Origin of the sequence: Xaviernesmea oryzae, assembly GCF_900109605.1 — a bacterium.
GTDB lineage: Bacteria > Pseudomonadota > Alphaproteobacteria > Rhizobiales > Rhizobiaceae > Xaviernesmea > Xaviernesmea oryzae.
Window position 1 is genome coordinate 57,672 of sequence record NZ_FOAM01000018.1, and the last position, 57,572, is coordinate 115,243.

Annotated in this window: 48 protein-coding genes (1 of these 48 only partly in view); 30 read left to right on the forward strand and 18 right to left on the reverse strand. The window is 64.4% G+C overall.

The window, feature by feature from the left end:
* The 7 genes from BMX61_RS19645 to BMX61_RS19675 all read right to left on the reverse strand — a co-directional run.
* On the reverse strand, positions 1-8 hold the 5' end (the start) of the coding sequence (locus BMX61_RS19645) for a prepilin-type N-terminal cleavage/methylation domain-containing protein (protein ID WP_075629647.1). It extends 646 nt beyond the left edge of the window; the window shows 8 of its 654 coding nt (coding positions 1-8); it begins with the start codon at positions 6-8; its stop codon lies beyond the left edge, outside the window.
* 80 nt (positions 9-88) lie between these two features.
* Positions 89-430, reverse strand: a complete 342-nt coding sequence (locus BMX61_RS19650; protein ID WP_139198967.1) for a hypothetical protein — start codon at positions 428-430, stop codon at positions 89-91.
* Between the two features lie 259 nt (positions 431-689).
* Positions 690-1,109 carry a GspH/FimT family pseudopilin gene (locus BMX61_RS19655; RefSeq protein WP_075629649.1) on the reverse strand — a complete coding sequence of 140 codons (420 nt, stop codon included), beginning with the start codon at positions 1,107-1,109 and terminating at the stop codon, positions 690-692.
* Between the two features lie 7 nt (positions 1,110-1,116).
* Complete coding sequence (gene gspG, locus BMX61_RS19660) at positions 1,117-1,575, reverse strand: type II secretion system major pseudopilin GspG (protein WP_407703805.1); 459 nt, start codon at positions 1,573-1,575, stop codon at positions 1,117-1,119.
* Between the two features lie 190 nt (positions 1,576-1,765).
* The gene (locus BMX61_RS19665; protein ID WP_075629651.1) at positions 1,766-2,965 is read right to left on the reverse strand and encodes a type II secretion system F family protein; all 1,200 of its coding nucleotides are present in this window, start codon (positions 2,963-2,965) and stop codon (positions 1,766-1,768) included.
* A gap of 6 nt (positions 2,966-2,971) precedes the next feature.
* Positions 2,972-4,648, reverse strand: coding sequence for a GspE/PulE family protein (locus BMX61_RS19670; protein ID WP_234794752.1), 1,677 nt, complete (start codon positions 4,646-4,648; stop codon positions 2,972-2,974).
* 148 nt (positions 4,649-4,796) lie between these two features.
* Complete coding sequence (locus BMX61_RS19675; RefSeq protein ID WP_075629652.1) at positions 4,797-5,741, reverse strand: LysR family transcriptional regulator; 945 nt, start codon at positions 5,739-5,741, stop codon at positions 4,797-4,799.
* Between the two features lie 138 nt (positions 5,742-5,879).
* Here BMX61_RS19675 and BMX61_RS19680 point away from each other — a divergent pair, with 138 nt between their 5' ends.
* Positions 5,880-7,418 carry an MFS transporter gene (locus BMX61_RS19680; RefSeq protein WP_075629653.1) on the forward strand — a complete coding sequence of 513 codons (1,539 nt, stop codon included), beginning with the start codon at positions 5,880-5,882 and terminating at the stop codon, positions 7,416-7,418.
* Between the two features lie 127 nt (positions 7,419-7,545).
* Here the strand turns inward: BMX61_RS19680 and BMX61_RS19685 are convergent, their stop codons facing one another.
* Positions 7,546-8,544: an ABC transporter ATP-binding protein gene (locus BMX61_RS19685; protein WP_075629654.1), complete on the reverse strand. Its 999-nt coding sequence runs from the start codon at positions 8,542-8,544 to the stop codon at positions 7,546-7,548.
* 266 nt (positions 8,545-8,810) lie between these two features.
* Here BMX61_RS19685 and BMX61_RS19690 point away from each other — a divergent pair, with 266 nt between their 5' ends.
* The 5 genes from BMX61_RS19690 (at position 8,811) to BMX61_RS19710 (ending at position 16,938) form a co-directional block, all read left to right on the forward strand.
* Positions 8,811-10,112: an extracellular solute-binding protein gene (locus BMX61_RS19690; RefSeq protein ID WP_075629903.1), complete on the forward strand. Its 1,302-nt coding sequence runs from the start codon at positions 8,811-8,813 to the stop codon at positions 10,110-10,112.
* A gap of 227 nt (positions 10,113-10,339) precedes the next feature.
* Positions 10,340-11,281, forward strand: a complete 942-nt coding sequence (locus BMX61_RS19695; RefSeq protein WP_083639648.1) for a carbohydrate ABC transporter permease — start codon at positions 10,340-10,342, stop codon at positions 11,279-11,281.
* Positions 11,278-12,120, forward strand: coding sequence for a carbohydrate ABC transporter permease (locus tag BMX61_RS19700; RefSeq protein WP_075629655.1), 843 nt, complete (start codon positions 11,278-11,280; stop codon positions 12,118-12,120). The genes BMX61_RS19695 and BMX61_RS19700 overlap by 4 nt, the downstream gene beginning before the upstream one ends.
* Before the next feature lie 154 nt (positions 12,121-12,274).
* Entirely contained in the window at positions 12,275-15,295 is a 3,021-nt protein-coding gene (locus tag BMX61_RS19705; protein WP_075629656.1) for an alpha-mannosidase, read from the forward strand.
* Positions 15,296-15,696: 401 nt separating this feature from the next.
* A complete protein-coding gene (locus BMX61_RS19710; RefSeq protein WP_075629657.1) occupies positions 15,697-16,938 on the forward strand; it encodes an ROK family transcriptional regulator in 1,242 nt (413 codons plus the stop codon).
* A 74-nt stretch (positions 16,939-17,012) separates the two neighbouring features.
* Here the strand turns inward: BMX61_RS19710 and BMX61_RS19715 are convergent, their stop codons facing one another.
* Complete coding sequence (locus BMX61_RS19715) at positions 17,013-18,095, reverse strand: ROK family transcriptional regulator (RefSeq protein WP_075629658.1); 1,083 nt, start codon at positions 18,093-18,095, stop codon at positions 17,013-17,015.
* Positions 18,096-18,540: 445 nt separating this feature from the next.
* Between BMX61_RS19715 and BMX61_RS19720 the strand changes: the two genes are divergently transcribed.
* Positions 18,541-19,962 (forward strand): ethanolamine ammonia-lyase subunit EutB, encoded by a 1,422-nt coding sequence (locus BMX61_RS19720; RefSeq protein WP_075629659.1) that lies wholly within the window; start codon positions 18,541-18,543, stop codon positions 19,960-19,962.
* Positions 19,962-20,720 (forward strand): ethanolamine ammonia-lyase subunit EutC, encoded by a 759-nt coding sequence (gene eutC, locus BMX61_RS19725; protein WP_075629660.1) that lies wholly within the window; start codon positions 19,962-19,964, stop codon positions 20,718-20,720. Before BMX61_RS19720 ends, eutC begins: the two co-directional genes overlap by 1 nt.
* 24 nt (positions 20,721-20,744) lie before the next feature.
* Here the strand turns inward: eutC and BMX61_RS19730 are convergent, their stop codons facing one another.
* The 6 genes from BMX61_RS19730 to BMX61_RS19755 all read right to left on the reverse strand — a co-directional run bounded on the left by BMX61_RS19730 (position 20,745) and on the right by BMX61_RS19755 (position 25,699).
* Entirely contained in the window at positions 20,745-21,422 is a 678-nt protein-coding gene (locus BMX61_RS19730; RefSeq protein ID WP_075629661.1) for an amino acid ABC transporter permease, read from the reverse strand.
* Between the two features lie 143 nt (positions 21,423-21,565).
* A complete protein-coding gene (locus BMX61_RS19735; protein WP_075629662.1) occupies positions 21,566-22,354 on the reverse strand; it encodes an ABC transporter substrate-binding protein in 789 nt (262 codons plus the stop codon).
* Positions 22,355-22,442: 88 nt separating this feature from the next.
* The gene (locus BMX61_RS19740; protein ID WP_075629663.1) at positions 22,443-23,558 is read right to left on the reverse strand and encodes an aminotransferase class V-fold PLP-dependent enzyme; all 1,116 of its coding nucleotides are present in this window, start codon (positions 23,556-23,558) and stop codon (positions 22,443-22,445) included.
* Positions 23,559-23,874: 316 nt separating this feature from the next.
* Positions 23,875-24,570 (reverse strand): GntR family transcriptional regulator, encoded by a 696-nt coding sequence (locus tag BMX61_RS19745; protein ID WP_075629664.1) that lies wholly within the window; start codon positions 24,568-24,570, stop codon positions 23,875-23,877.
* Positions 24,571-24,671: 101 nt separating this feature from the next.
* Positions 24,672-25,262, reverse strand: coding sequence for a DUF4166 domain-containing protein (locus BMX61_RS19750; protein WP_075629665.1), 591 nt, complete (start codon positions 25,260-25,262; stop codon positions 24,672-24,674).
* Positions 25,259-25,699, reverse strand: coding sequence for a thiol-disulfide oxidoreductase DCC family protein (locus BMX61_RS19755; protein ID WP_075629905.1), 441 nt, complete (start codon positions 25,697-25,699; stop codon positions 25,259-25,261). Before BMX61_RS19755 ends, BMX61_RS19750 begins: the two co-directional genes overlap by 4 nt.
* Positions 25,700-25,966: 267 nt before the next feature.
* Here BMX61_RS19755 and BMX61_RS19760 point away from each other — a divergent pair, with 267 nt between their 5' ends.
* Both BMX61_RS19760 and BMX61_RS19765 read left to right on the forward strand, forming a co-directional pair.
* Complete coding sequence (locus tag BMX61_RS19760; protein ID WP_083639630.1) at positions 25,967-27,130, forward strand: efflux RND transporter periplasmic adaptor subunit; 1,164 nt, start codon at positions 25,967-25,969, stop codon at positions 27,128-27,130.
* A complete protein-coding gene (locus BMX61_RS19765) occupies positions 27,127-30,267 on the forward strand; it encodes an efflux RND transporter permease subunit (RefSeq protein ID WP_075629666.1) in 3,141 nt (1,046 codons plus the stop codon). Before BMX61_RS19760 ends, BMX61_RS19765 begins: the two co-directional genes overlap by 4 nt.
* A gap of 373 nt (positions 30,268-30,640) precedes the next feature.
* Here BMX61_RS19765 and BMX61_RS19770 read toward each other — a convergent pair whose 3' ends face one another.
* Together BMX61_RS19770 and BMX61_RS19775 are read right to left on the reverse strand one after the other, a co-directional pair.
* On the reverse strand, positions 30,641-31,753 hold the full coding sequence (locus BMX61_RS19770; RefSeq protein WP_407703802.1) for an ABC transporter substrate-binding protein: 1,113 nt from the start codon (positions 31,751-31,753) through the stop codon (positions 30,641-30,643).
* 371 nt (positions 31,754-32,124) lie between these two features.
* A complete protein-coding gene (locus tag BMX61_RS19775; RefSeq protein ID WP_075629668.1) occupies positions 32,125-32,973 on the reverse strand; it encodes a MurR/RpiR family transcriptional regulator in 849 nt (282 codons plus the stop codon).
* 462 nt (positions 32,974-33,435) lie between these two features.
* Between BMX61_RS19775 and BMX61_RS19780 the strand changes: the two genes are divergently transcribed.
* The 6 genes from BMX61_RS19780 to BMX61_RS19805 all read left to right on the forward strand — a co-directional run bounded on the left by BMX61_RS19780 (position 33,436) and on the right by BMX61_RS19805 (position 39,127).
* A complete protein-coding gene (locus BMX61_RS19780; RefSeq protein ID WP_407703803.1) occupies positions 33,436-35,079 on the forward strand; it encodes an ABC transporter substrate-binding protein in 1,644 nt (547 codons plus the stop codon).
* A 24-nt stretch (positions 35,080-35,103) separates the two neighbouring features.
* Entirely contained in the window at positions 35,104-36,165 is a 1,062-nt protein-coding gene (locus tag BMX61_RS19785; protein WP_075629908.1) for an ABC transporter permease, read from the forward strand.
* The gene (locus BMX61_RS19790; RefSeq protein WP_075629669.1) at positions 36,162-37,094 is read left to right on the forward strand and encodes an ABC transporter permease; all 933 of its coding nucleotides are present in this window, start codon (positions 36,162-36,164) and stop codon (positions 37,092-37,094) included. Before BMX61_RS19785 ends, BMX61_RS19790 begins: the two co-directional genes overlap by 4 nt.
* Entirely contained in the window at positions 37,091-37,924 is an 834-nt protein-coding gene (locus tag BMX61_RS19795; protein WP_075629670.1) for an ABC transporter ATP-binding protein, read from the forward strand. The genes BMX61_RS19790 and BMX61_RS19795 overlap by 4 nt, the downstream gene beginning before the upstream one ends.
* Positions 37,921-38,667, forward strand: a complete 747-nt coding sequence (locus tag BMX61_RS19800; RefSeq protein WP_075629671.1) for an ABC transporter ATP-binding protein — start codon at positions 37,921-37,923, stop codon at positions 38,665-38,667. Before BMX61_RS19795 ends, BMX61_RS19800 begins: the two co-directional genes overlap by 4 nt.
* A gap of 109 nt (positions 38,668-38,776) precedes the next feature.
* The gene (locus BMX61_RS19805) at positions 38,777-39,127 is read left to right on the forward strand and encodes a hypothetical protein (protein WP_324610617.1); all 351 of its coding nucleotides are present in this window, start codon (positions 38,777-38,779) and stop codon (positions 39,125-39,127) included.
* Between the two features lie 124 nt (positions 39,128-39,251).
* Here the strand turns inward: BMX61_RS19805 and BMX61_RS19810 are convergent, their stop codons facing one another.
* Positions 39,252-39,431, reverse strand: coding sequence for a DUF3606 domain-containing protein (locus BMX61_RS19810; RefSeq protein WP_075629910.1), 180 nt, complete (start codon positions 39,429-39,431; stop codon positions 39,252-39,254).
* A 472-nt stretch (positions 39,432-39,903) separates the two neighbouring features.
* On the opposite strand from BMX61_RS19810, the gene BMX61_RS19815 reads away from it, so the two are divergent.
* From BMX61_RS19815 to BMX61_RS19880, 14 genes are all read left to right on the forward strand, one after another.
* Positions 39,904-41,550, forward strand: coding sequence for an ABC transporter substrate-binding protein (locus BMX61_RS19815; RefSeq protein ID WP_075629911.1), 1,647 nt, complete (start codon positions 39,904-39,906; stop codon positions 41,548-41,550).
* 77 nt (positions 41,551-41,627) lie between these two features.
* Positions 41,628-42,629, forward strand: a complete 1,002-nt coding sequence (locus BMX61_RS19820; protein ID WP_075629672.1) for an ABC transporter permease — start codon at positions 41,628-41,630, stop codon at positions 42,627-42,629.
* On the forward strand, positions 42,626-43,465 hold the full coding sequence (locus tag BMX61_RS19825; protein ID WP_075629673.1) for an ABC transporter permease: 840 nt from the start codon (positions 42,626-42,628) through the stop codon (positions 43,463-43,465). The genes BMX61_RS19820 and BMX61_RS19825 overlap by 4 nt, the downstream gene beginning before the upstream one ends.
* Complete coding sequence (locus BMX61_RS19830; protein ID WP_075629674.1) at positions 43,444-45,195, forward strand: ABC transporter ATP-binding protein; 1,752 nt, start codon at positions 43,444-43,446, stop codon at positions 45,193-45,195. Before BMX61_RS19825 ends, BMX61_RS19830 begins: the two co-directional genes overlap by 22 nt.
* Positions 45,192-46,280, forward strand: a complete 1,089-nt coding sequence (locus BMX61_RS19835; protein ID WP_075629675.1) for an LLM class flavin-dependent oxidoreductase — start codon at positions 45,192-45,194, stop codon at positions 46,278-46,280. Before BMX61_RS19830 ends, BMX61_RS19835 begins: the two co-directional genes overlap by 4 nt.
* Positions 46,281-46,449: 169 nt before the next feature.
* Positions 46,450-47,550 carry an LLM class flavin-dependent oxidoreductase gene (locus BMX61_RS19840; RefSeq protein ID WP_075629676.1) on the forward strand — a complete coding sequence of 367 codons (1,101 nt, stop codon included), beginning with the start codon at positions 46,450-46,452 and terminating at the stop codon, positions 47,548-47,550.
* A 127-nt stretch (positions 47,551-47,677) separates the two neighbouring features.
* On the forward strand, positions 47,678-48,940 hold the full coding sequence (locus BMX61_RS19845) for an acyl-CoA dehydrogenase family protein (protein WP_075629677.1): 1,263 nt from the start codon (positions 47,678-47,680) through the stop codon (positions 48,938-48,940).
* A gap of 92 nt (positions 48,941-49,032) precedes the next feature.
* Positions 49,033-50,007, forward strand: coding sequence for a ketopantoate reductase family protein (locus tag BMX61_RS19850; protein WP_075629678.1), 975 nt, complete (start codon positions 49,033-49,035; stop codon positions 50,005-50,007).
* 75 nt (positions 50,008-50,082) lie between these two features.
* Positions 50,083-50,649 carry a TetR/AcrR family transcriptional regulator gene (locus tag BMX61_RS19855; protein ID WP_075629679.1) on the forward strand — a complete coding sequence of 189 codons (567 nt, stop codon included), beginning with the start codon at positions 50,083-50,085 and terminating at the stop codon, positions 50,647-50,649.
* A complete protein-coding gene (locus BMX61_RS19860; RefSeq protein ID WP_075629680.1) occupies positions 50,646-51,248 on the forward strand; it encodes a 2-hydroxychromene-2-carboxylate isomerase in 603 nt (200 codons plus the stop codon). Before BMX61_RS19855 ends, BMX61_RS19860 begins: the two co-directional genes overlap by 4 nt.
* A 108-nt stretch (positions 51,249-51,356) precedes the next feature.
* Positions 51,357-52,736 (forward strand): FAD-binding oxidoreductase, encoded by a 1,380-nt coding sequence (locus tag BMX61_RS19865; protein ID WP_075629681.1) that lies wholly within the window; start codon positions 51,357-51,359, stop codon positions 52,734-52,736.
* Between the two features lie 855 nt (positions 52,737-53,591).
* The gene (locus tag BMX61_RS19870; RefSeq protein WP_075629682.1) at positions 53,592-55,295 is read left to right on the forward strand and encodes a methyl-accepting chemotaxis protein; all 1,704 of its coding nucleotides are present in this window, start codon (positions 53,592-53,594) and stop codon (positions 55,293-55,295) included.
* A 56-nt stretch (positions 55,296-55,351) separates the two neighbouring features.
* Positions 55,352-57,286: a methyl-accepting chemotaxis protein gene (locus BMX61_RS19875; RefSeq protein WP_234794754.1), complete on the forward strand. Its 1,935-nt coding sequence runs from the start codon at positions 55,352-55,354 to the stop codon at positions 57,284-57,286.
* 2 nt (positions 57,287-57,288) lie between these two features.
* Positions 57,289-57,572, forward strand: a 284-nt coding sequence (locus BMX61_RS19880) for a chemotaxis protein CheW (protein WP_170854985.1), incomplete at its 3' end; no start/stop codon positions are given.

Below are 57,572 nucleotides of genomic sequence, written 5' to 3' on the forward strand. Positions count from 1 at the left end.
CGCGCCAAAACCCGGCCAGAACCGTGGCCGCGCCTTCCCACACCAAGCCTATAGCGCGCGCGCGCTCGCTCGGCCGCAGGCGCCACTCCTATTCCGCCTTTGCCAAAAGGCTCGCCAATTGCAGATGGCGACCGGAGGGAGACTGCACGTCGAGATCGATCTTGTAGAGCGTGATCGGGTTCATGGCTTGCGCCGGCGTGCCGCTTGGCGCACGGCCAAGACGATCGCCGCCCGAGCCCGCCTCATCTGCTCCTGCCTCACCGATCGGCAGGGCGCGAACCGACGCCGTCCAGCGATAGGCGCCGTCGATGCCATCGAAATCAGGTGTCTGGCCGATGGTCGGCTGCAGCCGCAGCCGATCCATGATCGAGCCGGCAGCGAGCGTGATCGTGACGCTGTCCTCGGCCTGGGCCGCGCTGCGCGCTGTCAACGAAAAGGCCTGGATCAACACGGCACCTGCCACCGCCGCGACCCCAAGGGCGGCAAGACATTCGAACAGCGCGAAGCCCGCCTCATCGCCACGCCTGAACCGGCGAGATGGGGCCTGGAGGGGAGCGCGACGTGACGTGATGGCTAGATGAACAGATGGGCGAAAGCGGCGAACAAGCAAGAGCGCATCCGTTGCCGGCAGAACACGGGATGTGCGCTTGAAAGCCCACAGACGTCCGGCGGGCGGCGGCTCGGGACCGTCAGGATTTCTGAATCGAGACATGGCCGCTATACCAATCGACGCGGATCTTCAGGCGCCGCTCGCCCTGCGCCAGTTGCATCACAGCACCGCAGCTGCTGCCAGACGGCGAAAAGGTGATCGCCACACCGGATCCGGCCGCGCGGCAGCTCTCGGCCGCGATGAGATCGAGCGCCACGCCGGGCGGCATGGAAATCCGTCTTGCGCCGGCGCTGACGATCCCGCCGACGGGATCGACGATGGCTGCCGCTTCGCCATTGGTGGCAATGGCTACGCTGCGGGCCTGGACCAGAAGCGCGGCGATGTCGGCGGCCAGCGGCCCCAGCCGCATCGGCGAGGTCACGATGGTGAGCGCCGGCGTGACGATCATGGTGCCGAGCGCGACCACCGCGAGCGCGGCAAGCGTCTCCACCAGCGTCATCCCTGCCTCAGTTCTCCCAGCTCTTGATGTCAGCCGCATCGCCCGTGCCTCCCTCGGCGCCATCGGCCCCAAGCGACAAGATCTCATAAGGTCGGCCCTGTCCCGGTGAGCGATAGATGTAATCGTGGTTCCAGGGATCCTTGGGCACATCATTGCCACGCAGATAGGGTCCGTTCCAGCCCTTGGCATTGGCCGGCCTGACATAGACCGCCGCGAGCCCTTCGGCCGTGGTCGGATAGCGGCTCATATCGAGATAGAACATGTCGAGCCCGCTGGCGAAATTCTGCAGCTGGATGCGCGCCGTCTTCACCCGGGCATCGGAGAGCTGATTGAACACCTTCGGTGCCACCAGGCTTACAAGCAGGCCGATGATGACGAGTACGACCAGCATCTCGATCAGCGTGAAGCCGGCTTCTCTGCTACGACCCAGGCGCGCTGTGCGGCGCACCCTTTTCTCCTGCCTCATCATCCGCCTGTCCACCCATGCGATATTCTGTCTCGGCGTGCCCAGGCTACGCAAGGTCGCAACGCCGTGTCCGCCTGCTCGTGTCCGCAGGACAGAGCAAGATCATCCTAATATTGTCAAGTTAAATGCCGGTCATACTGGCTCTTGCGGCCGTCGATCCCGAGCTTTCAGGCGGGTGTTCGACCTGCCATCAGGCAACCATCTGGTTGACGTTGATCAGCGCCGTCATGATCGTTACCATCAGTCCGCCGATCAGCCCGGCAATCGTCAGGATGGCCACGGGGCCGATGATGGCGGTGACGCGATCGAGCCTCTGTTCGAGCTTTCGTTCATAAAGCTGACCGGCCTGAGCGGCAATCGGCTCCAGCTCACCCGATTCCTCGCCGATGCGCAGCATACGCCGGGCAATGGCGGGCAGGAAATTTTCCTGCTCCAGCGCATCGGCAAGGCTGGTGCCGCGACGAACGGCATCGCCGATGCGCTCCAGCCGAGGCCGGGCCCGTTCGCCCGCCACCTCGCCCAGCACCTTGAGCGCGCGCGGAACGGTCACGCCCTGGCCGATCAGCGTCGCAAGCGTCAGGCAGAAGAGCGCCGTCAGCCGCAGCTCCAGAATTCCCGCGACAACGGGCAAGCGCGCGAACAGCCCGAGGAGCGGGCGCTTCAAGGCATCCACACGCATCACCGCGAAAATCGCAAGAGCAAGGGCGACCGCGCCGATCTTCAAGGCGTCGATATGCGCGTTCAGCGCGTCCGACAGGGTAATGGCTGTGGAAATCGCCCAATCCGGTTTGCTGCCGGAATCGCGGATGATGCCGGTGAATTGCGGGATGACGAACGTGAGGAAAAAGATCAGCACGCCGATGGCAGTGACGAAGAGAAACGCCGGATAGCGCAGGGCCGCGCCGAGCTTTTCGGCCAGCGCCTGACCGCGCAGCCGCTGCGTGGCCGCCGCGTCGACCGCGCGGTCCAGCCGGCCGGTGGAATCCGCCACGCGCAGAAGCGCTACGACATCCGGCGGAAAGGCGGCGGGATGGGCGGCAAAGGCATCGGCCAGGGCCAGACCGGAGAGAATGTCGGATCGCACGGCGCGGATAATCCCTGCAAGCCCACCCTTGCGCCCTTCTCCCAGCAGCGCCAGTGCCTCGTCGATCCTTTGCCCGCCGCGCAGCAGCATGGCCAGCTCGGTCAGAAACGTGGTGACCTGCGCAGCATCGATCGTCAGGGTGAACAGCGCGCGCCAGGAGCCCGCCGTCTTCTGCTCACGCGCTTCGGTGAGGATGCCGCCGGCGCCCGCCAGCGCATCCGCAAGTGCTGCCTCGTCGGCGGCCTCGGCCTCTCCGGCGATCTCGCGCCCATCGAGCGTCAGCGCTTTGTAATGAAACCGCGCCATGTCGGCCTAACGCAGGGTTGCCACGCGGAAGACCTCATCCACCGAGGTCATGCCGCCGAGCGCCTTGGCGATGCCGTCCGCCATCATCGTATCCATGCCCGCACGCCGGGCCTCGGCCTCCAGCTCGCTGTCCGATTGCCCCTTGATGATCATCCGCCGCAGCGTTTCGCCGACCTCGATTACCTCGAAGATCGCCTGGCGCCCGCGATAGCCGATGCCGCCGCAGCGCTCGCAGCCGGCAGGCTCGTAAAGCTGCATGCCCGGCGCAAGGCCGACCGCGGCCAGGCGCTGGTCTTTCTCGATGGCTTCGGCCGTTAGCAGGCGCGGCCGCCGGCAATCCGGGCAGAGCACGCGCACCAGCCGCTGGGCGACGATGGCGCCGAGCGAGGTGGCGACGAGATAGGGCTCGATGCCCATGTCCGACAAGCGGGTGATGGCGGAGGCGGCCGAATTGGTGTGCAGCGTCGACAGCACGAGATGGCCGGTGAGCGAAGCCTGGATGCAGATCCGCGCGGTTTCCTGATCGCGCATTTCGCCGACCATGATGACGTCAGGATCCTGGCGCAGGAAGGCGCGCAGCGCGCTGGCGAATGTCAGGCCGACGGCCGGGCGCACCTGGCTCTGGCTGATGCCGGCGATCTCATATTCCACCGGATCCTCGATCGTCAGGATCTTGCGGCTGGAATCATTCAGCACCGACAGCGCGGAGGCGAGCGTCGTGGTCTTGCCGCTGCCGGTCGGTCCGGTGACGACGATCAGACCATAGGGCGCGGCCAGCTGGCGGCGCATCACGCCCTCGTCGCGCGGCGAAAAGCCGAGATCGGAAAATTCGGTGAATTTGCCGCCGCGTTCCAGCAAACGCAGGATCGCCGCCTCGCCCTGGGTGGTCGGCATGGTGGCGACGCGCACGTCGAGCTCGCGACCGCCACGCAGCTTCACCTGGGCGCGCCCATCCTGCGGCACGCGCCGCTCGGCAATGTTCAGGCCCGACATGATCTTGATGCGCGAGGTCAGCGCCCGCAGCGAAATGCCCGGCGGAGCGGCCATGGCCCGCAACACGCCGTCGATGCGCAGCCGCAGCTGAAAGCCGCTGCGTGTCGGCTCAACGTGGATATCGGTCGCCCGCAGGGAAGCGGCGCGCTCGAACAGCTCGTCCAGCGCCTGGATCACGGGCGCGCCGCTGGCAAGATCGCGCAGCTGGTCGACATCGTCGCCATCGGCCATCGCGTCGGCTGGCGCGGCGCCCTCCTGTTCGCCCGCGCCCTCGCCCAGCGCACGGCGCATGGCAATATCGATATCCTCATAGGAGGCGACTTCATGCAGCGCGGGCTGCCCCAGCGTCAGCGCCACCGCCTCCAACCCATCGGTGTCGAAGGGGTCGGCAAGGGCGAGGACGAGCGCGCCATCGGCGCGGCGATAGGGAAAGATCGCCGCCTCGCTGAGAAAAATCTGGGAAAAGGGCGCGACCAGGGGCTCGCCGGCCAGGAGATCGCCAAGGCCTGCGCGTTTCAGCCCGGCGGTCTCGGCTACCAGATCGGCAAAGGCGGCCGGCTCCATCTGCGCGCGCGCCATCAGCTGGCGCAGCGCATCAGGCGCAGCGTCTGCCCCTGCCTCACGGATACGGCCCGCGGCGCGCAAACGCCGCAGGAGCTCCGTCCGTCCCGCCTCCCTCGGATCCTGCACCCCGGCTCCGCCTTTCCGCTTTTGCCATCGAACCTTCGCCCGCCGTTTGTGACGAGCCGGAAACCCTGCGTCAACGGAATTTAGCGACCGGGCATATGGCCGTTGCTTCCTGCGCCTTCCTCCCTGCCCCGCGAGAAGGGCAGTAACGTCATCGCGCGCGGCGATCCGTGGCGGGCTGCGAGGCAAGGCCAAGGGCGCAGGCCTTCGAGGCGAACAGGTGCTCGGCCAGGAAGTCCACGAGCACGCGCACCTTCGGCGACAGGTGCCGGCTTGACGGCCAGATCAGATTGAACTGGCCCGGCGCATCGAGATGGTCAAGCAACAGGGGCACCAGCTCGCCGCGGGCAATCGCGTCTTGCGCGAGAAAATCTGGCATACAGCCGATGCCGAGATCGCGCAGGACGGCGCCACGCAGCGCTTCCATATTGTTGCAGGTCAGAACATAGCGCAGCCTCGGCTCCGGCTCGCCCTCCGGCCTGCGCAGCGGCCAGATCTGCAGTTTGCCGCTGTTCGGATAACGAAAGCCGATGGCGCAGTGGCGCGCCAGATCGCGCGGGCAATCCGGCCGGCCGTGGCGGGCGAGATAGGTCGGCGAGGCGCAGAGCAACAGGCGGAAAGGCCGAAGCGCGCGCACCATCAGCCGGCTGTCGGGCAGCTCGCCGCTGCGGATGGCGACATCGACCCCCTCCTCGATCAGGTCGACGATGCGGTCGTTGAAGTCGAGATCGAGATCGATCTCGGGATAGCGCGCCATGAACGCCGGCAGTACCGGCAGCATCAGGTGATAGGACACGACGGGGCAGGACATGCGCACGGCGCCGCGCGGCGTCTCGCGCGTGCGCAGAAGGCTTTCATGGGCATCCTCGAGATCGTCGAGGATCCGGCGGCAGCGCTCGTGGAAGGCGCGTCCCTCCTCCGTCAGCCGCAGGCTGCGCGTCGAGCGCTGGAGAAGCCGGATCTCGAGCTGGCTTTCCAGCTTGCTAACCGCCTTGCCCACAGCCGAGGGCGACAGGCCGAGCACCCGGCCGGCAGCGGCGAAGCTGCCGAGATCGGCGGTACGGACGAAGGCCGTGAGGCCAGCAAGACGATCCATGAAGGCACTCCATTCGAGCGTTTTGTTCCGGATTGTCCGGCTTGCCGGCAATCTTATCGCTTATTCAAGCGTCAGTACATTAGCGCGCTGACGGAGGGCTGCTCCGTCCCCGAACCTCACAGTCAGGAGGAATCGATCATGCGATCGTCTCCCATCACCCGCGCCCATCAAGCGCATCCCCCTCTCGCTCTTCTTTCGGTCTGCCTGGCCGCCGCGGCCATGCCGCTGACCTTCACCGGCACGGCGGTGGCCCTGCCCTCGATCGGCCAGGCGCTTTCAGCCGGCCCGGTGGCCATGGCCTGGGTCACCAATGCCTTCATGCTGACCTTCGGTTCGGCCCTGATGGCATCTGGGGCGCTGGCCGATAGCCTGGGCCGCCGGCGGGTCTTCCTCTTCGGCGCCGGCAGCTTCGCGCTGGTTTCACTTGCCCTGACGGCCGCCCCCAATATCGTCCTGTTCGACCTGCTGCGCGGCTGCCAGGGCCTTGCGGCAGCCGCCGCCTATGCCGGGGGCGCGGCCGCGCTGGCACAGGAATTCGACGGTGCCGCGCGCATGAGGGCTTTCAGCGTGCTCGGCACAAGCTTCGGCGTCGGCCTCTCGCTCGGCCCGGTCGCCTCGGGCCTGATGATCGAGCATCTTGGCTGGCGCAGCATCTTTCTCGCTGTCGTCGCCTTCACCACGCTCGCCTTTCTGATCGGCCTGGTGGCGTTGAAGGAAAGCCGCGATCCGGCCGCGCGCGGCCTCGACTGGGCCGGTGCGCTTGGTTTCACGACGACACTGGGGCTCTTCACCTACGGCATGCTCCTCGTGCCCGCACGTGGCTGGAGTGACGGGCTGGTGCTCGGCCTGCTGGCCGCAGCCGCCTTGTGCCTCATTCTCTTCATCCGCATCGAACAGACGGTGGCGCGGCCGATGCTCGATCTGTCGCTGTTCCGCTACAGGCGCTTTGTCGGCGTACAATTGCTTGCGGCCGCGCCTGCCTATGGCTTCGTCGTGCTGCTCATCCTGCTGCCCCTGCGCTTCCTCGGCATTGAAGGCATGAGCGCAACGGCCGGCGGCGGCCTGATGATCGCGCTGTCGGCGCCGCTTCTGGTGCTGCCGATGGTCGCAGGCTGGCTGACGCGCTGGCTGCGCCCGGCCGCGCTATGCGGTACCGGCTTACTGATGACGGCTGGCGGCTTGGTCTGGCTTTCCGCTGTGCCGGTGGGCGCGCCTGCGCTGGCGCTCGCTCTGCCCATGCTGTTGATCGGGACAGGCATGAGCATGCCTTGGGGACTGATGGATGGACTTGCGGTCAGCGTCGTGCCCAGAGAGCGGGCAGGCATGGCCACGGGCATCTTTTCCACGGTGCGCGTGGCAGGCGAAGGCGTGGCACTGGCGATCGTCGGCGCCATCCTCTCGCTTCTGATTGCTGGGCGAATCGAGGCCTCCGGGCTTGCCGGCGAGGCCCAACTGGCCGGGCAGAGTCTCGCAATCGGCGATCTTAGCAGCGCCCTTGCCGCCATGCCTGGGATCGACAGCGCGCAGCTCCAGCTGCTTTACGGACAAGCCTTCTCCTGGCTGTTGCTGCTCCTGTCTGGTATCACCGCCCTCATCGCACTGGTTGTCTTCGTTTCGCTGGGGCGGGAAGAGACCACTCTTCAGCGCAAGACGTGCGAGGCCGGGTCGACCTCGTAGGCCGCGCTCAAACCTCTGAAAACGTAGAGCAGGAGACCCAACATTTCAGAGCGAGAAAAACCAGGGCGGCCCGCACCCGCGATGGCAGCGGGCCGCCCTGGCCTATATGCATAGCATGAAAGTCCGCTTAGAGCGCACGGCCTTGGGCGTCGAAGCGATGCACATGCTCCTCGACCGGCACCAGGATGGTGCGATCTCCCGGGCGCAGCAACACGCCACCCTCCGTGCGCACCTGCAAGCGGCCAGCCTTCGGAACGTCGACGGTCAGGTAGGTGTCGCTGCCGAGATATTCGGCCGCCGTCACCGTCGCCTCCCAGCCTTCGCCCTCGCCGGTCACCCGCAGATGTTCAGGCCGCACGCCGATGGCGGTCGCCGCACGGGCCTCGGCCAGCGGACCGGTGATCAGGTTCATCTGCGGCGAGCCGATGAAAGTGGCAACGAAGAGATTGGCGGGCTTGCGGTACAGGTCTAGCGGATGGCCGATCTGCTCCACCTTGCCGCCGTTCAGCACCACGATCTTGTCGGCCATGGTCATGGCCTCCACCTGATCATGCGTCACGTAGACGGTTGTGGTGTTCAGGCGCTTCTGCAGGTCGCGGATTTCGGCGCGCATGGACACGCGCAGCTTGGCGTCGAGGTTGGAGAGCGGCTCGTCGAACAGGAAGACCTTGGGCGCCCGCACGATCGCCCGGCCCATGGCCACGCGCTGGCGTTGCCCGCCGGACAGCGCCACCGGTTTGCGCGCCAGATAGCGTTCGAGATCGAGAATGCTTGCGGCGGAGTTGACCCGCTTGTCGATTTCCGGCGCCGGCATGCCAGCCAGCTTCAGCGCGAAGCCCATATTGGCCGCCACGCTCATATGCGGATAGAGCGCATAGTTCTGGAACACCATGGCGATGTCGCGGTCACGCGGGGCAAGTCCGTTGATCGCCTTGCCGTCGACGCGAATCTCACCCGAAGAGATGCTCTCCAGCCCGGCAATGGTGCGCAAAAGCGTGGATTTTCCACAGCCCGACGGCCCGACCAGCGCCAGAAACTCCCCGTCCTCGATCGTCACGCTGATGCCGTGCAGCACTTCGAGCGCGGCATAAGACTTGCGCAAATCCTGCAATTCGACACGCGCCATCTCTTCCTCCCACCATGTGGCTTGACACAAAACAAAAGTGATTTAATCTATTTTTCGCGGCCTGGGAAGCGGGTTGTTGGGAGGCATGGGGCAGTGGGAGTTGTGCGGGAGCGGCGGCTTGGGGGCTGCCTTTTCGTATGCCATCGTCATCGTCGCCCGCACCGGCGGAGCTGTCGTCGCGTTATGCTGGAGAGGCATGACGGCGCGCTTTCCGTGGCTTGAGAGACTGCTGAAGACAATTCCAAGGGAGGACCCAGTCCATGACGTTGAAGGCTCGCCTTCTCACGCTTCTTTCCGCCGCAGCCATTCTTGCGCCGCTGTCCGCGGCCTCGGCTGACGACATCATCACCGGCGATACGGTGGGCCCGGCCGATGCGCCGAACAAGATGACCTTCCGCATGACGACGGATGGCCCGCGCAACAACGATCCGGCGCTCGCCGCCAAATACAGCAAGCTCTTCAACGACTTCATCGCCAACCACAAAGGCTGGCAGATCGAACTGCAGATGATGTCGGGCGATATCGGCCAGGAACAGGCCCGCATGCTCGAACAGGCGAAATCCGGCAACGCGCCAGATTGCGCCGCCGTCGACAGCTTCGTCCTGCCCTTGTTCAAGAAGGCCGGCGTGCTCAAGTCCTTCTCACCGTACTTCAAGAAAGACGACATCGACCAGCTCTTCCCCTTCATCCGCGACGGCATCACCGGCACGGACGGCCAGATCTATGCCTGGTGGTGGTCGACGGACCTGCGCGTTCTCTACCGCAACAAGGAGATCATCAAGGACGCGCCGCAGACCTGGGACGAGACCAAGAAGGCCGCGCTCGCCTCCGTCGAGCAGGGCATGGAAGGCATTCTCTTCAACGGCAGCCGCTATGAGGGCACGACCTTCGACTGGCTCGCCAATTTCTGGGGCCAGGGCGGCAAGCTCGTCGACGAGGCCGGCAAGCCGATCTTCGGCGAAGGCGACAATCGCGCCAAGTTCGTCAAGGCGGTCAACTATTACCGCGATCTGGTCGAATCCGGTGCGGCCCCCAAGCGCGTCGCCACCATCGGCAATTACGACGATTTCAACGCCGCCGCCGCTGCCGGCACGAGCGCCCTGTTCGTCGGTGGCAACTGGCAGCTCTCGCAGCTGAAGGGCGCGCTGGAGCCGGAAGAGTTCGCCAAGTGGACCTACTCGCCCCTGCCCGGCCCGACGGCCGGCGAACGCTCCACCGGCACCGGCGGTTGGACCGTCGCCTCCTTCGCCAAGAGCGAGGACAAGGTCGGCATGTGCGCCGCTCTGGCCCGCGAGGTCTATATGGGCCCGGCCAACGAGATCCAGGAACAGCTGCCGACGCGCGCGGACTTCTATACGAAGTACGCGATCTTCTCGAGCGACGCCAACAAGGGCTTCGGCGAGGCGCTCAAGGTCGGCCAGGCGCGTCCCGGCGCGCTGGTCTATCCCGAGATCTCCAACCAGATCCAGATCATGATGGGCAAGGTGCTGACCGGCACCGAGGCGACCGAGGCTGCTGTCGATGACGCCTTCAAGGCGTCCATGGAAGCCTTCAAGCGTCTGCAGTAAAACCGGCGACGGCGCGCAAGACACTGCGCGACTTTACACACGCGCGTTCAAGGTTAGCGCCGGCGCGTCACGCCGGCTGGACGGCGGGCTCCTCCCGCCTGCCGTCCTCCCATTCCCGGTCCGGCCGCCTGATGCGGCCGGGCGCATGCTGTTGTTATCAAACGCAATGCCGGCTAGGCGGCCCGCCGCTCTCTCGACATTGCCTCAAGGCTTGAACGATCATGTCGATGCTCAATCCCAGTGCCGGGTCCGGCGCCGCAGGCGCGGTGACAGCGCTTGGCGGCCGCAGCGCCGTCAACGAGACGCCGCGCGTCGCGCCCTGGCTCCTGCCGTTGATCCTGGTCCTCGGGATCTTCTATCTTTATCCCGTCTTCGACGTGTTCCGTCTTGCCTTCATGCGCGCCACGCTGCTGGACAATGACGGCAGCTATACGCTCTCGACCCTGATCAACACCCTGTCGCGCCCTGAGCTCGGCCAGATCCTCTGGGTCACCGTTGTCTTTACGGGCGCGAGCGTCATTGCGCAGCAGGCGCTCGGCCTTGTCATCGCGCTGGTCGTGGTGCGCGGGGAAGACCGCAAGCTCTTCGGCACGACGATCGTGCGCACCACGGCGCTGATCGCCTGGGTGGTGCCGGGCATCGCCGGCGGCATCATCTGGAAGATGCTGTTCAACGAGGCGCCATTTGGCGGTCTCAACAGCATCTTGCGAATGCTCGGCGGCTCGCCGGTGCAATGGCTGTCCGATCCGCATATCGTCATGTGGTCGGTGGTGCTGTCCAATGTCTGGCGCGGCACGGCCTTCTCGATGGTCGTCATGTATGCAGCGCTGAAGGCGATCGATCCCGTGCTCTACGAGGCCGCCGCCGTTGACGGTGCAACGGCGCGCCAGCGGCTGTTCTACGTCACCCTGCCGCAACTGCGCTCGGCGATCCTGGTCAATATGATCCTGATCACCATCCAGACGCTCAACACCTTCGACGCGATCATCTCGCTGACGGGCGGCGGCCCAGGCCGCTCCACCGAAGTTCTGTCGCTCTACACCTTCAACGCCGTGTTCCGGAACTACGACCTCTCGGTCGGCGCCGTCCTGTCGATCCTGATGCTGGTCATCAGTCTCGGGCTCGCCATCGTTTATGCCCTGTTCCTGCCGAAGGAAGCGAAATCATGAATGCCGCCCACCGCGACCGCATCGGCGACGCGCTGACCTATCTGGCCATGCTGGTGATCTTTACCTTCTTCGCCTGGCCGCTGCTCTGGCTCCTGTCGCTGGCGCTACGCACACGACGCGAGGTCTTCCTCGGCGTCAGCCGCTTCATTCCGAAGAACCCGACGCTCGAAAACTTCGCGCAGATCCTGCAGTCGGACAAGTTCCTCGGCTATCTCGTCAATGCGCTGAAGCTCTCCTGCCTCTCGGCGATTGGATGCCTGATCGTGGCGCTGCCCGCGGCCTACGCCTTCTCCCGCTTCGAGTTCAAGGGCAAGGGCGCCTGGATGATGGCGCTCCTGTCGGTGCAGATGATCTCGCCGCTCGTCATCATGGTGCCACTCTATCGCTACATGGCGGCGATCGGGCTGACCGACACGCATTTCGGCGCGACCATGGTCTATATCGCGCTGGCCGTGCCGATGGTCACCTGGATCCTCAAGGGCTCGATGGACGGCATTCCCAAGACGCTCGATGAAGCGGCGATGATCGATGGCTGCAACCGGTTCACCGCCTTCTTTCGGGTGATCCTGCCGCTGTCGATGCCGGGTATCGCCTCGGCCTTCATCATTGCCGTCATCACCGGCTGGTCGCAGTTTCTCGTGCCCTTCCTTCTGATCCAGAAGGAGGCGCTGACTCCGATCGCCGTCGGCATCTTCCAATATGCCGGCACGCAGAACGACACGTCGATCCAGCTTCTGGCGGCCGCCTGCCTCGTGTCCGTCGTTCCCGCCATCATCGCCTTCCTCTCGCTGCAGCGCCTGATCCTTGGCGCGATGACGGCAGGCGCGGTGAAGGGCTGATCCGGCACACATCGTTGAATCCGAGCGGCGCCTGAGGATCGGGCGCCGCACCTCCGGCGCCCCGACGTGCCGGGCTGACCTTCAGGCTCTCGCGGCAGGCATCGGCCTGCCCGCGCGGGCCTTCCCAAACACGATCAAGACCAGGAATTTTCTCATGACACTCACCAACGCCCAACGCCTCGAGCGCCTTCAGGTGCGCATGGCCGAACTGGAATTCTGGCGGGCGCGCAAGACGGCGGTCGTCGATGGATGGACGTTCAACGGCGCGCCGCTGGCAATCGGCGCCGACTGGCCGCAGAAGGACGGCGTGCAGCACTTTTCCGGCGAGGTCACCGTGCCCGAGGGCTGGCCGCTAGACGAGGTCCGCCTGTTCCTGCATCTGGGCGGCGAAAGCCTGATCACCATCACTGCAGAAGACGGCGCGGCGAAAAGCTACGGCCTCGACCCCTATCACCGCGAATTCACCCCGCCCTCGCGCCGCTTCAAGGTGACCTCCGACACGGTCGCCCGCCTGCCCTTCGGCGAGCCGGTGCGCAAGCCCTTCCTGGAGCGCGCCGAGCTGCTCTGGATCGACGGGCCGGTCGAAAAGCTCTGGATCCTGCTCCGCCAGATCTCGGAAGCCGTCAGCGTGCTCGCCGGCCATGAAGCCGTTCCCTATATGCTCGAAGCCGCCGAGATCGCGCTGCGCTCGCTCGACTGGCCGTCGACCACCGCTGACTATATCGCCCGCACCGCGCCCGCTGTCATGCAGCAGAAGATCTGGCGCCTGCCCGAGCTGAAGACCGCGCCCGAAGGTCTCGACGACGCCCAGCGCGCAAGCGTGGTTGCCGCTTACGACGCGCTGATGGCGCGGCTCGAAACCTTGCAGAAGCGCTTCCCCCCGCAGGGCAAGGTGGCGCTGACCGGCCATGCGCATATCGACCTGTGCTGGCTGTGGCCTTACGACGAGACGCGCCGCAAGATGCGCCGCACCTTCCACACCGCTTTGTCGCTGATGGAAACCTCGACCGATTTCCGCTTCAACCAGTCGACCGCGCATTATTACGCCCAGATCGCCGAGGACGACCCGGCGCTTCTGGAGCGCATCCGCGAGCGCGCCGCGTCCGGCCAGTGGGAAACTGTCGGCGGTCTCTGGATCGAGCCCGACACCAATATGCCAACGGGCGAAAGCCTGGCGCGCCAGGTGCTCTATGGCCAGCGCTTCTTCGAAAAGACCTTCGGCCATCGCCACACGGTCTGCTGGCTGCCGGATTGCTTCGGCTTCTCCGGCGCGCTGCCGCAGCTGCTCGTCCAGGGCGGCATGAAGAGCTTCTTCACGATCAAGGTCAACTGGTCTGAAACCAACCGCGTGCCCTCCGACCTGTTCTGGTGGGAAGGCCTCGACGGCAGCCGCGTGCTGGCGCACAGCTTCGACAATCCGATGGAAGGCTATAACGGTTTCGTCCGCCCGGATTGCATCGTGCCGACCTGGAAGAACTTCCGCCAGAAGGACCGCCACGACACGACACTGCTGTGCGTCGGCTATGGCGATGGCGGCGGCGGCCCCTCGCCCGAAATGATCGTGCGCGAAGAGCAGCTGCGCGTCTTCCCGGCGATCCCCGAGGCCCGCTGGACCCGCGTTCACGACTTCTTCGAGCATGCGCATGAAACGGCCAGCGCGACCGCCATGCATGTCTGGCAGGGCGAGATCTATCTCGAACTGCACCGCGCGACGCTGACGAGCCAGAGCGCCGTCAAGCGCCTGCATCGCCAGGCCGAGCGCGGGCTGATCGTCGCCGAGACGCTGTCCGGTCTCGCCCATTTCATGGGTGCGGAGCGTCCGCGCTCGATGGAAGCCGAATGGCGCGTGGTGCTGAAGAACGAGTTCCACGACATCCTGCCGGGCTCCTCGATCGCCGAGGTCTATGTCGACGCCGCCAACGAGCTGAACCAGTCGATCGCAGACGCCAAGGCCGCCCAGAACGCAGCACTCGATGCGCTGGCTCCGCTTCTGCCGAAGGGCGAAGAAGGTGCGGTTCTCGTCGTCAACCCGACGCTGTCGGAACGCCCGATCCGCCTGCATCTGGAAGAGGGCGTCGTCGCCGCCGAAGGCAGGATTGCGCCGCTCGGCATCGCCGTTCTGCCGAAGTCGGCGCTGGCGCCGAAATCGGGCCTCTCCGCCACCGCCCGCAGCCTGGAAAACGACACCATCAAGGTGACACTGGCCGAGGACGGCACGATCGCGAGCCTGATCCACAAGCCGACCGGCCGCGAGGCCATCGAAGGCCGTGGCAACCGGCTGATGGCCTATACCGCCGACAAGCCGCGCAACTGGGACGCCTGGGACGTCGAGGACGACTATGTGGCCCGCGGCGAGGAGATCACCGCCATCGAGTCGATCGAGCTGGTGGAAAATGGCCCGCACCGCGCCGCCATCCGCATCGCCCGCGTCTGGCGTCACTCACGCATCGTCCAGACCTTGAGCCTGACGGCCAATGCCAAGCGTGTGGATATCCACACGGAGATCGACTGGCACGAGCGCCGCGTGCTCCTGCGTTCGATCAGCGAACTCGCGGTCAAGAGCAAGCATGCGACCTGCGAATGCGCCTATGGCGTCGTCCAGCGTCCGACCGGCTCTTCCAATTCCTGGGAAGAGGCCATGTTCGAGGCGCCGGCGCACCGTTTCGTCGATCTGTCGGAGCCCGGCTTCGGCGTCGCTCTGCTCAACGATGCCAAATACGGCCACAGCATGCGCGGCAATGTGCTCGGCCTTTCGCTGGTGCGCGGTCCCGTCTATCCCGATCCGCTCTGCGACGAAGGCTATCAGGCCTTCACCTATGCGCTGATGCCCCATGCCGGCACCTGGTATGAGGGTGGCGTGCGCGAGGAAGCCGAAGAGCTGAACCAGCCGCTGATCGCCCGTCCCGTCTCGGGCGTTGCGACCGGCGCCTGGCAGCCGCTCAAGGCCGAAGGCGTGGTAGTCGGCTTCTCTGGCCTGAAGCCGAGCGAAGATGGCGAGGACATGATCCTGCGCGTTTACGAGCCGGCTGGCGCGCGCGGCGATCTATCCCTGTCGCTCCCCGAGGGTTGGGCAAACAACGGCGTCGTCAGCATTCTTGAAGAGCCCATGGACGACACATCTGCGACGGGGCTCATGCCATTCGAGGTCAAAAGCTGGCGCTTCTCGAAGGCATGAAGTCGCAGGGGGTGCTCCGGCTGGCTTGCCGGCCGGAGCATTTCATGGGCAGGCGCGACAGCCGCGCCCGTAAATATCCCCTGACAAAGCCGGGGATCTCCTGCTGACGCTAGGCGGGAGGCGGTTTTGATTGCTTTCCGCGCCGATCTGTTGTTTTGGAAGATTGTTCGCGCATCCGTGCAGCTCTTGCGCGCTGCACGGACCTGTAGAGGGATGGCGAAAAGCGTTTTCGGTTTTTCGCCAACCCGCTCTGACTGTTTGATATGGACCATGATTCAGATTTAAGCTGGAACGGGTCGTCTATCATCATGATCTAGCCCCCGCGCCTCCCGCGACATGCGCAAATTTGAGGACACGTCGCGCGTGCGGCCCTCACTACAAGCGAGGCTGACTGTCGCAACATGGAAATCTCTGTCGCGACCCTGGCGGGTTCGAATGGCGAGCAGGCAGCGGCACAGAACCGCTCCACCATCCTTGCCGCCATCCATCGAGGCGCACCGATCTCGCGCACCGAGCTTGCCCGCCAGTCGCGCCTGACGAAGCAGGCGGTCGCCCGCATCGTCGACCGGCTGCTGGATGAGGGTCTGGTGATGGAGGCGCGGCGGCGCCGGGGGCTTCGCGGCCAGCCGGCCATCGAGCTGGAGATCGATCCGGACGGCCTTTATGCGATCGGCGCCAATATCGACCGAGACCATCTCACCATCATTGCCGTGGATGCCACCGGCACGGTGCGTGGACGCCTGCATCACGAGGCGCGCTTCCTCATGCCGGAAAAATTCGCGGTGCTGATGGAAGATGCGCTGTCAGGCTTTCTGCGGCGCGGGGTGATCCGCGAGTCGCGGCTCGCCGGCATCGGACTTGCCATTCCCGACTGGCTGGGCGAGGTGCCGGTCATCGGCCGCCCGGCCGCCTATGGCCGCTGGAGCGGCTTCGACGTGCGCGCCGCGCTGGAAAAGATCACCCCGCATCCTGTTTTCATCGACAATGATGCCAATGCGGCCGCGCTCGGCGAAATCGAATATGGCGTAGGCACGCAGATCCGCAGCTTTTTCTACATCCTCGTCAATGCCTGCCTTGGCGGAAGCCTTGTGATCGACGGGATGCGCCATAAGGGCGCCAGCGGTCTTGGCGGCGAAATCGGCTGGCTGCCCGTGGTGCTGGACGAGGGTCCGCTTGCCGGCGAGAGCCGGCCGCTGGGCGATATGGTCTCGCTCTTCATCCTCTACGATCACCTGAAGCAGCATGGCGTGGAGGTTTCCACCCCGGCCGAGCTCATGGCGCTGAGCGGCGCGCCGCGCACACTGGTCAGCGCCTGGCTGCGACGCGTCAGCCTGCAGCTCGCGGAAGCCATCTTGAATATTGGCATGATCGTCGATCCCGATGGCGTGGTAATCGGCGGTCGCCTGCCGGTACTTCTGATCGACGAGCTGCTGTTCTACGTCAATGAGGAGATGGCCCGCCAGGGGCGCCCGAGCCTGACGCTGCATCGCGCCGCAAGCTCCGAAGACGCTGCCGCCCTTGGCGCAGCCGCCATGCCGCTGGCCCACCGGCTTGGCCTGCCATCGGCCGAAGCGGCGCAGCAGGTGCGCGTGCCGCTGGCAAGAACGGGCCACAATCCCTCCGCTACATCGCATCCCCAGTAGATCGCGGCCTTTCGCGCCGTTCTCCCGCAGTCAGAGAACAGGCCCCGCTGTTGCCAAGGCACCGCCTGCGCCGCCTATGTGGTCTTTGGCAGAAGCCGCTCCATGAAGGGTGCGCAGGCCGCGCCCAGCGCCGGGCCGCCCGACGGCAGCGTCGTTCGCCGGATCGGCGGTATCCAGGAGGCGGGGACGAAATAGGCTTCCTGGCGTTCGCGATCATGGCCCATATGCGCAATGAGCCTGTCGAGCACGGCATCGGGCAGCGCCCCTCCCACCAGCACCGCCCCGGGCGAGACGAAACCCGAGATCGCGACGATGGCATCGAGCAGCCTCATGGCCGCGAGCTCGATCCAGGCCGATACGGCCTCTTCGCCCTTGGCGGCAGCTGCCTGATAGGCCGCAAGTCCTGCCACTTCGTCCAGGCTCGGATGGTCGCGCCCCGGCCGCATGGCGCCGATCTGGCCGGCGCGCCCGTGCATGCCACGAAAGACCTTGCCGCCAATGAACAGGCCGGCGCGCACATTGCGGTCGATCAGCACCACGACCAAGCCGCCCTCCGGCTCGCCAAGGCCGAACAGACGCTCGGAATTCACGGCAGCCTCGGTATCAGGCATGGAAAAAATCGGCAGATCCGGCACCATGGTCGCAACGACGGGCAGGTCCACGCCGCAATCGGGTGCCAGCGCAATGCCCAAGCCGAGCGGCAGGGTGGCGCTTTCGGCCATCAGAGTCTCCAACGCCTCGGCGAGCGCGTCCTCCCCGTCACCTGTGCGCCAACACTGGCGCGCCGTTACCGCGCCGCCGAGATCGAGCAGCAGCAGGTCGGCCCCGTCGGGCTGCAGGCTGACCCCGAGCGCATGGGCGCCATCCGGCTTCAGCGCGAATTCCGCCGGCGTATAGCGACCCGCATCCAGGCGCTTGCGTTCGAAAACCAAGCCTTGGCCGACAAGGCGCTTCATGATGCCGGTGACGGCGGGTTCGGTGAGGCCGAGATGGGCGGACAGTTCCTGGCGCGTCATGGCGCCATTGGCCCGGATCAGCGCCAAGGCCGCACGCGAATTATGGTCGGCAATATCGCCGGGACTGATGCCGGTCCCGTCCTTTTCCGCCGCCGCGCGCTCGCGCGGTTCCGCGCGCGATAGCCTCCGTCCCGCTCTCATCCGTTCCTGCCCTGCCACCATCCCTCCGGTTCGGCAATCGTGCCGCGCGCCACGCTCTCGTGGCCTGTTCTCGATGTACAACTCGTGGAGATCGCCGATCCGCCAGCCTGCTGCCCTGTGCCGGGCTGCGACAGCATGGATCGGGCCTTGAAGCGTATCGGTTGCGAAGACGGGCGATCGTGACGCAGCGAATGCCGGCACTAGAAATGATAGCCCGAACAGGCGGCTTTGAAAACGCTGGCATGTCATCTGCGCGCAACTTTGTGGCGTTACGAGCCAACAAAGCGCCGCCCGCGCGAGACAGCCCGAGGATCGCGCGCTGCCGTCACTTCCCATGGTAAGAAAGCGCGCATTTTGCTTTCGCGGCACGCCGAACCACGCTACAGCCTTAATATAAGGCAGTCGTCAATCTGGATCAAAATTTGGGCGAAGGGATCGTGCGGTGATGAACAAGGCACAGGCCTCTGAAAGTGCGGCGGGCTTTCACGCGCGCGTGGGCGATGAGACGCATCGGTTCGATGACCTGAAGACGCTGATGGCCTGCGCTTCGCCGCGCCGCTCCGGCGACGAGCTGGCCGGCCTCGCCGCCTCCAGCGAGGCCCGGCGGGTAGCCGCGCGTTACGCGCTGGCCGATCTGCCGCTGAAGCGCTTTCTCGAAGAGCCGCTGGTGCCCTATGAGACCGATGAGGTGACCCGCCTGATCCAGGACAGCCACGATGCCACGGCCTTCGCGCCTGTCGCCTCGATGACGGTGGGCGAATTTCGCGAATGGCTGCTCTCTTGGGAAGCCGACACGACGACGCTTGCCCGTCTTGCCCCCGGCCTGACGCCGGAGATGGTCGCCGCCGTCTCCAAGCTCTGCCGCAATGGCGACCTGATCCAGATCGCCGCCAAGACCCGTGTGGTTACCGGCTTCCGCTCGACCATCGGCCTTGAAGGCCGGCTCTCGGCCCGGCTGCAGCCGAACCATCCGACCGACGATCCGCTGGCGATCGCCGCCGCCACGCTCGACGGGCTGCTCTTCGGCATGGGCGATGCGGTGATTGGCATCAACCCGGCCACCGACAATGTCGAGGCCTGCATCCGGCTTTTCGTGATGCTGGACGATCTGCGCCAGCGCTTCGACATTCCCACCCAGTCCTGCGTGCTCTCGCATGTCACGACGTCGATCGAGGCGATCGAGCGTGGCGCGCCGCTCGATCTGGTGTTCCAGTCGATTGCCGGCACCGAGGCCGCGAACCAGGGCTTCGGCGTGACGCTGGCGCTGCTGAAGGAGGCGCAGGAGGCGGCCTTGTCGTTAAAGCGCGGCACCGTCGGGCAAAATGTCATGTATTTCGAGACCGGACAGGGCGCGGCTCTCTCCGCGGACGCCCATCACGGCGTCGACCAGCAGACGGTGGAGGCACGCGCCTATGCGGTCGCCCGCGCCTTCGATCCGCTGCTCGTCAACACCGTCGTCGGCTTCATCGGGCCGGAATATCTCTATGACGCCAAGGAAATCACCCGCGCCGGGCTCGAAGACCATTTCTGCGCCAAGCTGCTCGGCGTGCCCATGGGATGCGACGTCTGCTACACCAATCATGCCGAAGCCGATCAGGACGACATGGACAATCTGGCGCTGCTGCTCGGCGCGGCCGGCGTCACCTTCATGATCGGCGTGCCCGGCGCTGACGACATCATGCTCAACTATCAGAGCCTGTCGCATCATGACATCGTGCGCGTGCGCCATCTGCTCGGCCGGCGGCCGGCGCCGGAGTTCGAGGACTGGCTGGTGAAGATGAGCCTGATGGATGCAGCTGGCAGGCTGCCGCCGCTGGCGCCGGAGGCCGCACCCGTCGCGCGGCTGCTGCAGGGAGGAACGCTGTGATGAGCACACCCACCGATCCCTTCGAGCGGCTACGCCGCCTCACACGCGCCCGCGTGGCGCTGGGCCGCGCCGGCGACGGACTGCCGACCGAAGCGCTGCTGGCCTTTCAGATGGCCCATGCAAAGGCGCGCGATGCCGTGCATGGACGGGTGAATTTCGATGCTGTGGCCTCCGCGCTGGCGCCCCTGGAGAGCCTGGGCGTCAAAAGCGGCGCCGTCGACCGCGCCACCTATCTGCGCCGCCCGGACCTTGGTCGAAGCCTGAGCCCGGCGACCGAAACGCTGCCGGAAGGGCCCTTCGATCTGGTGATCGTGGTGGCCGACGGGCTCTCTTCCGTTGCGGTCGAACATTTTGCGGCGGAGGTGGTCACGAGACTGAAGAGCCTGCTGCCGGATCTCGCGCTCGGACCGATCGTGCTGGCCGAACAGGGCCGCGTGGCGATTGGCGACGAGATTGGCGCGCGGATGGGCGCCGGTCTCGTTCTGGTGCTGATCGGCGAGCGGCCGGGGCTCTCCTCGGCCGATTCGCTCGGCGCCTATCTGACCTTCGCTCCGAAGCCCGGCACGCGCGATAGTGCGCGCAACTGCGTCTCCAACATCCATGCCCATGGCCTGTCGCCAGCCGCGGCGGCCGACAAGCTCACCTGGCTGATCCGCGAGGCGCTGCGGCTGAAACTCACCGGGGTGGGCCTGAAAGAGGCGGCGCCCGGCGAGATGCTGGCGGCCGAGCAGGGAAGGCCGATGCTCGACCACGGTTGACCACACGGCGGCGCGACAGGGCTGTCAGTGGCCGAGGCGGGCCTGGGCGCTGCGCTTTTCCAGGTAGCCAACCAATCGCACCAGCGGCCAGAGCAGCAGAAAATAGAGAATGGCGGCGCCGATCAGCGGCGTCGGATTGGCCATCAGTGCCTGCGTATCGTTTGCCTGCTTCAAGAGGTCGGGCATGGCGACGACCGAGGCCAGCGCCGTATCCTTGAAGGTGGAAATGCAGTTGGAGGTCAGCGGCGGGATCATCACCCGGACCGCCTGCGGCAGCACGACCATGCGCATGGTCTGCCAGAAAGAGAGGCCGAGACTGGCCGCCGCCTCGAACTGGCCCTTGGCCACGGTCTCGATCCCGGCGCGGCAGACTTCGGCCGTGAAGGCGGCCAGCACCATGGAAAGCGCGAGCGTTGCCGAGGTGAAGGAGGAGAAGGACAGGCCGACAAAGGGCAGCGCGTAATAGATCAGGATCAGCACCACCAGGATCGGCAGGGCGCGGAACACGTCGATATAGGCGATGGCCAGATATTGGATCGGCTTGGGGCCATAAAGCCGGGCAAAACAGAGCAGAAGGCCGAAGACGCTGCCGAAGACGATCGAGGCCACGCCGAGCAGCAGCGTGTTTCCCAACCCGCGCAGAAGGATGGGAAAGGACCGCACGAGCACGTCCCAATTGAAGAAGATGTCGATCACGTCCATGGCCATTCCTGAAGTGACGGGCTTGCCAGCAGCCTGACAAGGTCTGAGGGCCGCAAGCGGCCCGCAGAAAAGACTGCTGTCTCGATCCGCGCGGCTCAAGCGTCATAACGGACGCGGTATCGCTGCGCCGATAAACCCGCGTCTTACTTGGCCGCGGGCAGCGGCATGGACACCACAGTGCTGGTGCCTGCATCCGGCTCCACGCCGAACCACTTCTTGTGGATCGCCGCCAGCGTGCCGTCCGCCTTCATCTTGGAGATCGCATCGTTGATCTCGGGCAGCAGCGGATGGTTCTTCTTGGCCATCATCGCGAAACGTTCGCCGGTAGGAATGCGCACGAGGATCTTCAGCGCCGGAATTTTCTGAATGGCGTATTGGAAGCCGGCCAGCTCGCCGGCTCCGCCTTCGATGCGGCCGTTCTGCACGTCGAGCAGCAATTCCTGCTGCTGCGAATAGCTCTTGACGTCGCTGAGGCCCAGCTTCTCGGCATTTTCCTTGGCCCAGGCTTCGCCGGTGGTGGCGGCGATGACGCCGATCACCTTGCCCTTGAGATCATCGAGCGATTTCACGCTCGAATTGGCCTTGCCGACAATGGTGCCGTCGCTGTCGTAATAGGGCTGCGTGAAGGACTGGGTCTTCAGGCGCTCGTCGGTCACCGAGATCGACGAGACGGCGAAATCGATACGGCCCGAGGATGTCGCGGCGAAGAGCGCCTGGAAGCCAAGCGGCTGGAACGTCACGCTCTTGCCGGCGCGCTTGGCGGCCTCGGTGGCAACGTCGATCTCATAGCCTTCGAACGTGCCCTGCTCGTTCTGGAACTCCCAAGGCGGATTGGCGGCATAGGCACCAACGGTGATGCTGTCCTGCGAAAATGCGGCCGGTGCCGAGAGCGTCAGGGCCAGCAGCGCGAAAAGTGTGCGTTTGGTGATCATGGTTTCCCTCTTTCTTTTCGTTGGTCGTTTGTCAGGTTCGCGCCGCCGCTCTGCCGAAACAGGCTCTGGAGAACGTGGCACGGATAAGTCATTGAAGGCCGCGCAAGGCGGCAAACAGCCTGTCGATAGCCTCCGGCGCCGTGACCGCGCCCGGGGAAAGCCGAAGCGTGCTGCCGCGCGCATCGCAGAAGAGTCCTTGCTGGCGCAGGTTGGCGATGGCGGCGGCCGGCTGAAGCTGCTCGGGCAGCCGGAGCATGACGCTGCCACCGCGCTCGCCATCCGCACGCGGCGACAGGATCGTCCAGCCGAGCGCATCCGCGCCTGCCAGAATGGCGTGGGCAAGCGCCCGGTTTTCTGCCGAAATCGTCTCGACACCCCGTTCGATGGCCCATTCAAGCCCGGGGATGGAGGCGATAGCGGCGAGCACCGACGGCGTTCCATGGTCAAAGCGCCTGGCGTCGCCGGCATAAGCAAAGCGGTCGAGATCCCATGAGAAGGGATTGTCCTGGCTGAACCAACCGCGCAGCTCCGGCTGGCACTGGCCGATCAGATCGGGACGGACCTGGAGGATACCGGCGCCCGACGCACCGCACAGCCATTTCAGCGAGGTCGAGATCACCACATCGGCGTCCACGTCCTTCAGCGAAAAGGGCGCAACACCGACCGCCTGCGTGATATCGACCACGACGAGCGAACCGACGGCCCTGCCATGCGCGGCCAGCCGTGCTGCATCGATCCTGTGCGAGGTGGTGGACGACACGAGCGTTAGCAGTGCCAGACCGACATCCGAGCCCCAGCGCTCCAGCATATCCTCGTCGCGCACCCACATCTCGCCGGGACGCAGGGGAACGGTATCCAGTGTGAAGCCGAAGCGGCTCTGCAGCCCGGCCAGCAGGAAATGCAGGCTTGGAAAGCAGTCGGCGGCGACGAGAAGGCGCTTGCCACGCAGCATGCCATCCGGAAGCCCGCCAATCAGGCTATAAAGTGCGGTCGTGACGTTTTCGGCCGTGGTCAGCGTGCCTTCCGGCGCGTCGATCAAGCCGCGCCAAAGATCGATGAAGCGCTGCCGCAGCCCAAGCGCTGCTGGCCATTGTCCATCATCCTCGGCCGACCAGAGGGCGGAAAAGCTGGCAAGCGCTTCCGACATGCGTGCCGCCTTGCCGGGAAAGGTGCCGATGGAGTGATAGAGAAAATAACCGGACATTTCAGGCCTCAAATATTTTGATCAAAAGATCATAACTTGGAGGCGTCGTCAATTGTCGCAGTCTTTGTCCAGATGAAAACCCGAAGGGGGCATATGAAGGAACGGGTGTGGAACAAATGACGGCGCGTTGAGGCGATCATGAAGCCGCAGATGCGATGAGGAAGGGATTTCACGCGACGTTGGGCATAACGCCGGCGCGTTGACGATGCCACCGGTCTGCAACGCGCATATCTGGACGAACGGCAGCGCCGCCATAGCGCTCAAGAGCGATTTCAAAACAATAACTTAGAGGCGCAGCGACAACCAGCCGATCGCGTCAGGTCGAGGTGGCGATGATCTTCCGCAGAATGTCCTCGGTGCCCCTGATGTCAGCCACCAGCGCCTCGCGCGCACGGCCAGCGTCCCGCTCAGTCAGTGCGGCCAGGATTCGATGATGATGGCGGGTATAGGCCTGTGGCTCAGCCTCGCGCATCAGCGGCTCGACATGCACGGAGAGCAGCCGCATGTAGGGGCCAAGCCGCAGCCAGAGCGTGTCGATCAGTTGAAACAACACGTCCGAACCGGCCGCGCGGTAAAGAAGGAAGTGGAAGGCACGGTTGGCATCCAGCATATCGCCAACAGACCCGCCAGCCGCTGCGGCCTCATGCACGGCGATGTTGGCCTTGAGCGCGGCCAGATTGTCCGCGCTGGCCTGCTGCGCTGCAAGCTCGGCCGCGAGGCCCTCCACCGCGACGCGGGCGCGCATGAGATCGGAGAGGCGGGCGAGATTGACCGGCGGCACTCTGGCCGAGCCGTTGCGCGCAATTTCCAGCGCATTTTCGGCCGCCAGCCGGCGCAAAGCCTCGCGCACCGGCATCAAACTCGTTTCGAACCCTTGGGCAAGCGAGGCCATGGTCAGCACCTGGCCGGGATCGAACCGGCCGATCAGCAGGGCATCGCGCAATTTGAGATAGATGGCATCCTGAACCGTTACGCGGCCCGATACCGGACCAAGGCCATCATCGCGCGTCACGTCGAACTCCCAGGTTGCAGACTGCTCACGTCTCCTCGTCCTACAATGTGATGGCAGAAAGAACAAGCATGGATCATTTGATCAAACTGCTTTTAAACGGATCACATGCAATTTTCGCGTGAGGCCTGCACCGCTTCGAGTATGCCGCGATAGGCGACCACGAGACCGATGACCGGCAGGCCAATGGTGATGTCGAAGGAGAAGCGGCCGCCGACATCCCGCTCGACGCCTTCACCCGAGGGCAGCAAGGCGCATGGCATGGGGCAGCCAAACAGAAACCAGCGGCGCGGGATCACCCGCAGCCTGTCATTCTCGGGTATGAGCGCCGTGGCGAAGCAGGCGGGGCCGAATCGTTCGAGCAGCAGGCCCTGCTCCAGTCCCTGCCCGGCCCACTGCCGAGAGGCCAGGATCGCGCCGCCGAAATCGCGCACCCATCGCTCTCCCCGATCTTCAGACGAGAGCGTCAGCCGTGTCGGCACGGTAGAACCCGTGGCCGGAAAGCCGAAAATCGTGCAAACAAACCGCGCTAGCGGCCCGCTCCCGCGACGGACTTCGGCATGCCCCGTCCATCGGCGCACGCCATCGCCTGTATGAAAGGCCCTGACTGCGGGCGGCAGGACATCGAAAGCGGCAGAACCCATGACCTGCCGATAGAGTGAGGCACGCGAGACGGCGACGGGCGGCGCTGTCACAGAATGCGGTCCCGATAGATGGCCGGTGCCACCCAGCAGCTGTCCCGCTTGCCGAACAGGCGATACCGATTCCGGGCAATCAGGCGATAGCCGGCATCGCGCACTGGTCGGGGCACCAGCCTGAAAAGGCCCATCAGCCGCCAGGGATAGCCGAGGCCTTCGTAGATACTTAACGCAGCATCGCTGTCACGGCGGAGCTTGGCGCCATCGACGACGATCATGCTGGTCGGGTCCGCAGGGTCCATGTCATTCGCGCGATAGAGCCTCTGCCCGGCCGCGCTCTGCATGGATGCCAGCCGAAAATGGCCGCGCCGGTCATGCTCCAGAATGAAGCGGGCATTGGCGGAGCACAGTACGCACTCCGCATCGAAAAGAACGATCGGTCCCGCCGTCTCGGGGCGCTGCTCCGATTGAAGATCCTGGCGCTCTGGTGCCATGATGGACATGCCTTAAGAGATCGTGCGGGCGAAGCGCTGAAAGATGACGGAGATCGTCTTCTTATAGAAGAATTCGCTGATAGGCGAGCCCGTGGAGCGCTGCTGCGTCAGCACACCGCAGCGGGCGCCATCGGTGGGCGGTGGGAGCTTCGGCGCATCGTTGCCGACCTTTTTGCTCCATGAAAAATCCAGACATAAGTTTTTTAGATTTCAGGAACAAATCTTTCGGCTGCGCATTTCATCGCCGCTCAAGAGGGGGCCGACTGGATGGGCATTCGATCCACATATCCGCTTTCCGTGCTCGTGGTTCTGGCCATCTGGCCGGCCGCGCAAGCCAAAGCCGCCGAGGACAAGGCACAGGCCGAACCGGCGCCAATTCCGGTAACCGCGATTACCGCCACCCATGAGCGGCTTGACCGGGTGATCTATGGCATCGGCACGGTGGCGCCGCTGCAATCGGTTACGGTCCGTCCGCGCATCGACGGTCAGGTGCTGGAAGCGCCCTTCAGCGAGGGGCAGATCGTTCAGAAGGGCGATATCCTTTTGAAGCTCGACGACAGCCAGTTGCGCTCCGACCTCAACTCCGCCCGCGCCAAGCGCGCGCAGGACGAGGCGCAGTTGAAGAACGCACAAGCGGATGCCGAGCGCTACGAGACATTGGCGCAAAAGGGCGTGGCCGCGACCTCGACGCTGGAACAGAAGCGCGCCACCAGCCAGCAATATTCTGCCGCCGTCGATTATGACGATGCCATCATCAAGAATGCCGAAACACAGCTGAGCTTCGCCACGGTCACCGCCCCGTTCACCGGCCGCGCCGGCTTTCGCCAGGTCGATCCCGGCAGCGTCATCAGCGCCTCTTCCACCACCGGCATCGTCACCATCACCCAGATGGACCCGATCGGTGTCTCCTTCGTTGCGCCCGGCGACCGGTTTGGCGAGATCCGCGAGGCCATGCGCGAGGGCATCGCCACGGTGGAAGTTTCCACCACCGACGCCAGCCGAACACTGGCCAAGGGCAGCTTGAAGATCATGGACAATGCCGTGGATGCCGACAATGGCTCCATTCATCTGCGAGCCGTCTTCGATAATGGCGCGCAGACCCTCTGGCCGGGCCTGCCGGTGGCGACACGGCTGACGGTCGAGACGCGCGAGGGTGTGGTCGTGCCGGACAAGGCGCTCGCCCGCAGCCCCGCCGGGCTCTATGCCTATGTCGTCGGCAAGGACGGCAAGGTGGAAAAGCGCATGGTCACTACGGCCTTCGTTACCGATGCGCGCGCACTGGTGACAAAGGGCATCGCAGAAGGCGATCAGGTGGTGATGGATGGCCAGTCGCGCATTGGCGACGGCGTCAAGGTCGCCGTCACCCCCTGGACCGGCACGCCCGAGGGCGCGCTGCCAGAGGGCACCGCGCAAGCCGGAGCCTCCCAATGAGCTCGGCGGCGCAAGAGCGCCTGTCCGGGACACGCACCTCCGGCTTCTTCGCCTTCTTCATCGATCACCCTGTCGCCACCTTCCTGATCATGCTCGGCATTTTCGTGATCGGGGCCATCGCCTATCCCTTGCTGCCGGTTTCGGCCCTGCCGCAGATCGACTTTCCGACCATTCAGATCGAAGCAAGCCTGCCCGGTGCCGCGCCGGAGACCATGGCATCGAGCGTCGCCCAGCCCATCGAGCAGGCACTGTCGCGCGTCAGCGGCATCACCGAGATGACCTCGAACAGCTCGCTCGGCACCAGCTCGATCACCGTGCAGTTCGCGCTGGATCAGGACATTCAGGCGGCGGCGAGCGATGTGCAGACGGCGATCAGCGAAGCTTCGGGCTCGCTGCCGAAGGACATGCCGTCCGCGCCGCGGGTGCGTAAGGTCAATCCGGCGGATGCGCCGGTCATGCAGCTCTCGGCCACCTCGGAGCTGCTCACCCTGCCGGAGCTGGACGAATATATCGAGCGCAACGTCGCCACCAAGATCGGCCAGGTTTCGGGTGTCGCCTATGTCAATATTGGCGGCAAGCAGAAGCCGGCGATCCGCATCGCCGTGGATCCCGGCCGCCTGGCGCAGGCCGATGTAACGCTGGAGGATGTGCGCACGGCCATCGGTTATCTTAGCCTCAGCGCGCCCAAGGGCAATATTGACGACCCCACCCGCACCTTTCCCATCACCACCAACGACCAGATCACCTCCTCGGCCGAATGGAACGATGCGGTGATCGCCTATCGCAATGGCGGGCCCGTGCGCATCCGCGATATCGGCCGCGCGGTCGATGGCGCCGAAGACGCCAAGATGGCGCATTGGACCAATGGCCAGCGCGGCATCGCGCTCGACGTCTTCCGCCAGCCGGGGGCCAATGTCATCCAGGTCGTCAACGCCATCAAGAGCCAGCTGCCGGCCTTGCAAGCCTCGCTGCCGCCATCGATCAAGCTGGAGCTGGTGACCGACCGCACCACGACGATCCGCGCGTCGGTGGAGGATGTGCAGTTCACGCTCGTGCTGACCATCGGCTTGGTCGTGCTGGTGATCTTCCTGTTCCTGCGCAATGTCAGGGCAACACTGATCCCCGCGCTCACCCTGCCGATCGCGCTGGTCGGCGCGCTGGCGCCCATGTGGCTGCTCGGCTTCAGCCTCGACAATCTCTCGCTGATGGCGCTGGTGGTGGCGGTCGGCTTCGTCGTCGACGACGCCATCGTCATGCTGGAAAACATCACCCGCCATATCGAGGAGGGGCTTTCGCCGCTCGAAGCCGCGCGCAAGGGTGCAAGCGAGATCGGCTTCACCATCGTCTCGATCAGCCTGTCGCTGATTGCCGTGCTCATTCCCATTCTGATGATGGGCGGCATTGTCGGCCGGCTGTTCCGCGAATTCGCGCTGACGCTGACGCTGACGATCGTCATCTCCGCCTTCGTCTCGCTGACGCTGACGCCGATGCTCGCCGCGCGATTCATCCGCCCGATCCCAAAAGAGGCGCATGGCCGGCTCTATCGCGCCGGGGAAGCCTTCTTCGACGGGCTCTTGAACCTCTATGCCCGAACGCTGACGCCGGCCATCCGCCACCGCTATGTGACGCTCGCGATCTTCCTCGCCACCGTCGGGCTGACGGCCTATCTCTTCGTGACGATCCCCAAAGGCTTCTTTCCCGAGCAGGATACCGGCTTCATCGCCGGCCTCTCGCAAGCGTCACCTGACATTTCCTACAGCGAGATGGCCAAGCTGCAGGAAAAGGTCAGCGCCATCATCCTGCGCGATCCCGCCGTCTACAGCGTCTTCATGGATATCGGCGGCGGCAATGGCGGCAATGCCATGAACCAGGGCCATATCAACATCACGCTCAAGCCGCGCGGCGAGCGCGATGCCAGCGCCCGCGAGGTGATCGACCGGCTGGGAACCGCGCTCAACGAACAGCAGGGGATCAAGCTGTTCATGCAATCGGCCCAAGACATCAATATCGGCGCGCGGCCGGCGAAAACCCAATATCAATATACGCTGCAGGACGGTAACATCGCCGAGCTCGCCACCTGGTCCACCAAGATCACCGAGGCGCTGCAAGCCATGCCGGAACTGCGCGATGTCGGCAGCGACCGCCAGGCCGAAGCGCCGAACCTGACGATCCAAATCGACCGCGCCGCAGCCAGCCTCTATGGCGTGCTGCCGGCCACCATCGACGAAACGCTCTACGACGCCTTCGGCCAGCGCCAGGTGGCCTCCTATTCGACGCAGACCGACACGTTCCACGTCGTTCTGGAAGTGCTGCCCAACCTGCAGCGGGATATTTCGACGCTCGACCGTCTTTCCGTGCGCGCCTCCAACGGAACGCTGGTGCCGCTTTCGGTGGTCGCGAAATGGTCGACCAGTGGCGTCTCCCCCGTCTCCATCGCCCATCAGGGCCAGTCGCCGGCGGTGACGATCTCCTTCAATCTCGCGCCTTCGGTGGCGCTGGGCGAGGCGACCAAGGCCATCGAAGCCACCGTTGCCGGCCTGCATCCGCCGGCCTCGCTGCAGGCAAGCTTTTCCGGCAGCGCCAAGGCCTTCCAGGAATCGCTCTCCACCGTGCCGCTCCTGATCCTCGCCTCGCTCTTCGTCGTCTATCTCATTCTCGGCGTGCTTTATGAGAGCCTGATCCACCCGCTGACCATCCTCTCCACCCTGCCCTCTGCCGGGCTCGGGGCGCTGGCCGCGCTCGATTGGGCCGGCTTCGATTTCGGGCTGGTCGGGATGATCGGCGTCATCCTCTTGATCGGCATCGTCAAGAAGAACGGCATCATGCTGGTGGATTTCGCCATTCAGGCGGAAAAGGAGGGGATGAGCAGCGAGGACGCCATCGTCAAGGCGGCGCATCTGCGCTTCCGCCCGATCCTGATGACGACCATGGCGGCACTGCTCGGCGGCATCCCCCTTGCCATCGGCCACGGCGCCGGCTCGGAACTGCGCCAGCCGCTGGGCTATGCCATCGTCGGCGGATTGATCGTCAGCCAGATCCTGACGCTTTACACGACGCCGGTGATCTATCTGCTGCTCGACAGGCTGCGCCCGCGCCAGGCGAAAGAGGCAAGTGAACCGGTCGGGGCAGTGCTTTAGCGCATTGGCCAGGTGGGTGTTCACGGAACACGACACAAACGATTTTTGGGTTTGGCGGCCCCCTCATCCGCCTGCCGGCACCTTCTCCCCCATGGGGAGAAGAGACCGAGGCGAGAACGCAGCGCCACACTCGAGCGTTGGTAAAAAAAGGATATATCCGGCTTCGTGGCGCCGGATGTAGCATAGAACGGCGCCGCGATGTCTCTTCTCCCCATCGGGGAGAAGGTGGCCCGAAGGGTCGGATGAGGGGGGTGCCAAGCCCTCAACGCCCTGCGCCTTGTATTGTATTTCCTGTTTTCGGTCCGACCCTCTCCAAACGAAAACGACCCGCCGAAACCTTTGTCTCGGCGGGTCGTTCTGCGTGCGTCAATCCTTACTGCTTGATCGGCGCATAGGCGCCGTTGCTCCAGCGGTTGATGTCGTAGCTGGCATTCTTCAGGTCGCCCTTCTCGTCGAAGGTGACGGAGCCGACGACGGTGTCGACCGGCTTGCCGTCCTTCAGCGCTGCGGCCACCTTGCTCGGATCGTCGGAGCCGGCGCGCTCGATGCCCTGGGCAAAAGCCTGGATGACGGCATAGGAGAACAGGGTGAAGCCTTCGGGCTGGAACCCCTTGGCCTTGATCTTGTCGACAGCCTGCTTGGCTTCCGGCTTGCCCTGCGGATCGGACGGGAAGACGAACATCGTGCCTTCGCCGGCCGGGCCTGCCACCTGCCAGAACTCCGGCGAGGCGATGGAATCGGGCATGATCAGCTGGAACTTCAGGCTCTGCTCGAACGACTGGCGCAGGATCAGGCCGGCCTCGGGATGATAGCCGCCGAAATAGACGACATCGATCTTGGCGTCCTTCAGCTTGGTGACCAGCGCATTGTAGTCCTTCTCGCCGGCATTGATGCCTTCATAGACCACTTCCTTGAGGCCATTGGCATTCATGGTCGAGCGCACGGCGTCGGCGATGCCCTTGCCATAGGCGGTCTTGTCATGCAGCACGGCAACATTCTTGCCGGCATATTGCTTGGCGATCCAAGGGCCGATGAAAGCGCCCTGGGCGTCGTCGCGGGTGTAAAGGCGCATGATGTTGGCCCAGCCCTTGGCCGCCGCATCATCCGTCAGCGCCGGGTTTGACGAGGCCGGGGTCATCATCAGCGTGCCGTTTTCGGCATAGACAGCCGAGGCAGGGATGCTAGACCCCGAGCAGGCATGGCCGTCGACGAACTGGATGCCGCTGGCGGCAATGCGGTTGGCGACGGAGACCGCCTGCTTCGGGTCGCACTGGTCGTCCTCGAACTGCAGCGCGATCTTGCGGCCGAGAATGCCGCCCTTTTCGTTGATCGCATCGGCGGCGGCCTGCGCGCCCTGCTTGAACTGATCGCCGATGGTGGCAAGCGGGCCAGTGAGCGGCCCGGCCACGGCAAAGCGGATGTCCTCCGCCTGGGCGACGCCCGCCATCAGGAGGCCGATGGCCGCCGCTGTCAAAAATGTCCTCATCTCGTGCTTCCTCATCTGATGCGCGCCGGCGCCGGGTGACGAACACCTCTTGACCTGACCGCGCGCTCCCATCCACGCCTCGCCCGCAAGCCTGTCCGCCGGTCTTTGCCTGGCGGGCGGGCTGATCTCACCGCATATCACATGTACGACAAGGGTCTGACGGGCGATGCCTGTTCACATGCCATGCCAGCAACGCTCTGCAAAGAGGCCGCCGCGCCATTTGCAGCCTGGCGCCCCTCTCTCGGTCACATCTATGGGCGGGAGGCGCTGGCGCAGCTGACCGAGAATGATAGTCGGTCTGATGCTTCAGACTCCCTGTTTTTGCATCGGAATTTTTCCGGGAACCGGTCCCAACTTTCCAGTCCGGTGCTCTAATCGGCATAAGCGCCGAACAAGTCCTGCGACACGGAAATCCGGTCCACATGCGCCTTGCCACGCTCGCCCAGCGCCAGGATCACGTCCTGGATCAAGAGGGTCAGCGCGAAATGAATGCCGACGGGCATGCCGAGGAAATAATAGGATTCGCTCGGGAAGATCAGCGCCTTCTCCCCCGACCTGCCGAGCCAGGGACACTGCTCGTCGCAGAAGACCACGACCTCCGCCCCCTGCCCCCGCGCCGCCTCGGCAAGCCGCGGGCCGTTTGCGCCGTAGCGGAAGGTATCGATGATGATGAGAAGCTTGGAACGGGCGCTCGACGCGAAAAATTCGCCATAGACGCCATCCGACCCATCGAGAATGACGACATCGTTGCGCAGATAGCGCAGCCGCATGCCGAAACCGCTCGCCAGATAGTGCATGGTCTGAAGACCAATGGCGAAGACCATGTCGCTCTCGGCGACCAACCGGACCACCTCGCGCCACAGCGCCGTCTTACGATGGTCCAGCGCCTTGTCGATGCCCTGCAGCGCCACGTTGTGATCGCTCGACAGGTCGCGCGCGGCGACCGACTGGCTGAAATCCTCGTAGCGATTGTCGATCCTGCTGGCGCCGCCGAAGAGATCGGCGCGGGCGCGGCTGCGCACTTCGAACGAACTTTCATACCCCAGCTTCTTGAAGAAGCGGCTGACCGTCATGGGACTGACGTCAAGCGTCTTGGCGATCTCGGCGCTGGATTCGATGGCTGCGGCCTCGGGTCGGGTCAGCAGATAGGCTGCGATTCGCTGCTCCAGCTTGGTCAGCGCCCCTCCCGCCGAGGCAATGGCCGTCGCAAGGTCCGTCATGAAAGGCGCCTCCCATCTCGTATCTTGTCATGCATCTGCCCCTCCCCCGCGCGCTGCATGGCCGAATGTTACGATGATATCAATTGTTATGCATCAGATATCGTTCCAGAAAAACAGGAAATTCGTGCCCGTTTGCGCACGCACTGCGGCTAGCTGTTACAAGACAATCTTCTTTGTTGACGCGACGCGCAAGATCAATTTTACTCAGCGCGAAAACATAAGAAAGCTAAGGGAACAACGATGCGTCATTGCCAGACAGAGGCCTGCATAGGCTGAGGCGAACATGGACCATCCACTGCCGTCAAATCACCAGCCTGCCGAGATCCTACGTTCTCAGGGCGCGGATGCTTGGCGCAGGGGATACAGCCTTTGACTGCCGTGAAAACTGGCCGGGCCTTCGACGCAGCCCTTGGCACATCCACGTCTGATATCTAACCGTCATAAAAATAGAACCTAAGGGGAATGACCATGACCATTCAGATCACCAAAACCTTCTCCCTGCTTCTTGCCGGCGCCGCCCTGGCAAGCCTCGTCGCCGTCCAGCCGGTTCTCGCGGCCTCTCCGCCGGATACGTTGGTCGAGGGTTTTGCTTTCGACGACATCATCTCCGTCGATCCGGGCGAAGCCTTTGAGCTGTCGACCGCCGAAATCACCGGCAATTGCTACAGCATGCTGGTGCGCCTCAACCCCGACAAGACCTCGGAGGTCGTCAACGAGCTGGCCGAAAGCTGGTCGGTTTCGGATGACAAGCTAACCTATACGTTCAAGCTGAAGCCGGGCCTCAAATTCGCGTCGGGCAATCCGATCACGGCCGAGGACGTCGCCTTCTCGATGGAGCGCGCGGTCAAGCTCGACAAGTCCCCGGCCTTTCTTCTGACCCAGTTCGGCCTGACGGGCGACAACGTCACGGAAAAGGCCAAGGCCGTCGATCCCACGACGTTCACGCTCACGGTGGACAAGCCTTACGCACCGAGCTTCGTGCTGAACGTTCTGACTGCCACCGTCGCCGCCGTGGTCGACAAGAAGCTGGTCATGTCCAAGGCCAAGCCGGTCACACCGACCGACAAGTACAAGTACGACACCGATTTCGGCAACGACTTCCTGAAGACCGGCTATGCCGGCTCCGGCCCTTACAAGGTTGTCGCCTGGAAGGCCAACGAGGCCGTGGTTCTGGAAGCCAATCCGAACTATTTCGGCGAAAAGCCGAAGCTCAAGCGCGTCATCTATCGCTACATGAAGGAAAGCGCGAGCCAGCGCCTGGCGCTGGAAAAGGGCGATATCGACGTTGCCCGCAATCTCGAGCCCGGCGACATGGAATCCGTGTCGAAGAAGGAAGGGCTGAAGGTAACCTCCGCGCCGAAGGGCACGGTCTATTTCATCAGCCTCAATCAGAAGAATGCCGATCTCGCCAAGCCGGAAGTGCGCGAAGCGTTCAAGTATCTGGTCGACTATGACGCCATCGGCGAGACGCTGATCAAGGGTGTCGGCACCATTCACCAGACGTTCCTGCCGACTGGGCAGCTGGGCGCCATTGAGGACAAGCCCTATAAGCTCGACGTTGCCAAGGCCAAGGAGCTGCTGGCCAAGGCCGGCTTCAAGGATGGCCTCAGCGTCACCTTCGACGTGCGCAACATCCAGCCGGTCACCGGCATTGCCGAAAGCTTCCAGCAGACGGCGGCACAGGCCGGCGTGAAGGTCGAAATCATCCCCGGCGATGGCAAGCAGACGCTGACCAAGTTCCGCGCCCGCAAGCATGATCTCTATATCGGCCAGTGGGGCTCGGACTATTTCGATCCGAACTCCAATGCCGAAACCTTCACCTCCAACACCGACAATTCCGACGACAGCAAGAACAAGACGCTCGCCTGGCGCAACGCCTGGGACGTTCCGGAGCTGACCAAGGAAACCCAGTCGGCCTTGCTGGAGCCGGATTCGGCCAAGCGCGCGGCGATCTATGAAGACCTGCAGAAGAAGGTTCTGGCCGACAGCCCCTTCGTCATCATCTACCAGCAGGTCGAAGTCGCCGGCTATTCGGACAAGGTGAAGAACTTCAAGCTGGGGCCGAGCTTCGACACCAACTTCGTCTACACGGTGTCCAAGGACTGATCCGGGAAAGCCGAGCCGATGTCCATGACCGTGACGGCCTCAACTGCCGGGCGCAGACGCGCCCGGTCGACGAAGATCCTGTTTGATGTCGGCCGCTTCCTCGTGGTCCTCATCACCACCTATCTCGGTCTTCTGGCCGTTACTTTCTTCATCGGTCGCGTCATTCCGATCGATCCCGTGCTCGCCATCCTCGGCGACCGCGCGCCAGCCTCGGCCATTGCGCGGGTGCGCGCCGAAATGGGGCTCGACCTGCCGATCTGGCAGCAGTTCCTGATCTATATCCGCCAGATCCTCTCGGGCGATTTCGGCACCTCGGTACTGACGACCAATCCGGTTCTGACCGACATTGCCCGCGTCTTCCCCGCCACCCTGGAGCTTGCCACCTTCGGCACGCTGATCGGCACAATCGTCGGCATTCCGCTTGGGGTGCTGGCCGCCGTCAAGCGCGACACGCTGATAGACCAGGCCGTCCGGCTCATCGGGCTCATCGGCTATTCCATCCCGATCTTCTGGCTGGCGCTGCTGTGCCTGCTGCTGTTCTACGGCAAGCTCGACTGGGTCGCTTTTCCCGGCCGGATCGACATCGCTTATGAATACACCTTCACGCCGATCACGCAGCTCTTCCTGCTCGACGCGATCCTGCAACGAGAGTGGGACGTGGCGTGGGACGTGTTCCGCCATATCGTGCTGCCTGGCTGCCTGCTCGGCTATGTCTCGCTGGCCTATATCAGCCGGATGACCCGCTCGTTCATGCTGACCGAGCTGGGCCAGGAATATGTGGTGGCTGCGCGCGCCAAAGGCCTTTCGGAGCGCAGGATCATCTGGGCCCATGTGCTGCGCAACGCCGCTGTGCCGCTCGTTACCGTGATCGCGCTCTCCTATGCCGGCCTGCTGGAGGGCTCGGTACTGACGGAAACCGTGTTTTCTTGGCCGGGCGTTGGTCTGTACATCACCAATTCGCTGCAGAGCGCCGACATGAATGCGGTGCTCGGCGGCACGCTGGTGATCGGCTCGGCCTTTATCGCGCTCAATCTCCTGTCCGATCTGCTCTATCGCACACTCGATCCGAGGACCCGCGCCCGATGACGACAGGATTTGAAACGGCGCCAGTGAGCCGCCGCGACTGGCTGCTTTCGGATCGTCCCACTTCGCGCATGCAGGCGCGGCTCGGCCGGGCCTACATGATCTGGCTGCGCTTTTCGGCCAACAGGCTGGCGCTTGCCGGCCTAGGCCTGATCCTGGCGTTGATCTTGGTGGCGATCTTCGCCGATGTGCTCGCGCCGTTCGATCCCGTGCAGGGCGATCTGCGCAATGCGCGGCTTCTGCCGCCCGGTACCGGCAGCTATCTGCTCGGCACGGACGATCAGGGCCGCGACATTCTCTCGCGCCTGATTCACGGATCGCGCCTGACGCTTGCCGTCGTCGGTCTCGTCGCCGTGATCGCCGCCCCGCTCGGCCTGCTGGTCGGCACGGTCGCCGGCTATGCCGGCGGCTGGGTCGATGCGGTGCTGATGCGCATCACCGACATCTTCCTCGCCTTTCCCAAACTCGTGCTGGCGCTGGCCTTCGTCGCCGCGCTCGGTCCGGGCATCGAAAACGCCATTCTCGCCATCGCCATCACCTCCTGGCCGCCTTATGCGCGCATGGCCCGGGCCGAGACGCTGGGCGTGCGTCATTCCGATTATATCGCGGCCGTGCGGCTGATGGGCGCCTCGCCCTTCCGCATCGTGCTGCGCCATGTCATGCCCATGTGCCTGTCCTCGCTGATCGTGCGGGTGACGCTGGATATGGCCGGCATCATTCTCACGGCCGCAGGCCTCGGCTTTCTCGGCCTCGGCGCGCAGCCGCCTTCGCCGGAATGGGGCGCCATGATCGCCTCCGGCCGCCGCTTCATTCTCGATCAATGGTGGGTGGCCACCATGCCCGGCATCGCCATCCTGCTCGTGAGCCTCGGCTTCAACCTTTTGGGCGACGGCCTGCGCGACGCGCTCGACCCGAGGGAGGCCGGCCGATGAGCGCGCTCTTGACTGTCGACAATCTCAAGGTTCAATACCCGACCCGCAGCGGCCTGATCGAGGCCGTGCGCGGCGTGTCCTTCACGCTCGGGCGCGAGCGGCTCGGCATTGTCGGCGAGTCCGGCTCGGGCAAGTCGCAGACCGGCCGGGCGATCATGGGCCTGACTACCCCGCAGGCGATCGTCACCGCCGACCGTCTCGACTTCCAGGGCATGGACCTGTTGAAAGCCAGCCCGCGCGAACGGCGGGCGCTGCGCGGCAAACGCATCGCCATGGTGCTGCAGGACCCGAAATATTCGCTGAACCCGGTGATGACCATCGGCCGGCAGATCGTGGAAACCCTCCGCACGCATGAATCGGTTTCCAAGGCCGAGGCCCGCCGACGCGCGCTCGCCATGCTGGAAGCGGTGCAGATCCGCGATCCCGAACGCGTCTTCGGCCTTTATCCGCATGAGGTTTCCGGCGGCATGGGCCAGCGGGCGATGATTGCGATGATGCTGATCTGCGATCCGGAAATGCTGATTGCCGACGAGCCGACCTCGGCGCTCGATGTTACCGTGCAGCTCGAAGTGCTCGGCATTCTCGATCGGCTGGTGGCCACGCGCGGCATGGGGCTGATCTTCGTCTCGCATGATCTTCGGCTGGTCTCCTCGTTCTGCGACCGCGTGCTTGTCATGTATGCCGGCAAGGTGGTGGAAGAATTGCGCGCCAGCGAGCTTTCTCAGGCTCGCCATCCCTATACGCGCGGTCTGCTCGATTGCGTGCCCAAGATCGGCGAGAGCCGCCATCCCCTGCCGGTGCTCGACCGCAAGCCGGAGTGGGCCGCATGACCGCCGTGCTCGATATCAGCCACCTACACGTCTTCTTCGACGTTTATCACGCGCTCGACGATGTCACCCTCTCGGTCGGCCGCAGCGAGTCCTTCGGCCTCGTGGGCGAATCCGGCTCGGGTAAATCCACCTTGCTGCGCGCGGTCGCAGGCCTCGCGCCTGTTTCCAGCGGTGACATCACCTGCGACGGCGAGGCGATCACCGGTGCGCATCGCTCACGCGCCTTTTTCCGCAAGGTGCAGATGGTGTTTCAGGATCCGTATGGATCGCTGCATCCACGTCAGACCGTGGACCGCCAGCTCCTGGAGCCGCTCGCCGTGCATGGGATCGGCGATGCCGAGCCGCGCATCCGGCGCGCGCTGGATGAAGTCGGCCTCGGCCCGTCCTTCCGCTTTCGCTATCCGCATCAGATGTCCGGCGGCCAGCGCCAGCGTGTGGCCATAGCCCGCGCGCTGATCCTGGAGCCGAAGATCCTGCTGCTCGACGAGCCGACCTCGGCGCTGGATGCATCGGTGCAGGCCGAAGTGCTCAACCTTCTGGAGCAGGTGCGCCGCGACCATGGCCTCACCTTCGTGATGGTCAGCCATGATCTCGGCGTCGTCACACATCTTTGCGAGCGGCTGGCCGTCATGCAGCATGGCCGGGTGGTGGAAACGCTCACGGCCGCCGATCTTGCGAGCAGCCGGGTGCGGGATGACTATACGCGACACCTGATGACTGCCAGCCGGGGCTTCAGCCGCTGATGGCGAGCTCCAGCTTCTCCCATCCGCTACCGCGTCTCGCCATCGCCTGATTGCGGAACCCTCTGCCTGTCCTGCGCATTTGCGGGAGCCGACAGGAGGGACGCAGCGGGTGGACGAGACGTTGACGGGCAAGACTGCAGCCGAAATCCCGCGCACGCCCGACGGTCGCTACATGGTCGTGCGTGGCCGCCTGTGGCGCCTCGCTAATCCGCATCTGGCCGAAGGTGAGCGCCAGAGCTTGGTGCGACAGCTCATGGCGGGCCGGCGTGCGGTGAAGGATGCGGTTGACGCCGATCAGCGCGTCAAAGCCCGGCAGCAGGTGAATGACACGAAAATCGCGCTGGGCGAGCGTGGACCTGTCTGGTGGAGCGACGGCACGCCCGACTACAACAGGCGGTTTGCCAAAAATACGCCTTACGCAGATTGGTTTGCGCAGTGGCAGGAGAGTGCGAGGCGCTGAGCATCGGCTCGGCCCGTTTGGGGCCCGCTTGTCATCGCTCAAAAGCCCGTTTTTGATAGGTCCCACAGTCCTGCCTTTGCCGGTGAGCAACAGGCCTCCTGCTTCCAAACCGCGCTCCGCCGGCTCAATTGTCCGCGTCGAGCTTCTGCTCGACCTTGTCACGACTATTGCCGACGGCGCGAACAGCGTCTTTCACCGCGCCTTTCGACACCCCTTCCTTTGCCGCCTCGTAGCGTACCTCATGATCCTGTCCGCCTGCCACACGGGCGCGGTCCTGCGCTCTGCCTCTTTTGGTCGTCGACATCATCCTGGCTCCATTTCACTTGCGTCAAAAACCAACCGGCGAAACGCCTGGAAGGTTCCATGGCACAGGCCGGCGGCGGCGTGTTGGATCGCGTTGCGTTTGCTGCCGGCTTTTGGCGGGGAGACGTATGCCGAGAACAAGCGGTGGCGATCCGGGCCAAAACGCGGCAAATTAATCTACTTATTTTATAGAAAAAGAATAACCAGTCTTTCTCCCAAGCGTTCGGCTGTCTAGCCTGTCCATGTCTGCCGCTTCCGCCATGACAGGACCGATTGATGACCGACGATATCGATGACGCCAGGAAACGATGCAACGCACACCTCGCCGGCGCGGGCCACTGTTGCTGCCGCGCAAGGCCAAGAGGCCAGCGGCCGTCCTGAGGCGCCGCATCCTGGTCATTGTCCCCGTCATCAGCCGCTCCGCCGGCACAGACCGGCCCGTATCGAGCCATAGAGAACAGGCGAATTTTCAGATGTTGACCTCTTCCTCCCTTTTTTCCGGCACGCGGCGGCGCCTCCTTGCGGCGCTCTTCGCCACAAGTCTATCCGCTTTCGCAGGCCTGCCTGCCGCCGATCTTGCCCATGCAGAAACGCGCCAGGGCGGTGACATCGTCTTCCTGATCGACTCGCTGGGCGACACCTGGATCCCGAACAATAGCGCGATCTCCAGCTTCCAGGGCCATATCTGGGGCCATGTGACCGACAAGCTCGTCTATGTCGATGCCGAGGGCAAGGTGAGCCCGTGGATCGCGGAGCGCTGGGAACAAAACCCGACGGCAACCGAATTTACCCTACATTTGAAGAGCGGCGTCACCTTCTCCGATGGCACGCCCGTCGATGCCGCCGCCGTCGTCGCCAATCTCGATATCTGGTATGCGGGCCGCAAGGCCGAGGGCATCAATCCGATCGGACTTTTCCCGAAGACCTATGATCATGCCGAGGCGCTCGATCCGGTAACGGTGAAAGTCACCTTCAAGAAGCCGACGCTCGGCTTCATCCCGACGCTCGGCTATCATGGCTCGATCCTGATCTCGCCCAAGACGCTGGTCCAGCCGGCAAGCACGCAGGCCGATCTCGGCAAGACCGCCGGCAGCGGGCCTTTCGTTGTCGCCTCCTGGAAGGAGGGCGATTATGTCAAGCTGGTCAAGCGCAAGGACTACAACTGGGGCCCGCCTGCCGTGGGCCAGACCGGGCCCGCCAACCTCGACAGCATCACCTACAAGCTGGTTTCGGAGCAATCGCTGCGGGTGGCCGCCGTGCAGTCTGGCCAGGCCGATGTCGCATACAACCCGTCACCCCAAGAGCTGAAATCGCTGAAGGAAGAGGGCTTCACCGTCGCGACGCCGCGCTATCTCGGCTTCGTCGATGGCCTCGCGCTCAACACCAAGGTGGCGCCCTATGACGACATCAAGGTGCGCCAGGCGCTGCAGGCCGGCATCAACCGGCAGGAGATCATCGACACGGTCTATACCCCGGACTGGAAGCTGGCGACCTCCTTCATCCAGAGCAACGTGCCCGGCGCGACCGATCACAGCGCGCTTCTGGCCTATGATCCCGCCAAGGCGGAAAAGCTTTTGGACGAGGCCGGCTGGGTCAAGGGCGCCGATGGCGTGCGGGTCAAGGACGGCAAGCCGCTCTCTCTGACGCTGCATGCCAACCCCTATCTCGCCACGGCCAAGGCGATCGACGAACTGCTGGCACAGCAGCTCGGTAAGCTCGGCTGGAAGGTCGATATCCGCGCCTATGACGTCGTCACCTTCGGCGAGAAGGTGCGCTATGGCAGCCCGACCGTGCCGGCCTATGAGGTCTCCCGCAGCTTCATCGATGCGGGCACGGTCGCGGGCATCCTCACCAATGCCAATAATGGCGAAAACTGGTTCGCGCTCGATGAGCGCGACACCAAGCTGAACACGCTGCGCGACCAGATCGCCGGCGCCGGCTCGGTGGAGGCGCGCGCGCCGCTTCTCGATGAGCTGCAGGCCTACCTGCTGTCGCAAGCCTATTTCGTGCCGCGCACGCAGATGGTCCAGCGCATCTATGTGCAGTCGCCGTCGCTGAAGGGCGAGACCTATAATGGCCTCGCTCTCGCCAGCTACTACACCGCCAGCAAGGTCGATTGAGACGCCGCCGAAGCCCCGGCCCGCCGCACGGGCGCGGGCCGCCCCTCTCCGCCGTCCCTTTGAAGGAGGTGTCCGTCATGCGACATGCCTATCTGAGCTTTGCCGGCAAGCGCCTGGCCCAGGCGGCCGTGGTGATCCTGCTAGCCTATGTCTTCACCTTCATCGTCGTCAGCATCCTGCCGGGCGATCCGGTGACGAATGTGCTGCGCAATCCGCAGAACGGCTTCAGCGAGGAGGAGATTCAGTCGATCATCGCCGCCCAAGGGCTGGACCGGCCGGTGCTGGTGCAGCTCTGGTCGTCGCTATCAAGCTTTCTGACCGGCGATCTCGGCCTCTCCCTGCGCTCCAGCCGGCCGGTGACCACGATGATCGCCGAGGTTCTGCCCTCGACGCTGACGCTTGCGACGTCGGCGCTGACCGTCGCACTGACACTGGCCGTGCTGATCGCCTATGGCACGCAATTTTTGCCGAAGCGCTGGGGACAGGGCCTGCTACGCGGCTTTCCCTCGCTATTCCTCTCGGTGCCGAGCTTCGTCATCGGCCTGGTGCTGATCCATGTTTTCGGCTTCAAGCTCGGCCTCTTCAGGGTGATCGAGCCTGACAGCGCCTGGGCAACCTTCTTTGCCGCCGTTGCGCTCGGCATTCCGGTTTCCGCCCGGATCGCCGAAGTGCTGATCGCCAATCTCGACCAGGAAGCCCGGCAGGAATATGCCGCGGTTGCGCGCAGCCGGGGCCTTGGCCAAGCCGCGCTGTTTTTCCGCCATCTGGTCAAGCCTTCGCTGCTGCCCGTCGTCACCGTCGTCGCCCTCTCCTTCGGCGAATTGCTGGGCGACTCGCTGATTACCGAAGCGGTATTCGGGCGCAATGGCGTCGGCAGCCTGGTGCAGCGCTCGGTCGCCACGCAGGATCTGCCGGTGCTCCAAGCCGTCGTATCGCTGGCAGCGGCCGTCTTCGTTCTCGTCAATCTGCTGGCCGATCTCGTCTATCCCCTGCTCGATCCGCGCGTGACGCTGATCGGCCCCGCCAGGCAAAGCCCCACCAAAGCCGTCGAGACCGCGGCACCGGGAGCCGCCGCATGACCTATGTTCTCTCTGCCACCCAGACATCGTCCAGGCTCGGCGCGGTCATCCGCATCCCGCCCGGCGTCATCCTCGCCTTCGCCATCATCGCCCTGGTGATCGGCTGGTCGATCGCGCCCGGGCTGTTCACCGGTTTCGATCCTGCGGTCGGCGTGCCGGCGCAAAAGCTTCTCGGGCCCAGCCTCGATCATTGGTTCGGCACCGATCACCTAGGCCGCGACCTCTACGCCCGCGTCGTCCATGGCACGGCCTCTTCGGTCAGCAGCGCCTTCATCGCCGTGGCCATCGGCCTCTTCGCCGGCGGGCTGATCGGCCTCGCAGCCGGGTTCCTCGGCGGCTGGACGGATATCGTCCTGGCGCGGCTGGTCGATATCCTCCTGGCGATCCCGCGCTTTTTGCTGGCGGTCATCATCGTCACCGCGCTCGGCTTCCACACGCTGAACGCCGCGGTGGCCACCGGTATCTGGGAGGTGGCGGTGTTTGCCCGGGTCATGCGCGCGGAAGTGATCAAGACGCGGCAAGCCACCTTCGTCGAGGCGGCCTTCCTGGCAGGCGGCTCGCGCTGGCACATTCTCCTGCGCCATGTGTTGCCCAATGCCTCGCGCTCGGTCCTGCCGCTCGCCGTGCTGCATTTCGGCCTGTCGATCCTCGTCATCGCTGGTCTCGCCTTTCTTGGCTATGGCGATCCGCCACCCGCCTCCGACTGGGGCCTGCTGATCGCAACCGGCAAGAATTACCTGAAATGGCCCTGGCTGGTTTACGCGCCTGCCCTCGTCACGATCGCGACCGTCCTCTCTGTGAACAGGATAAGCCGATGGCTCCGCAAGACAGACTGATCCCCGCCTTTTCGCGTGCGCCGTCCTCGCCGCTTCAGGGATATCAAACCGCACGCCCGCCTCTTTTGGATGTCGCGGATCTCTGCGTTGCCTATGGTCGCAGGGAGGTGGTTTCGAACGCCGGCTTCAGGCTGGAGCGCGGCCGCAGCCTTGCCCTGATCGGCGAGTCCGGCTCCGGCAAATCGACCATCGCCCGCGCAATCCTTCGCCTGCTGCCGGCCGAAGCACGTGCGAGCGGCCATGTGGCTTTCGAGGGACAAGAGGTTCTGTCCCTGCCCGAACGCCGCTTCCGGCCTCTGCGCGGACGCGCCATCGGCTTCGTGCCGCAGGATCCAGGCCATGCCCTGAACCCGGTGCGCACCATTGGCGCGCAAGCACTGGAAGCCGCAGCACGTCTGGACAGCGGGGTGCATGACAAGGCCGCGCGCAAGGCCCATGTGCTCGATATCTTCGCGCAGGTCGGGCTCGATCAGCCGCAGCGCGTCTTTGACAGCTATCCGCACCAGCTTTCCGGCGGCATGCTTCAGCGCGTACTGATCGGCTTGGCCGTGCTGCCGCGACCGGCCCTTCTGGTGGCGGACGAGCCAACCTCTGCCCTGGACGTGACCATCCAGAAACGCATTCTCGACCTGCTTTCGCGCCTGCGCGAAGATCTCGATATCGCCCTGCTGCTCATCACACATGACCTCGCCATTGCCGCCGAACGGGCGGATAGGCTGGTGGTGCTGAAGGACGGGCGGATTCAGGAAGAGGGACGCACGGCGGCCGTCTTTGCCGCGCCGGCTTCGGCCTATGCCCGCAAGCTGCAAGGCGATGTGCCGGCCCTCAACCCCGATCGCTACAGGCCCTTGAAAGACCGGGCCGCACGCCAGCGCGCGGAGACTGCAGCCGGGCACGACAAGATCATCGTCAGCGGCATGACCAAGCGCTTCCTGGTCGATGGGCGGTCGCTCACGGCAGTCGATGATGTGTCCTTCAAGGTCGCGGCCGGCACGACCCATGCGCTGGTGGGCGAATCCGGCTCCGGCAAGACCACCACGATCCGCCTGCTTCTCGGACTCGAACAGGCGGATGAGGGCGAGATCACGATTGCCGGGCACAGGCTTCGCGCCGGCGACCGGACATCGATGCGGGCAGTCTGGCGCCAGTTGCAGCTCGTCTACCAGAATCCCTTCACCTCGCTCGATCCGTCCTGGACGGTGGAGCGTCTGGTGCGAGAGCCGCTCGACCGGTTCGGGATCGGCGAGCGGGCGGAGCGCGATGAGCGCGTGCGGGCGGCGTTGGCCAGCGTCCGGCTGTCGGAGGATCTTCTGTCCCGGCGCCCCGGCGCGCTCTCGGGCGGCCAGCGGCAGCGCGTCGCGATCGCACGCGCGCTGGTGCTCAAGCCCGATGTCATCGTTCTGGACGAGCCGACTTCGGCGCTGGATGTGAGCGTTCAGGCCGAGATCGTCGAGGTGCTGCTGTCGCTGCAGGCGGAGCTGGGGCTGACCTATCTCTTCGTCTCGCACGACCTCGCTCTGGTGCGCCAGCTGGCTGAGACCGTCTCGGTCATGCGTCACGGGCGGATCATTGAGGATGGGCGGGTGGCTGAAATTTTCGACCAGCCGCGTGAGGCCTATACAAGAACCTTGCTTGCCTCAATCCCCTCCGGCGCATCGCGCAACGCGCTCCTGACGCCCCTTGAGACTGAGCCGGGTCGGGCGGCAGCGCGCGTGGAGGTGCTGGCATGACCGCGCTTGCCTCGATTCCGCCCGATCCCGCTTTCCGGCCGAAGCTGCGGATCGGTTTCAATACACGCGTCTCCTTCAATGATCAGGATGGGCCGGCACAGGGCCTGCGTGACGGCATTACGCTCTTCAAGGCGGCGGAGGATATGGGCTATCAATCGGGCTGGGCCTATCAGCGCCACTTCGATCATTACCTCTCCTCGCCGCTGCCTTTTTTCGCTGCCGCCGGCCAGCACACGCGGCGGATCACGCTCGGCTCGGCCGTCATTCCCATGCGCTATCAGGATCCGATCCTGCTTGCGGAAGCGGCGGGCACGACCGATCTCCTGATCGGCGGCCGGCTGGAGCTTGCGATTTCCACCGGCGCCAATGCCGCCTTCGACGCCGTCTTCGGCACGGTGGAAACGGATGCGCGCAGCGAGGCGCGGCGGCGCCAGCAGCGCTTTCTATCCGCGATTGCAGGCGAAACGCTGCATATTGTCGATGGCCCTGGCCAGGGTGCGCCGGTCGGCACCGCACTCCGCGTTACCCCGCATAGCCCGACGCTGCGCGCCCGGATCCGGCAGGGGGCGGCCAGTCTCGGCTCGGCCATGCAGGCCGCCGAGCTCGGCATCGGCCTGATCTGCGGCACGGTGCAGCACGATCATCAGGCCGGCGAATCCTTCGGCGCCTATCAGGCCCGGATGATCGAGGCCTATCGCGCCACCTGGCGCCGCTTGCGTGGCACTCCGCCGCCGCCCGTCGCTGTTGCCGCGTCCATCCTGCCCGCCACGACACCCGCGCTGCGTGAGACTTATGCCCATTACGATCTGGAGCGCCGCACGCAAGGCATTGCCGCCTCACGGCCCAGAGGCGCGCTGGAACCGGCCACACCGATCACCAAGCCCGAAGGAGCGCAGATTTCGCCTGTCTTCCACGGCACGCCGGAGGCCGTGACGGAAGCGGTGCTGAACGACCCCGGACTGGCGGCGGCCGACGAGCTGATCCTGTTCCTGCCGCCCGCCTTCGGGGTCTCGGACAACATCCGCCTGCTCACCACCTTCATCGAGACGGTCGCGCCGCATCTCCTTTGGACGCCGCCCGGATGACCGAAGCCGACCGCCCTGCCTCAAGCGCATAGGCTGGGCAGCGGCGAAACTTATTCTCTTACTCGCAACGAAAAGAACGACCTGCCTTTCTCTTCATTTCCCACTTTCTAGTCTCACGGATTGATCCCATCCCGGAGACGGAACAGGCACCGACAAAAGGAACGCACCCATGCCGGTCGAATTCATCAGCGCCAGCTTTGCCAATGCATCAAACGATCTTCATCCCCTCCCCGATGCGCCCGTCGATCCGCAATTTCTCGAGCGCTATGCCCGCGCGCTCGATGATTACGGCTTCAACTACACGCTGATCCCCTATTCCTCCGCCTCATTCGACCCCTTCACCCTCGGCGCGACGATCCTGTCACACACCAAGCAGATCAAGATCATCGTCGCACTGCGGCCCAATACGGTCTATCCGACGGTCGCGGCCAAATCGCTCGCTACGCTGGATCAGCTGAGCGGCGGTCGCGTGGTGGTGCATTTCATCGCCGGCGGCAGCGACGAGGAACAGGCGCGCGAAGGCGATTTCCTGACCAAGGAAGAGCGTTACGAGCGCCAAGAGGAGTATATCCGCATCCTGCGCCAAGTCTGGACATCGACAGAGCCGTTCGACTTCAACGGGAAATACTACCAGTTCAAGCAGTTCCGCAGCGCCGTGCGGCCAACCAAGGGGCTGATCCCGATTTCGCTCGGTGGTTCGTCCGACGCCGCCTACCGGATCGGCGGCAGTCTCTGCGATATTTTCGGCCTCTGGGGCGAGCCGCTTGCCGAGACGCGCCAGCAGATCGACCGGATTTATGCCGAAGCCGCTAAGGCCGGCCGTGCCGACCGGCCGCGCATCTGGGTGACGTTCCGCCCGATCGTCGCTGAGACGGACGAGCTTGCCTGGCAGAAGGCCTACAGGGTTCTCGACCAGTTGAACGAAAACCGCGAAAAAGGCCTGGCGCGCGTGCCGATCAATGCGGCACCGCCAGCCAATGTCGGATCGCAGCGCCTGCTCGAAATCGCCGCCCGCGGCGACGTGCATGACCGCGCGCTTTGGTATCCGACCGTCACCGCCACCAATGCGAGCGGCGCGACGACGGCGCTGGTCGGCTCGCCGCGCACGATCGCCGACTCCATTCTCGATTATATCGATCTCGGCGCCGATCTCATCTCCATCCGCGGCTATGACAATTACAACGATGCCGTGGATTACGGTCGGTACATCCTGCCGCTGGTGCGCGAGGGCATTCGCGCACGCGAAGAGGCCCGGAAGGCTGCCGCATGAAGCGCCTGAGCGCCGCCGCGGCCAGCCCGCTGACGCGCTCCCGCGCCCCCGCCGAACGAGCCAAATACAAAGCGGACGCTCCAGTGCACGCTTTGCATCCTGCGCCGCTGATTGAGAAGGCCCGCCCATGTCCATCGCCACACCATCCAATGCCGAAGCCGTCAGCGCGGTCGTACGCCTTCTCGCCGAGGCGGCGCCGGAGGCCGACCGAAGCGGGGCCTTTCCCTGGGCGGGAATGCGCGCCGTTCATCAAAGCGGGCTTCTGGAAAGCACGGTGGCCACGCGCTATGGCGGTGCGGGCGCGAACCTGGCGCAGACGGCCCGCCTGTTGGCCGAGCTTGGCCGGGGCGACCCCTCGGTGGCGCTGATCAGCGCGATGACGCTCTTCACGCATCTCGGCCAAGCGGTCAAAGGGCACTGGCCCGAGGCGCTCTACAAGGACCTGCTCGCACAGGCAAAGCATGGACCGCTGCTTCTCAATGCCGCGCGTGTCGAGCCCGAGCTCGGTTCGCCCGCACGCGGCGGCCTGCCGGCCACGCGGGCGCGCCGCACGACGCATGGCTGGTCGATCACCGGGCGCAAGCGCTTCGTTACCGGGGCGCATGGCCTGACGCATTTCCTCGTTTGGGCGCATACGGACGAAGTCTCGGCGCGCGTCGGCACCTTCGTCGTCGCCAATGGTCTGCCCGGTATCACCGTGATCGATACCTGGAACAGCCTCGGCATGCGGGCGAGCGGCTCGCATGATGTCGTATTCATCGATGTCGAGGTGCCGGAAGACCACGTCATCGACCTGACGCCTGCCGGGGTGGCAGAGCAGGACAATCGCGGCCACGCCGCCATCACGCTTGCGCTGACCGCGCTTTATGTCGGCGTGGCGGAAGCGGCGCAGGCTGCGTTCAATCGCTTCGTTCACGAACGGGTTCCCAGCAATCTCGGCCGACCGATTGCCCAGACCGAGCGCATCCTGGCACTGTCGGGCGAGATCGATCTTCTGATCGGCAGCGCGCGGCAGATCATCTTCGATGCGCTGGACGCGCCGGCCGCATCGGCCGAACTTTTGATCCGCGCCCGGTTGCTCGCCGGCCGGCACCTGCGCGATGCGGTGCAGAACGCCGTGCGCGGACTGGGCAACCCGGGCCTGGGCGCGGAATGCGGGCTGGAGCGCCATTTTCGCGATATCCAGGCGGTTCTGGTCCATGCGCCGCAGGAAGATACCGCCATCGCCCTGCTCGGCCGTGCCGCCTTCGACCGCTGGAAAGCGGAAGAGGCGATCGCGAGCACGCCGGCACCCTACGTCGCGTCACCCGCCCAACCACTACCGTCGCTGTCTCAAATCAGGCCCGGAGGCGACCGCACCGCGCCTACAAAGCGTGAATCCGTCGGCTGATACGCATCTGGCGACCAACGCTCTTCCTTAGCCCCGATGCGCCCAGCGCACATAATGGCACCCCCCTTCTCTTGCTTCGAAAGCCCGTCAGTATGACACGCTACATCATCATCGGCGCCGGTGCGGTCGGCGCCAGTCTGGCCGCTGAATTCGAGAGCCATGGTCTTGATTATGTTCTTGTCGGCCGTGGCGAGCAGATTGCTCATATTGCCGCGCAGGGGCTGACCTATCGAAGGCCTGGTGGCACGCGCGTGCTTGCCTTGAAAACCGCCGATCAAAGCTCCCCGCCCGCGCTGAAACCGGGTGACGTCCTTCTTCTCACGGTCAAGACACAGGATGTGGAGACCACAAGCCAGGATTGGGCCTGGCTGGACATACCGGGCGGCGGGCTTGCCGCCACATTGCCGATCGTCACCTTTCAAAATGGGCTGGCGGCCGAGGAGATTGTGCTGCGCCGGTTCGACAGCGTTCATGCCGCAAGCATTCTGATCCCCGCACGTTATACCCGTACCGGCGAAGTCACCGTCGCGAGCACGCCGCATGTCGGCGTGGTCACGCTCGGCCGCTTTCCGCACGGCGTGGACGAGATCACCCATGCCATCGTCACCGATCTGAACCGCGCCGGCTATCTTGCCGAAGCGCGCGCCGATATTCGCCGCTGGAAAGCCGCCAAGCTCATCCATAATGTCGGCAATGCATTAGAGCTTTTTTCCGACCCGCCGGAAGTTCATGCAAAAACTGCGGAGGCGCTGGCGGCGGAGGCGCATTCCATTTTGCAGGCGGCAAGCCACGATCCGGCCGACCCATCGGAGCGCGGGGTCGATCTTTCGTCCTGGCGAATCGCGGAGATTACCGGCGACGAGGCGGGAGGAAAATCCACCTGGCAGAGCTTCGTGCGGGGAACGTCGAGCGAGGTCGATTATCTCAATGGGGAGATCGTGCGGCTGGCTCGCCTGCATGGACTTGCCGCGCCTTTTAACGCTGCCGTGCAAGCGGCGGCGGCCACCCTTGCGCGGGATGGCGCCGCGCCGGGCACACGCCCATTGAACCTCGCTTTGCCGGCCTGACACCGGCATCCACATCTCTGCCGCGCCGGTGTGACAGGCACTCTGGCAGGCCCTTGAATGAAGACGGACTCAAGCATGCGAATTCCCATCTCGGAGCAAATCCTCACCGTGGCTGGCGCCCTGTTCTACAGGGAAGGCATCCGCGCCATCGGCATTGACAGGATCATCGAGGAAGCGAGCGTCGCCAAGGCCACGCTCTACCGGCATTTCCCGTCCAAGGATCATCTGGTCGCCGCCTACCTCACGCAGCGCCATGACCGCGTGATCGCCGCGCTGCACGAGGTGGCTGAAGAAATCGACGCACCGCGCGATCAGATCGCCGCCCTTTTTCAAAGGCTCTATGAGAAGGCAGAGAGCCGGGACTTTCGCGGCTGTGCCTTCGCACTCGCCGTGGCCGAGCATGGCGATTCCGAGCGTGTGGTCGAGGTGGCGCGTCGACACAAGCAGGCCGTCTTCGAAATTTTTCGCAGCACCGTGGCTGGAGCGCTGACCACGCCGGAACAGACAGCCGCCCATCTGGCTCTGCTTTATGAGGGCGCGCTCGCTACCGTCGCCGTCAATCGCGATCCAAACGCCATTCTCACCGCCCGCGATTGTGCGCTGGCCGTTTTTGACAATGCATGCCTTCGGAGTGCCGCATGAGCCGGACCATTGATTACTTCTTCAGCGTCGGCTCACCTTGGGCCTATATCGGTTTCGACGCTTTTCTGGAGCTCGCCGAAAGACAGGGCGCGACGGTCAGGCCGCATATCATTTCGCTGATTGAGGAAAACGGCGCGATCTATTCGCGCAACCGGCCGGAGGCACGGCGCGCTTATTGGTATCGCGATCTTAGCCGCTGGGCCGCCCTGCGCGGCAAGCCTCTGGCGCTTGAAAACCGCGCTGGCCTGGCCGACGCCGCACCTGCCGGCCGCCTGGTGATTGCCGCAGAACAGGAAGGGCTTGACTGGATCGGGCTGACGCGCGCGCTGCAATCGGCCTTCTGGGGTCGTGCGGAAGACATTGGCCAGCCCGAGCACCGTGCCGGCCTGCTTGCTGCCACCGGCTTCGATGCGCCAGTGCTGGAGGCGCGCGCCGCCCAACCTGACGTGGACGCCATTCTACGGAGCCATTATGCTGCGGCAAAGGAGGCTGGCGTCTTCGGCATTCCGACCTTTCGCTATGAGGGAGAGCTTTACTGGGGGCAGGACAGTCTGCCCTTCCTCGAGCGGCATCTCGACGGTAAGCCGCTCATCGCCTGATCTGCCTGAAAGCATGACACCGGACCGTCATTGCCCGATGCCGCCAGTCAAAGCGTTTCAGCGTCGGCTGCACATCGTCATACAGCACAGCTACGAAAGATTTGCACCATGACCATTATGCCGGAGGCCCTGACACAGGCGCTATCGGCGCGCTTTGGCGATCGCTTCAGCCGCACCGAGGCCTTACGCGCCCAGCACGGGCAAGGCGAATCCTACCACCCCTCGGCACCACCCGATGCCGTGGTCTTCGCCGAGACCACGGAAGAGGTCTCGGAAATCGTTCGCCTTTGCGCCGCAGAGCGCGTGCCGGTTATCGCCTTCGGCGCGGGCACATCGCTGGAAGGGCATTTGTCGGCGGTCCGTGGTGGCGTTTCGGTAGACCTGTCGCGCATGAATGCGATCCTGCGCGTCAGTGCCGAGGATCTCGACTGCACGGTTCAGGCGGGCGTGACGCGCGAGCAGCTGAATACCTGGCTGCGCGACCAAGGCCTGTTCTTCCCCATCGACCCCGGCGCCAATGCCACGCTGGGCGGCATGGCGGCCACCCGCGCCTCGGGCACCAATGCCGTGCGCTATGGCACGATGCGCGAGAATGTTCTGTCGCTGACGGTGGTGCTGCCGGATGGCAGGATCATCCGAACCGGAGGGCGGGCGCGCAAATCCTCCGCCGGCTATGATCTCACGCGGCTGTTCGTCGGCTCGGAGGGAACGCTCGGCATCATCACCGAGGTCACCTTGCGGCTATACGGCCTGCCGGAAACCATCTCGGCCGCGCTCTGCGCCTTTCCGAGCATCGACCAGGCGATCGGCACGGCCATTGCCGTCGTCCAGCTCGGCATTCCCGTCGCCCGCATGGAATTCATGGATCCCGGCTTGATCGCGGCCGTCAATGCGCATTCCGGCCTGTCGCTTCCGACGACAGATACGTTGGCCTTCGAGTTTCACGGCGGGCCGGAAAGCGTGCGCGAGCAGGTCGCGCAGGTCCAAGCCTTGGCGCAAGACAATGGCGGCCACGATTTTTCCTGGGCCAGCACCCCGGAAGAGCGCAACAGGCTGTGGAAGGCGCGCCACAATGCGTTTTACGCGATCGTCTCCCGGCGCCAGAATGCGCGCGGCTGGTCATCGGATGTCTGCGTGCCCGTGTCCGCTCTCAGCGAATGTATTCGCCATACGCGGCACCTGCTCGCCGGTTGCAGCGTGCCGGCCGTGATTCTCGGTCATGTCGGCGACGGCAATTATCACGTCGTCTTTGCGGTCGATCCTCATCATCAGGGCGAGCTCGACGAAGTCGCAGCCGTCAACAAGCAGATGGTGCTGAAGGCCATCGCTTTAGGCGGCACCTGCACGGGCGAGCATGGCATCGGCACCGGTAAGATCGCCTATCTTCGTGCCGAGCATGGCGACGCCGTCGATCTGATGGCGACGATCAAACAGGCGATCGACCCGCTCGGCATCATGAACCCCGGTAAGATGCTGCCCTTGTCCTGACCTATGTCAGCGTTTGCCCGAGACCCAATGTGTCCACGGCGAAACCACGATGCCCTGCGTTTGCGGTTGGCGGACAGTTTCCGGTCTACACCACGCGCCCGCTGGCCATGGGTATGGGTATGAGGATGGTGGCAAAGCGGATAAAACCATGTCGTGTTTGTCATGTTTTATATGCGCGCTGACGAAAAGAGATGTCTGAAACGTGAAGAACGCACGAATTGTCCAGTCTATGATTGCAGGAAAGCAGCGGTTTTTCACCTCGTTCTCGAAACGTTTTTCTTGATCCACCTATGTTTTAGAATGAGGGAACGAGGGCAATTCTTCTGCTTGGCGAAGCCTTACCGTCGCACATTAGCGCTAAATTAATTTATCGAGCCCAAGTTCGCGGATGAAGATCCGGAAAGTGGCGGTGCTTCTCCTTTAGAAGAGCCGCCCAATTTCCCGCATGATACGGGCGATTTCTATCATCTGGCTCTCCCACACGTCTTGAGCTCTGCCGCATCAGGTGAAACGCCGCGCGGCCCGGCAAATATGTCGTTGTGTTGCTGTCACCTTTAAATCTGGCATCGTCACGGTGCTCGGCTGGCCGCCTGGCCGACCGATTGTGCCGCCGCGCGCCGGATCGTGAGCCATGAAACTGCAGCCAAGGCGAGTCTCAGTCGACAAGGACGCACGTGCAGACCAGATGGATCCCCAAATGGCCGCTCAGTTTAAAACTGTCGTGGTCGAGCATCGGATTCTTCAGGCGTCGCGGTACCGATCTCGAAAGGCTTGGTCTTGGGGCCATCCGCAGGGGCGGAGCACGGTCATTGGCGGCGTGACCCCTGTCACACTCGAACGCACTGAGGAAACACGATGAATCTGTCCCTGAAGGCAAAACTCGCCGCCGGCTTCGGCATTATTTTGATCCTCGTTGCTGCTTTGGGCGTCTTCGCACTCGTCCAGCTGAGCGCGGTGAACGACAAGTCGAGCGAGATCGCGGGCAATTGGATGCCGAGCGTCGATGCCTCTGATCGTCTGAACACGGCCACCTCCGACTTCCGCGCCGCCGAGTTGCAGCATGTCATCACGCAGGACGAGGCCGGCATGAAGACCTGGTCGGACGAAGTCGCGAAACTGCGCGCCCAGATCGACAAGGGCCGTCAGGATTATCAACACCTGATCGCAGCACAGGAAGAGCGTTCGCTATTCGAGGCCTTCAGCGCCAAATGGGACGGCTATCTGAAGCTGCACGACCAGGCCTTCGCCTATTCCGCACGCAATGACACTGCCCAGGCCATGGCGATCTACAACGGCGAGGGCTTGAAGGTTTATAACGACGCCTCTCAGGCGCTGCTGAACCTGGTCGATTACAACAGCAAGGGCGGCGCCGATGCGAGTGCCGAAGCCGACGCGATCTACAGCAACTCCCGCCTGCTGGTGCTCAGCGGCATCGGCCTTTGTATCCTGCTCGGCATCGCCATTGCCACCTTCATCGTCCGCGACATCCTGCGCACGCTTGGCGGCGAGCCGGATCGGGTGCGTGAGATCGTCCGCACGGTGGCCGCTGGCGACCTCCGTTTGAACGTCAACACCCGCGCAGGCGACGATGAAAGCCTTCTGGCCGCTGTGCGCGACATGATCGACCGCCTGCGCGGCATCGTCTCGGACGCTCTGGCCGCATCCGACAACGTCTCCTCCGGCAGCCAGGAACTCTCCTCCGCTTCCGAGCAGGTCTCGCAAGGTGCGACCGAACAGGCCTCATCGGCCGAAGAGGCGTCCGCGTCGATGGAGGAGATGGCCGCCAACATCAAGCAGAACGCCGACAACGCCGCCCAGACCGAGAAGATCGCCCGGCAATCCGCCAAGGATGCCGAGATCTCGGGCCAGGCCGTCAATCGCGCCGTCGGCGCCATGCGCACCATCGCCGAGAAGATCTCCATCGTTCAGGAAATCGCGCGCCAGACCGACCTGCTCGCACTCAATGCCGCAGTGGAAGCCGCACGCGCCGGCGAACATGGCAAGGGCTTTGCCGTCGTCGCTTCGGAAGTGCGCAAACTGGCCGAGCGTTCACAGGCCGCCGCCGCCGAAATCTCCGCGCTCTCCGGCGATACCGTTCAGGTCGCGACCGAGGCCGGCGATATGCTGAACCGTCTGGTGCCCGACATCCGCAAGACCGCCGAGCTGGTGTCGGAAATCTCGGCCGCCTGCCGCGAGCAGGACATCGGTGCCTCGCAGATCAACGAAGCGATCCAGCAGCTCGACAAGGTGACCCAGCAGAATGCCGGGGCATCGGAAGAGATGTCCGCCACGTCGGAAGAACTCGCCGCACAGGCCGAAGAGCTGCAGGCGTCGATCTCCTTCTTCAAAGTTGGCGAAGGCGAAGCTGTAGCGGCGCATTCCGCTCCGTCACGTGCGCCCGCGCCGCGCGCCAAGGCGCCTGTCCGGGCAAAGGCGCCGGCCGCCAAGGCAGCACCCGCGCGCCAGAGCGTGGCCACGCAACAGGCCCGTGTGAAGGGCTTCGCGCTCGACATGGGCGGCGCCGATGATGAAGACGACGATTTCCGTCAATCCGCATAAACCCGTCGGCCTGGGGGCAGGCCGTTGAACCGCTGCACCTCGAGGGGGAGCTAAACGTGAACTTCTTCAACAATATTTCCATTCCAAAGAAGTTGATGATCTCCCTCGGGCTGATCATTCTCTCGACGATCTTCGCCAATGCGATCATTTACACCAAGTCGTCAGAGGTGAGGAACACGACCTTCTGGAACACGCATACGATGGCCGTCATCGGCAATGCGAACCAGCTCGTCCTCGCAATGGTCAACCAGGAGACCGGCTATCGCGGCTTTCTTCTGTCGAACGATGCGAAATTTCTCGATCCCTATCGTGCCGGCCAAACGGATTTCGAGAAAGCCTGGACGGACGCCAAGGGCCTGACGGCGGACAATCCGCAGCAGCAGCAGCGGCTGGATCAGATCAAGCAGCTTGCCGAGAGCTGGCGCACGAACGTCGCGGAAAAGGCGATCCGCCTGATGCAGGATCCGCAGACCCGCGAAGAGGGCCGACAGATCGAAATTACCGGCACCGGCAAGGAAGCCATGGACGGCCTGCGCAAGCTGGTCGGCGACGTGATCGGTGAGGAAAGCGCGCTTCTGAAGACCCGCCAGGAAGCACAGAACAATGCGCTGGACCTGATCAACGAGGTCATTCTCGGCAGCATGATCCTGAGCACGCTGATTTGCGCCGGCATCGGCATCCTGATGACAGTGACGATTGCGCGCCCCGTCGGCCGTGTGGCCCAGGCGCTGGAAAAGCTCGCCCGGCCGATCGAAACTGGCCGCCGCGACGAAGTCGGCGTGATGCAGGGCACGGCCCAAGCGGTCGAAGCCGCTTTCACCGACATTTCCGAGCTGATGAAGTCGGTGGCATTGGGCGATCTCTCGCGCAAGCTTGAGCGTGATTATGGTGGGCTGAGCAGCCAGGTCGCCAACAATGTCACGGTCATGGTCACCAATCTGCGCGAGACGGCGCTGATCGCCGACAAGATCGCCGGCGGCGACCTGACGGTCAACGTCACGCCGATGTCCGACAAGGACATGCTCGGCCGCGCGCTGGAAGCCATGGTCGAGCGCCTGCGCATCGTCGTGACGGACGCTTTGGCCGCATCCGACAACGTCTCCTCCGGCAGCCAGGAACTCTCCTCCGCCTCCGAACAAGTCTCGCAAGGCGCCACCGAACAGGCATCCTCGGCCGAAGAGGCCTCCGCCTCGATGGAAGAGATGGCCGCCAACATCAAGCAGAACGCCGACAACGCCGCCCAAACCGAAAAAATCGCCCGTCAGTCCGCCAAGGATGCCGAGATCTCGGGCCAGGCCGTCAACCGCGCTGTCGGCGCCATGCGCACCATCGCCGAGAAGATCTCCATCGTTCAGGAAATCGCGCGCCAGACCGACCTGCTCGCACTCAATGCCGCAGTGGAAGCTGCACGCGCCGGCGAACATGGCAAGGGCTTTGCCGTCGTCGCTTCGGAAGTGCGCAAACTGGCCGAACGCTCTCAGGCGGCCGCCGCTGAAATCTCCGCGCTCTCCGGCGATACCGTTCAGGTCGCGACCGAGGCCGGTGAGATGCTGAATCGTCTGGTGCCCGATATCCGCAAGACCGCCGAACTCGTTTCGGAAATCTCGGCCGCATGCCGCGAGCAGGATATCGGCGCCTCGCAGATCAACGAAGCGATCCAGCAGCTCGACAAGGTGACCCAGCAGAATGCCGGGGCATCGGAAGAGATGTCCTCGACCTCCGAAGAGCTGGCCTCCCAGGCCGAAGAGCTGCAGGCCTCGATTTCCTTCTTCCGGGTCGAGCAGGGACAAAGCAATGGCCGTCAGCCGGCAGCACGCCAGGCGCCCGTTCGCCCGACTGTCCGCAAAGTGGCGCAGGCCGCCGTGCCGGCAAAGCCGAAGCTGGCCCCTGCGCGCCAGAGCGTCAGCGCCCAGCAGGCCCGCGTCAAAGGCTTCGCGCTCGACATGGGCGGCCCTGATGACGAAGACGATGACTTCAGGGAGAGCGCTTGATCATGGCACCGACATCCGTTGAAGCCCAGTTCGTCACCTTCAGCCTCGACGCGGAAATCTTTGCCGTGCCGGTCGGGGTCGTGCGTGAAATCCTCGATTATGAGGACCCCTCGCGCATTCCCCATGGGCCGCCGCATCTGCTCGGCCTGCGTGACGTGCGCGGCCAGGGCGTGCCGATCATCGATCTGCGCGTCCGGCTCGGCATGGACAAGACCGTGCGCACCGCCCACACCCGCATCCTCGTGCTCGACATCCCCATCGCCGACAAGATGCTGGCGCTGGGCCT

Coding starts and splice junctions, on each gene's coding strand:
- BMX61_RS19850 (WP_075629678.1), top strand. CDS start 49,033: ATGACACGCTACATCATCATCGGCGCCGGTGCGGTCGGCGCCAGTCTG.
- BMX61_RS19785 (WP_075629908.1), top strand. CDS start 35,104: ATGACCGTGACGGCCTCAACTGCCGGGCGCAGACGCGCCCGGTCGACG.
- BMX61_RS19815 (WP_075629911.1), top strand. CDS start 39,904: ATGTTGACCTCTTCCTCCCTTTTTTCCGGCACGCGGCGGCGCCTCCTT.
- BMX61_RS19720 (WP_075629659.1), top strand. CDS start 18,541: ATGAACAAGGCACAGGCCTCTGAAAGTGCGGCGGGCTTTCACGCGCGC.
- BMX61_RS19780 (WP_407703803.1), top strand. CDS start 33,436: ATGACCATGACCATTCAGATCACCAAAACCTTCTCCCTGCTTCTTGCC.
- BMX61_RS19790 (WP_075629669.1), top strand. CDS start 36,162: ATGACGACAGGATTTGAAACGGCGCCAGTGAGCCGCCGCGACTGGCTG.
- BMX61_RS19865 (WP_075629681.1), top strand. CDS start 51,357: ATGACCATTATGCCGGAGGCCCTGACACAGGCGCTATCGGCGCGCTTT.
- BMX61_RS19755 (WP_075629905.1), bottom strand. CDS start 25,699: ATGGCACCAGAGCGCCAGGATCTTCAATCGGAGCAGCGCCCCGAGACG.
- BMX61_RS19730 (WP_075629661.1), bottom strand. CDS start 21,422: ATGGACGTGATCGACATCTTCTTCAATTGGGACGTGCTCGTGCGGTCC.
- BMX61_RS19695 (WP_083639648.1), top strand. CDS start 10,340: ATGCTCAATCCCAGTGCCGGGTCCGGCGCCGCAGGCGCGGTGACAGCG.
- BMX61_RS19765 (WP_075629666.1), top strand. CDS start 27,127: ATGAGCTCGGCGGCGCAAGAGCGCCTGTCCGGGACACGCACCTCCGGC.
- eutC (WP_075629660.1), top strand. CDS start 19,962: ATGAGCACACCCACCGATCCCTTCGAGCGGCTACGCCGCCTCACACGC.
- BMX61_RS19825 (WP_075629673.1), top strand. CDS start 42,626: ATGACCTATGTTCTCTCTGCCACCCAGACATCGTCCAGGCTCGGCGCG.
- BMX61_RS19700 (WP_075629655.1), top strand. CDS start 11,278: ATGAATGCCGCCCACCGCGACCGCATCGGCGACGCGCTGACCTATCTG.
- BMX61_RS19775 (WP_075629668.1), bottom strand. CDS start 32,973: ATGACGGACCTTGCGACGGCCATTGCCTCGGCGGGAGGGGCGCTGACC.
- BMX61_RS19830 (WP_075629674.1), top strand. CDS start 43,444: ATGGCTCCGCAAGACAGACTGATCCCCGCCTTTTCGCGTGCGCCGTCC.
- BMX61_RS19735 (WP_075629662.1), bottom strand. CDS start 22,354: ATGATCACCAAACGCACACTTTTCGCGCTGCTGGCCCTGACGCTCTCG.
- BMX61_RS19685 (WP_075629654.1), bottom strand. CDS start 8,544: ATGGCGCGTGTCGAATTGCAGGATTTGCGCAAGTCTTATGCCGCGCTC.
- BMX61_RS19870 (WP_075629682.1), top strand. CDS start 53,592: ATGAATCTGTCCCTGAAGGCAAAACTCGCCGCCGGCTTCGGCATTATT.
- BMX61_RS19770 (WP_407703802.1), bottom strand. CDS start 31,753: ATGAGGACATTTTTGACAGCGGCGGCCATCGGCCTCCTGATGGCGGGC.
- BMX61_RS19740 (WP_075629663.1), bottom strand. CDS start 23,558: ATGTCCGGTTATTTTCTCTATCACTCCATCGGCACCTTTCCCGGCAAG.
- BMX61_RS19655 (WP_075629649.1), bottom strand. CDS start 1,109: ATGACGCTGGTGGAGACGCTTGCCGCGCTCGCGGTGGTCGCGCTCGGC.
- BMX61_RS19840 (WP_075629676.1), top strand. CDS start 46,450: ATGCCGGTCGAATTCATCAGCGCCAGCTTTGCCAATGCATCAAACGAT.
- BMX61_RS19845 (WP_075629677.1), top strand. CDS start 47,678: ATGTCCATCGCCACACCATCCAATGCCGAAGCCGTCAGCGCGGTCGTA.
- BMX61_RS19860 (WP_075629680.1), top strand. CDS start 50,646: ATGAGCCGGACCATTGATTACTTCTTCAGCGTCGGCTCACCTTGGGCC.
- BMX61_RS19715 (WP_075629658.1), bottom strand. CDS start 18,095: ATGAGAGCGGGACGGAGGCTATCGCGCGCGGAACCGCGCGAGCGCGCG.
- BMX61_RS19795 (WP_075629670.1), top strand. CDS start 37,091: ATGAGCGCGCTCTTGACTGTCGACAATCTCAAGGTTCAATACCCGACC.
- BMX61_RS19705 (WP_075629656.1), top strand. CDS start 12,275: ATGACACTCACCAACGCCCAACGCCTCGAGCGCCTTCAGGTGCGCATG.
- BMX61_RS19835 (WP_075629675.1), top strand. CDS start 45,192: ATGACCGCGCTTGCCTCGATTCCGCCCGATCCCGCTTTCCGGCCGAAG.
- BMX61_RS19800 (WP_075629671.1), top strand. CDS start 37,921: ATGACCGCCGTGCTCGATATCAGCCACCTACACGTCTTCTTCGACGTT.
- BMX61_RS19675 (WP_075629652.1), bottom strand. CDS start 5,741: ATGGATCGTCTTGCTGGCCTCACGGCCTTCGTCCGTACCGCCGATCTC.
- BMX61_RS19710 (WP_075629657.1), top strand. CDS start 15,697: ATGGAAATCTCTGTCGCGACCCTGGCGGGTTCGAATGGCGAGCAGGCA.
- BMX61_RS19810 (WP_075629910.1), bottom strand. CDS start 39,431: ATGTCGACGACCAAAAGAGGCAGAGCGCAGGACCGCGCCCGTGTGGCA.
- BMX61_RS19665 (WP_075629651.1), bottom strand. CDS start 2,965: ATGGCGCGGTTTCATTACAAAGCGCTGACGCTCGATGGGCGCGAGATC.
- BMX61_RS19855 (WP_075629679.1), top strand. CDS start 50,083: ATGCGAATTCCCATCTCGGAGCAAATCCTCACCGTGGCTGGCGCCCTG.
- BMX61_RS19680 (WP_075629653.1), top strand. CDS start 5,880: ATGCGATCGTCTCCCATCACCCGCGCCCATCAAGCGCATCCCCCTCTC.
- gspG (WP_407703805.1), bottom strand. CDS start 1,575: ATGAGGCAGGAGAAAAGGGTGCGCCGCACAGCGCGCCTGGGTCGTAGC.
- BMX61_RS19760 (WP_083639630.1), top strand. CDS start 25,967: ATGGGCATTCGATCCACATATCCGCTTTCCGTGCTCGTGGTTCTGGCC.
- BMX61_RS19820 (WP_075629672.1), top strand. CDS start 41,628: ATGCGACATGCCTATCTGAGCTTTGCCGGCAAGCGCCTGGCCCAGGCG.